At 43.8% G+C, this 57,671-nt stretch carries 48 protein-coding genes (2 of these 48 only partly in view); 13 read left to right on the top strand and 35 right to left on the bottom strand.

Features of this window, described 5'->3' with window-relative positions; all coding sequences use genetic code 11:
• Nucleotides 1-1,287, top strand: the 3' portion of a protein-coding gene (locus NQ565_RS07895) for a tryptophanase (protein WP_005654818.1). 87 nt of this gene lie to the left of the window's left edge; only the last 1,287 of its 1,374 coding nucleotides appear in the window; its start codon lies off the left edge, out of view; the stop codon is at nucleotides 1,285-1,287.
• Here NQ565_RS07895 and NQ565_RS07890 read toward each other — a convergent pair whose 3' ends face one another.
• From NQ565_RS07890 to mutY, 4 genes are all read right to left on the bottom strand, one after another.
• A complete protein-coding gene (locus tag NQ565_RS07890; protein ID WP_005654817.1) occupies nucleotides 1,288-1,917 on the bottom strand; it encodes a 4'-phosphopantetheinyl transferase family protein in 630 nt (209 codons plus the stop codon). It abuts the gene before it with no gap.
• Nucleotides 1,917-3,269, bottom strand: a complete 1,353-nt coding sequence (gene gldE, locus NQ565_RS07885; RefSeq protein WP_005654816.1) for a gliding motility-associated protein GldE — start codon at nucleotides 3,267-3,269, stop codon at nucleotides 1,917-1,919. Before gldE ends, NQ565_RS07890 begins: the two co-directional genes overlap by 1 nt.
• A 23-nt stretch (nucleotides 3,270-3,292) precedes the next feature.
• Nucleotides 3,293-3,748, bottom strand: coding sequence for a single-stranded DNA-binding protein (locus NQ565_RS07880; RefSeq protein WP_005654815.1), 456 nt, complete (start codon nucleotides 3,746-3,748; stop codon nucleotides 3,293-3,295).
• A gap of 72 nt (nucleotides 3,749-3,820) precedes the next feature.
• Complete coding sequence (mutY, locus tag NQ565_RS07875) at nucleotides 3,821-4,861, bottom strand: A/G-specific adenine glycosylase (RefSeq protein ID WP_040315798.1); 1,041 nt, start codon at nucleotides 4,859-4,861, stop codon at nucleotides 3,821-3,823.
• Nucleotides 4,862-5,005: 144 nt separating this feature from the next.
• Here mutY and NQ565_RS07870 point away from each other — a divergent pair, with 144 nt between their 5' ends.
• Nucleotides 5,006-5,335, top strand: coding sequence for an HU family DNA-binding protein (locus tag NQ565_RS07870; protein ID WP_005654813.1), 330 nt, complete (start codon nucleotides 5,006-5,008; stop codon nucleotides 5,333-5,335).
• A gap of 296 nt (nucleotides 5,336-5,631) precedes the next feature.
• Nucleotides 5,632-7,206 (top strand): Rne/Rng family ribonuclease, encoded by a 1,575-nt coding sequence (locus NQ565_RS07865; protein WP_005654811.1) that lies wholly within the window; start codon nucleotides 5,632-5,634, stop codon nucleotides 7,204-7,206.
• Between the two features lie 48 nt (nucleotides 7,207-7,254).
• On the opposite strand, the gene NQ565_RS07860 is transcribed toward NQ565_RS07865, so the two are convergent.
• The 7 genes from NQ565_RS07860 to NQ565_RS07830 all read right to left on the bottom strand — a co-directional run bounded on the left by NQ565_RS07860 (nucleotide 7,255) and on the right by NQ565_RS07830 (nucleotide 15,169).
• Nucleotides 7,255-8,427, bottom strand: a complete 1,173-nt coding sequence (locus tag NQ565_RS07860) for an iron-containing alcohol dehydrogenase (protein WP_005654810.1) — start codon at nucleotides 8,425-8,427, stop codon at nucleotides 7,255-7,257.
• A gap of 98 nt (nucleotides 8,428-8,525) precedes the next feature.
• Nucleotides 8,526-9,458, bottom strand: coding sequence for a phosphoinositol dihydroceramide synthase (locus NQ565_RS07855; RefSeq protein ID WP_005654809.1), 933 nt, complete (start codon nucleotides 9,456-9,458; stop codon nucleotides 8,526-8,528).
• Nucleotides 9,458-10,108, bottom strand: coding sequence for a CDP-alcohol phosphatidyltransferase family protein (locus tag NQ565_RS07850; protein ID WP_005654808.1), 651 nt, complete (start codon nucleotides 10,106-10,108; stop codon nucleotides 9,458-9,460). Before NQ565_RS07850 ends, NQ565_RS07855 begins: the two co-directional genes overlap by 1 nt.
• An 11-nt stretch (nucleotides 10,109-10,119) precedes the next feature.
• A complete protein-coding gene (locus tag NQ565_RS07845) occupies nucleotides 10,120-10,626 on the bottom strand; it encodes a GtrA family protein (RefSeq protein ID WP_005654807.1) in 507 nt (168 codons plus the stop codon).
• Complete coding sequence (locus NQ565_RS07840) at nucleotides 10,611-11,084, bottom strand: phosphatidylglycerophosphatase A family protein (RefSeq protein ID WP_005654806.1); 474 nt, start codon at nucleotides 11,082-11,084, stop codon at nucleotides 10,611-10,613. The genes NQ565_RS07845 and NQ565_RS07840 overlap by 16 nt, the downstream gene beginning before the upstream one ends.
• 151 nt (nucleotides 11,085-11,235) lie before the next feature.
• On the bottom strand, nucleotides 11,236-12,525 hold the full coding sequence (locus NQ565_RS07835) for an inositol-3-phosphate synthase (RefSeq protein WP_016661357.1): 1,290 nt from the start codon (nucleotides 12,523-12,525) through the stop codon (nucleotides 11,236-11,238).
• Between the two features lie 106 nt (nucleotides 12,526-12,631).
• The gene (locus tag NQ565_RS07830) at nucleotides 12,632-15,169 is read right to left on the bottom strand and encodes a DUF5686 and carboxypeptidase-like regulatory domain-containing protein (protein WP_005654804.1); all 2,538 of its coding nucleotides are present in this window, start codon (nucleotides 15,167-15,169) and stop codon (nucleotides 12,632-12,634) included.
• Nucleotides 15,170-15,347: 178 nt separating this feature from the next.
• On the opposite strand from NQ565_RS07830, the gene aspT reads away from it, so the two are divergent.
• Together aspT and aspD are read left to right on the top strand one after the other, a co-directional pair.
• A complete protein-coding gene (gene aspT / locus NQ565_RS07825) occupies nucleotides 15,348-17,042 on the top strand; it encodes an aspartate-alanine antiporter (RefSeq protein ID WP_005654803.1) in 1,695 nt (564 codons plus the stop codon).
• A 237-nt stretch (nucleotides 17,043-17,279) separates the two neighbouring features.
• Complete coding sequence (gene aspD, locus NQ565_RS07820) at nucleotides 17,280-18,899, top strand: aspartate 4-decarboxylase (protein ID WP_022103725.1); 1,620 nt, start codon at nucleotides 17,280-17,282, stop codon at nucleotides 18,897-18,899.
• Between the two features lie 13 nt (nucleotides 18,900-18,912).
• Here the strand turns inward: aspD and NQ565_RS07815 are convergent, their stop codons facing one another.
• The 14 genes from NQ565_RS07815 to NQ565_RS07750 all read right to left on the bottom strand — a co-directional run bounded on the left by NQ565_RS07815 (nucleotide 18,913) and on the right by NQ565_RS07750 (nucleotide 38,327).
• Nucleotides 18,913-20,226, bottom strand: coding sequence for a sensor histidine kinase (locus NQ565_RS07815; RefSeq protein ID WP_005654800.1), 1,314 nt, complete (start codon nucleotides 20,224-20,226; stop codon nucleotides 18,913-18,915).
• 140 nt (nucleotides 20,227-20,366) lie between these two features.
• Entirely contained in the window at nucleotides 20,367-21,725 is a 1,359-nt protein-coding gene (locus NQ565_RS07810) for a sigma-54-dependent transcriptional regulator (RefSeq protein ID WP_040315733.1), read from the bottom strand.
• A gap of 119 nt (nucleotides 21,726-21,844) precedes the next feature.
• The gene (locus tag NQ565_RS07805) at nucleotides 21,845-23,332 is read right to left on the bottom strand and encodes a TolC family protein (protein ID WP_005654798.1); all 1,488 of its coding nucleotides are present in this window, start codon (nucleotides 23,330-23,332) and stop codon (nucleotides 21,845-21,847) included.
• Nucleotides 23,333-23,479: 147 nt separating this feature from the next.
• A complete protein-coding gene (hisB, locus tag NQ565_RS07800) occupies nucleotides 23,480-24,628 on the bottom strand; it encodes a bifunctional histidinol-phosphatase/imidazoleglycerol-phosphate dehydratase HisB (protein WP_005654797.1) in 1,149 nt (382 codons plus the stop codon).
• Nucleotides 24,629-24,639: 11 nt separating this feature from the next.
• Nucleotides 24,640-25,680 carry a histidinol-phosphate transaminase gene (gene hisC, locus NQ565_RS07795; RefSeq protein ID WP_005654796.1) on the bottom strand — a complete coding sequence of 347 codons (1,041 nt, stop codon included), beginning with the start codon at nucleotides 25,678-25,680 and terminating at the stop codon, nucleotides 24,640-24,642.
• 54 nt (nucleotides 25,681-25,734) lie between these two features.
• The gene (gene hisD, locus NQ565_RS07790; protein WP_005654794.1) at nucleotides 25,735-27,027 is read right to left on the bottom strand and encodes a histidinol dehydrogenase; all 1,293 of its coding nucleotides are present in this window, start codon (nucleotides 27,025-27,027) and stop codon (nucleotides 25,735-25,737) included.
• An 11-nt stretch (nucleotides 27,028-27,038) separates the two neighbouring features.
• The gene (gene hisG, locus NQ565_RS07785; protein ID WP_005654792.1) at nucleotides 27,039-27,890 is read right to left on the bottom strand and encodes an ATP phosphoribosyltransferase; all 852 of its coding nucleotides are present in this window, start codon (nucleotides 27,888-27,890) and stop codon (nucleotides 27,039-27,041) included.
• 253 nt (nucleotides 27,891-28,143) lie between these two features.
• The gene (locus tag NQ565_RS07780; RefSeq protein WP_005654789.1) at nucleotides 28,144-28,635 is read right to left on the bottom strand and encodes a PaaI family thioesterase; all 492 of its coding nucleotides are present in this window, start codon (nucleotides 28,633-28,635) and stop codon (nucleotides 28,144-28,146) included.
• 329 nt (nucleotides 28,636-28,964) lie between these two features.
• Nucleotides 28,965-30,311, bottom strand: a complete 1,347-nt coding sequence (locus NQ565_RS07775; RefSeq protein ID WP_005654787.1) for an MFS transporter — start codon at nucleotides 30,309-30,311, stop codon at nucleotides 28,965-28,967.
• Between the two features lie 22 nt (nucleotides 30,312-30,333).
• Nucleotides 30,334-31,230, bottom strand: a complete 897-nt coding sequence (locus NQ565_RS07770; RefSeq protein WP_005654785.1) for a glycerophosphodiester phosphodiesterase family protein — start codon at nucleotides 31,228-31,230, stop codon at nucleotides 30,334-30,336.
• A gap of 52 nt (nucleotides 31,231-31,282) precedes the next feature.
• The gene (locus NQ565_RS07765; protein ID WP_005654783.1) at nucleotides 31,283-32,653 is read right to left on the bottom strand and encodes a RagB/SusD family nutrient uptake outer membrane protein; all 1,371 of its coding nucleotides are present in this window, start codon (nucleotides 32,651-32,653) and stop codon (nucleotides 31,283-31,285) included.
• 18 nt (nucleotides 32,654-32,671) lie between these two features.
• A complete protein-coding gene (locus NQ565_RS07760) occupies nucleotides 32,672-36,232 on the bottom strand; it encodes a TonB-dependent receptor (RefSeq protein ID WP_005654782.1) in 3,561 nt (1,186 codons plus the stop codon).
• A gap of 252 nt (nucleotides 36,233-36,484) precedes the next feature.
• On the bottom strand, nucleotides 36,485-37,468 hold the full coding sequence (locus NQ565_RS07755) for a FecR family protein (protein ID WP_005654779.1): 984 nt from the start codon (nucleotides 37,466-37,468) through the stop codon (nucleotides 36,485-36,487).
• Between the two features lie 256 nt (nucleotides 37,469-37,724).
• Complete coding sequence (locus tag NQ565_RS07750; protein WP_005654773.1) at nucleotides 37,725-38,327, bottom strand: RNA polymerase sigma-70 factor; 603 nt, start codon at nucleotides 38,325-38,327, stop codon at nucleotides 37,725-37,727.
• 145 nt (nucleotides 38,328-38,472) lie between these two features.
• Here NQ565_RS07750 and NQ565_RS07745 point away from each other — a divergent pair, with 145 nt between their 5' ends.
• A complete protein-coding gene (locus tag NQ565_RS07745; protein ID WP_040315732.1) occupies nucleotides 38,473-39,570 on the top strand; it encodes a DUF4421 domain-containing protein in 1,098 nt (365 codons plus the stop codon).
• A 13-nt stretch (nucleotides 39,571-39,583) separates the two neighbouring features.
• Here NQ565_RS07745 and NQ565_RS07740 read toward each other — a convergent pair whose 3' ends face one another.
• The 4 genes from NQ565_RS07740 to NQ565_RS07725 form a co-directional block, all read right to left on the bottom strand.
• Nucleotides 39,584-40,270 carry a DUF2490 domain-containing protein gene (locus NQ565_RS07740; protein WP_005654769.1) on the bottom strand — a complete coding sequence of 229 codons (687 nt, stop codon included), beginning with the start codon at nucleotides 40,268-40,270 and terminating at the stop codon, nucleotides 39,584-39,586.
• A gap of 132 nt (nucleotides 40,271-40,402) precedes the next feature.
• Nucleotides 40,403-41,074 carry a CatA-like O-acetyltransferase gene (locus NQ565_RS07735; RefSeq protein WP_040315730.1) on the bottom strand — a complete coding sequence of 224 codons (672 nt, stop codon included), beginning with the start codon at nucleotides 41,072-41,074 and terminating at the stop codon, nucleotides 40,403-40,405.
• 62 nt (nucleotides 41,075-41,136) lie between these two features.
• Nucleotides 41,137-43,179 (bottom strand): protein-disulfide reductase DsbD family protein, encoded by a 2,043-nt coding sequence (locus tag NQ565_RS07730; protein ID WP_005654765.1) that lies wholly within the window; start codon nucleotides 43,177-43,179, stop codon nucleotides 41,137-41,139.
• Between the two features lie 20 nt (nucleotides 43,180-43,199).
• On the bottom strand, nucleotides 43,200-43,499 hold the full coding sequence (locus NQ565_RS07725) for a Dabb family protein (RefSeq protein WP_005654763.1): 300 nt from the start codon (nucleotides 43,497-43,499) through the stop codon (nucleotides 43,200-43,202).
• Nucleotides 43,500-43,600: 101 nt separating this feature from the next.
• Between NQ565_RS07725 and udk the strand changes: the two genes are divergently transcribed.
• Together udk and NQ565_RS07715 are read left to right on the top strand one after the other, a co-directional pair.
• A complete protein-coding gene (udk, locus tag NQ565_RS07720; RefSeq protein WP_005654761.1) occupies nucleotides 43,601-44,206 on the top strand; it encodes a uridine kinase in 606 nt (201 codons plus the stop codon).
• A gap of 105 nt (nucleotides 44,207-44,311) precedes the next feature.
• Nucleotides 44,312-45,649 carry an MltF family protein gene (locus NQ565_RS07715; protein ID WP_005654759.1) on the top strand — a complete coding sequence of 446 codons (1,338 nt, stop codon included), beginning with the start codon at nucleotides 44,312-44,314 and terminating at the stop codon, nucleotides 45,647-45,649.
• 136 nt (nucleotides 45,650-45,785) lie between these two features.
• On the opposite strand, the gene metH is transcribed toward NQ565_RS07715, so the two are convergent.
• The 5 genes from metH to NQ565_RS07690 form a co-directional block, all read right to left on the bottom strand.
• Nucleotides 45,786-48,542, bottom strand: coding sequence for a methionine synthase (metH, locus tag NQ565_RS07710; RefSeq protein ID WP_005654757.1), 2,757 nt, complete (start codon nucleotides 48,540-48,542; stop codon nucleotides 45,786-45,788).
• A 172-nt stretch (nucleotides 48,543-48,714) separates the two neighbouring features.
• Nucleotides 48,715-49,167 carry an SsrA-binding protein gene (gene smpB, locus NQ565_RS07705; RefSeq protein ID WP_005654755.1) on the bottom strand — a complete coding sequence of 151 codons (453 nt, stop codon included), beginning with the start codon at nucleotides 49,165-49,167 and terminating at the stop codon, nucleotides 48,715-48,717.
• 8 nt (nucleotides 49,168-49,175) lie between these two features.
• Nucleotides 49,176-49,748, bottom strand: coding sequence for a Yip1 family protein (locus tag NQ565_RS07700; RefSeq protein ID WP_016661380.1), 573 nt, complete (start codon nucleotides 49,746-49,748; stop codon nucleotides 49,176-49,178).
• A 7-nt stretch (nucleotides 49,749-49,755) separates the two neighbouring features.
• Nucleotides 49,756-50,568 (bottom strand): hypothetical protein, encoded by an 813-nt coding sequence (locus NQ565_RS07695; protein ID WP_117941230.1) that lies wholly within the window; start codon nucleotides 50,566-50,568, stop codon nucleotides 49,756-49,758.
• An 83-nt stretch (nucleotides 50,569-50,651) separates the two neighbouring features.
• Nucleotides 50,652-51,152, bottom strand: coding sequence for a DMP19 family protein (locus tag NQ565_RS07690; protein WP_005654749.1), 501 nt, complete (start codon nucleotides 51,150-51,152; stop codon nucleotides 50,652-50,654).
• 213 nt (nucleotides 51,153-51,365) lie between these two features.
• Between NQ565_RS07690 and NQ565_RS07685 the strand changes: the two genes are divergently transcribed.
• The 5 genes from NQ565_RS07685 to NQ565_RS07665 all read left to right on the top strand — a co-directional run bounded on the left by NQ565_RS07685 (nucleotide 51,366) and on the right by NQ565_RS07665 (nucleotide 56,737).
• Complete coding sequence (locus NQ565_RS07685; protein WP_005654748.1) at nucleotides 51,366-52,067, top strand: iron-sulfur cluster assembly scaffold protein; 702 nt, start codon at nucleotides 51,366-51,368, stop codon at nucleotides 52,065-52,067.
• A gap of 19 nt (nucleotides 52,068-52,086) precedes the next feature.
• Nucleotides 52,087-53,097, top strand: a complete 1,011-nt coding sequence (locus tag NQ565_RS07680) for a GGGtGRT protein (protein WP_005654746.1) — start codon at nucleotides 52,087-52,089, stop codon at nucleotides 53,095-53,097.
• Between the two features lie 232 nt (nucleotides 53,098-53,329).
• Nucleotides 53,330-54,484: an immunoglobulin-like domain-containing protein gene (locus tag NQ565_RS07675; protein ID WP_005654744.1), complete on the top strand. Its 1,155-nt coding sequence runs from the start codon at nucleotides 53,330-53,332 to the stop codon at nucleotides 54,482-54,484.
• Nucleotides 54,485-54,790: 306 nt separating this feature from the next.
• Nucleotides 54,791-55,987 carry an MFS transporter gene (locus NQ565_RS07670; protein ID WP_005654740.1) on the top strand — a complete coding sequence of 399 codons (1,197 nt, stop codon included), beginning with the start codon at nucleotides 54,791-54,793 and terminating at the stop codon, nucleotides 55,985-55,987.
• Nucleotides 55,988-56,104: 117 nt separating this feature from the next.
• The gene (locus NQ565_RS07665; protein ID WP_005654735.1) at nucleotides 56,105-56,737 is read left to right on the top strand and encodes a hypothetical protein; all 633 of its coding nucleotides are present in this window, start codon (nucleotides 56,105-56,107) and stop codon (nucleotides 56,735-56,737) included.
• A gap of 258 nt (nucleotides 56,738-56,995) precedes the next feature.
• On the opposite strand, the gene NQ565_RS07660 is transcribed toward NQ565_RS07665, so the two are convergent.
• A protein-coding gene (locus tag NQ565_RS07660) for a sugar kinase (protein ID WP_005654731.1) crosses the window boundary here: on the bottom strand, nucleotides 56,996-57,671 show its 3' portion. It continues 398 nt past the right edge of the window; only the last 676 of its 1,074 coding nucleotides appear in the window; its start codon lies beyond the right edge, outside the window; the stop codon is at nucleotides 56,996-56,998.

The following is a 57,671-nucleotide window of genomic DNA, read 5'->3' as shown; positions in this document are numbered from 1 at the left end:
AAAGAAGCCCATTACAATGTTTTTCAACTAAAATCAGAACAAGTTTATATCGATCTTATCACCGATTCGGGAACAGGAGCCATGAGCGACCGGCAATGGGCCGGTATCATGCTCGGAGACGAAAGCTATGCCGGGGCTTCTTCTTTCTTCAAATTGAAAGAAGTCATTACCCGCCTGACCGGTTTTGAATATGTCATTCCTACACATCAGGGACGTGCTGCCGAAAATGTACTATTCTCTTATCTGGTTCATGAAGGAGATATTATCCCGGGAAATTCTCATTTCGACACAACCAAAGGTCATATCGAAAGCCGAAAAGCAATAGCATTGGACTGTACGATAGATGAAGCACGGCAAACGCAACTGGAAATTCCCTTTAAAGGCAACGTAGATCCTGCAAAGCTGGAAAAAGCATTACAAGAACATCACAGCCGCATACCATTTATCATTGTTACCATTACCAATAACACAGCTGGCGGGCAACCTGTTTCCATGCAAAATTTACGGGAAGTCCGGAATATTGCCGATAAATACAATAAACCTGTCATATTCGACTCCGCCCGTTTTGCCGAAAATGCCTATTTCATAAAGACACGTGAAGAAGGTTACCAAGATAAGAGCATAAAGGAAATAACCAAAGAGATGTTTGCCCTTGCAGACGGTATGACAATGAGCGCCAAAAAAGACGGCATCGTAAATATGGGAGGATTTATTGCAACCCGCCGACAAGACTGGTATGAAGGAGCAAAAGGATTCTGCGTACAATTCGAGGGTTACCTTACTTATGGCGGTATGAATGGCCGAGATATGAATGCACTTGCCATCGGCTTGGATGAAAACACCGAATTTAATAATCTTGAAACCCGTATTCGCCAGATAGAATATCTGGCTAAAAAATTAGATGAATACGGAATACCGTACCAACGTCCCGCCGGAGGACATGCAATTTTTGTAGATGCTCCCAAAGTTTTAACACATGTTCCTAAAGAAGAGTTTCCTGCACAGACTTTAACCGTCGAGTTATATCTGGAAGCCGGCATACGCGGATGTGAAATCGGTTATTTACTTGCCGACCGTGATCCCGTTACCCGTGAAAACCGCTTCAACGGACTGGATTTACTCCGGCTGGCTATTCCACGCCGCGTGTATACCGATAACCACATGAATGTAATAGCCGCTGCGCTTAAAAATGTATATGACAGACGCGAAACAATTACAAGAGGAGTACGTATTACTTGGGAAGCTCCGTTAATGCGTCACTTTACAGTACAATTGGAAAGGCTGTAACTACAAACTCAATGTCAGGACAAAGTCTGAAAACAAATAGTAGTAAATTTGAAAAATCTGTTTCTCCGCCGTACGGTATTCGGCGGCGGAGAACACACCTTGTTCGTCAGGCGTAAAAGGCATTACATGCAAATGTTCCCGAAAATCGACATCGGAAGCGTTCATACATTTAAACATGATTTCTTTTGCAGACCAGTGAAGCAACAACGACCAGGTTTCCGTACCTTTGAATAAGGATTTTTTTTCATCTTCACGCATAAACTTATGCGCCACTTTCCGTACCCGCTCGCTATAACACTCAATATCAATCCCGACTCTTTTCCCCGGTTCACCTAACAGGACCGCTACATAACCTTTGGTATGTGAAATACTGATGGAAAAAGAGCCGTCTGCCAAATAGGGCCCGCCGTTGGAATAATAGTGTATTTCTTTCTCTTCGCCAAGCATTGTATATAGCAATACACGTACAGCCAGCCACTCCAACTTACGAGAAACGGCTGTAAATTTTCCAATACCCTCTTCATATTTTTCTTTATGAGGAAGTAAAGCAAGCAGTTCTTCCAAACTTTCACTTGTCTTCCAAATCCCCCACTTATATGAACTCTCTGTATATTGTTTAAAAACAGGCATTACTTCTCTGTTTCTGAACCCTCCCGTACCGGTTCATTTATTGTAAATTTCACCTTTAAGATGCGGCGGTTATCCATTTCAAGAACCTCAAATTCATAATAATCATAAGTTACTTTCTCGTGAAGCGCCGGAAATTCCCCTTTCAACTCAAGTAAAAGCCCCGCTAAAGTATCGGCATCACCTGCCACTTCATCAAAAGTTTCTTCATCTATCTTGGTTATCTTATAGAAATCCGTCAGTTGTGTTTTAGCCTCAAACACCCATGTGTGGTCATTGAGTACGGCATAAGTACGTTCTTCATCATCGTATTCGTCACGAATCTCCCCAACAATCTCTTCAATAATATCTTCCATCGTAACAATACCCGATGTCCCTCCGAATTCATCCACCACAATAGCGATATGAATCTTGTTTGCCTGAAAATCACGCAGCAAATCATCAATCATCTTGGTTTCCGGAACAAAATAAGCCGGACGAATCAATGATTGCCAACGGAAATTATCTCCTTTATTCAAATGAGGAAGCAAATCCTTGATATAAAGCACCCCTTTTATATTGTCACGTGTTTCCGCATAAACAGGAATACGCGAATAAGCGTTCTCCACGATGCACTTTAACACATCCTTAAAAGAAGTGCGAATTTCCAAGTCAACCACATCCAGACGCGATGTCATGACTTCCTTAGCCGTCTCACCTCCAAAACGAATGATACCCTCCAAGATATTGTTTTCTTCCGAAAGCTCGGCTTTATCCGTCAACTCCAACGCATGAGAAAGCTCATCTACTGAAATATTATGATTTTTACGCACAAAATGCTTGTTAAGAAACGATGTAGAACGCACCAATATCGACGACAACGGATAGAATATGGAACGGCATGCCAGAATGCCGGGAGCTGCAAAACGGCAAAATGCCAATGTTTTCTGCGCTGAATAAATCTTCGGCATAATCTCACCGAAAAGCAGCAACAGAAAAGTCAATACAACCGTTAGGATTAAAAACTCCGCAATAACCGAATGGAATTGGAATACATTCATAAAAAAGAAATTACAGAGCATGATAATGGTCACATTCACGAAATTGTTCGTAATCAGTATCGTGGCCAGCAGTCGTTCTGTATCATCCAACAAATTTCTGATTTTCTCATCAGAAGGATGTTTCCCCTCTTCAATAGAATTCAAATCGGACGGCGAGAGTGAAAAAAATGCAATTTCGGAAGCCGAAGCAAAACCGGAAGCAAGCAAAAGCACACCAGCCAATACAATAGCTATAATAGCCGAAACAGAAGGAGTATGTACGGTTATACTGTTAAAAACATCTGCCAATTGGCATAAATAAGCGTCTGGGTCCAAAGATTTTGGTTTTAGTTAAACAATTAGAACGGTAAATCGTCCGTTGGATTATTTTGTGCAGGAGCAGCCTGCGAGTGTGTTGACTGTACAGGAGCAGCCGTTTGTCCGGATATACCTGCCTGCGGTGTAGTTCCGGGCGCTGCGCTTCTTGCAGACAGCATTTCCATGTTATCTACAAAAATCTCCGTTACATAGCGTTTTGCACCGGTCTGATCATCATACGAACGGGTCCGTATTTTACCCTCCACATAAAGTTTGTCTCCTTTATGCACATATTTCTCAGCCGTTTCTGCCAGTCCGCGCCAAAGGACAAGATTATGCCACTCCGTACGTTCAGGAACTTGCGTTCCGTTTGCCAATGTATAGGCACGGTCTGAAGTAGCCAAGGGGAAAGTAGCAACAGCCACACCGGTATCGAGATACCTCACCTCGGGGTCTCTGCCTACATTTCCTAATAATATCACTTTATTTACTGACATACGCTTTCAATTTTAAAATTTGTTGCCAAAATTAGCGAGAATAACAACATCATGCAAGAATACAGCCAACTTTTATAAATACTTCTCCAAAAAAGCATGTACCAAGCGAGATACCGGATACTGCTCCAAATCTTCCATTCTGATACACTGGTATTCCGAAAAAGAACGGGAGTTCTCCGGCAAAACGACTTCATAAAAGTTAGCGTATATCACCCGATGGGACAGCACATGTTTCACATTTCGAAACACCAAACGTACTTCCGGTACCTCTCCTTCCGCTATAAGTGAGCGAAAGGATGCCGATGATAAAAATTCCTCTTCCGATAGATTTCTATCCGTTTCAACCAATGGCAATTCAAACAGGTTTTTCCAAATATCATCAGCCGTTCGTTTATGTATAAAGGTACACGCGCCCATGCGTACATATATATAATTAAAATAACGGTTGGACGTCTTTATTCTGTGTTGCTTCACGGGAAGTTGCATAACCAGCCCTTTCGATAAGGCGGAACAACTATCCGCCAAAGGACAAAACATACAGTTAGGAGACTGTGGCGTACACTGAATAGCCCCAAAATCCATTATAGCTTGATTATAAGCAGCCGGGCGGGATTTATCGAGCATTTCATCAGCTAAAGCAGCAAAGAGCTTCTTTCCTTCCGTAGAGTCAATAGGCACATCAATGCCGCAATAACGGGAAAGCACTCGATACACATTTCCGTCCACTACCGCATAGGGCATATTATAGGCTATGGAACAAATGGCGGCAGCCGTATAATCCCCTACCCCTTTCAAAGCCCGCACTTCCTGATAGCTTTCCGGAAACTTACCGTTCATACTCTTAGCAGCAGCATGCAGATTACGGGCACGAGAATAATATCCCAATCCCTGCCAATACTTCAAGACCTCGTCTTCCGAAGCCGAAGCCAAAGTTCTCACATCAGGAAAACGGCGGATAAAACGAAGAAAATACTCATATCCTTGTACCACTCTCGTCTGCTGCAAAATAATCTCAGAAATCCATATCCGGTAGGGATCAGTAGTGCCTCTCCAAGGCAAATCACGTTTATTATCCGCGTACCAATCCAATAAAGCTTCAGTCAATCTATTCATATATAGTTTCATACCTCAAAAGGACACACATCCTTTTTCAAAAGAACAAAAATACAGTTTTTCAGTCTAACAAAACCTAATGCTTTGACTTTTTTCAAAAAATGTCCAAAATATATTTTTTAGAGCCGCCAAAAAGCTATATATTTGCAGTCCAAAAAATTAGAAAACTATAGTAATAATATTTTTTTTAAGAAAAAAATGACTAAAGCTGATATTGTAAACGAAATTACAAAGAACACCGGAATCGACAAAGTAACAGTGCTTGCAACCGTTGAAGCGTTCATGGACGCAGTGAAGGCATCTTTATCTAAAGATGAAAATGTTTATCTCCGCGGGTTTGGTAGTTTTGTAGTAAAGAAAAGAGCTCAAAAAACAGCTCGTAACATCTCAAAGAACACTACTATCATCATTCCGGAACACAACATTCCGGCTTTTAAACCTGCCAAGACATTCACCATTGCTGTGAAAAAATAATAAACAATTAGTATTAACCCATAAAATTTTGAAGCTATGCCAAGCGGAAAGAAGAAAAAAAGACATAAAATGTCTACGCACAAGCGTAAAAAAAGACTAAGAAAGAACAGACATAAAAGCAAAAAGTAATTTTTAGTCTGAAGGACAAAATAAAGAACAAACTTGTGAAGCTAATTGTCTCGCGGGTTTGTTCTTTGTTTAAGTATCAAACCGGTTCGTCAATGTAAAAAAGATTGATGTACCGGTAAATCTGAACAGAAAACATCTGTATAACAAAAATGTAAAAGCAAATTATTGTGACAAGCGAACTCGTTGTAGACGTACAGCCCAAAGAAGTTTCCATTGCTTTACTCGAAGACAAAAGCCTGGTGGAACTCCAAAGCGAAGGAAGAAACATTTCCTTCTCTGTGGGCAACATGTATTTGGGACGTGTCAAGAAATTGATGCCGGGCCTGAATGCCTGCTTCGTGGATGTAGGTTACGAGAAAGATGCTTTTCTTCATTATCTGGACTTAGGTCCTCAATTTAACTCATTAGAAAAATACGTAAAGCAAACTTTAAGCGACAAAAAAAAGCTTAATCCAATTACCAAAGCAACCATACTTCCCGACCTTGAAAAGGACGGAACAGTATCCAACACACTCAAGGTAGGACAAGAAGTAGTGGTGCAAATCGTAAAGGAGCCTATCTCAACCAAAGGGCCGAGACTGACTTCCGAACTCTCCTTTGCCGGAAGGTATCTTGTATTGATTCCCTTTAATGATAAGGTTTCCGTATCACAAAAAATTAAATCAAGTGAAGAGCGCGCCCGCCTCAAACAACTGCTGATGAGCATCAAACCCAAGAATTTCGGTGTCATCGTCCGCACTGTTGCTGAAGGTAAACGCGTGGCCGAGCTTGACGGAGAGCTTAAAGTTCTATTAAAACATTGGGAAGAAGCTATTGTCAAAGTACAAAAAGCCACCAAATTTCCGACACTGATTTACGAAGAAACCAGCCGCGCCGTAGGTTTGTTGCGCGACTTGTTCAATCCTTCTTTCGAAAACATCTATGTGAACAACGAAGCTGTATTCAACGAAATCAAGGATTACGTAACACTCATCGCCCCTGAACGGGCAGGAATTGTAAAACTGTACAAAGGGCAACTTCCTATTTACGACAATTTCGGTATCACCAAACAGATAAAATCGTCATTTGGCAAAACCGTTTCATACAAAAGCGGGGCTTACCTGATTATTGAGCACACCGAGGCGCTTCACGTAGTAGACGTGAACAGCGGTAACCGCATCAAGAATGCCAACGGGCAAGAAGCCAACGCACTGGAAGTGAATCTGGGAGCCGCCGATGAACTGGCGCGCCAATTGCGGCTAAGAGATATGGGTGGTATCATCGTGGTGGATTTCATCGACATGAATGAAGCCGAAAACAGACAAAAGCTTTACGAACGTATGTGTGCCAATATGCAGAAAGACAGAGCACGACACAACATCCTGCCACTCAGCAAATTCGGATTGATGCAGATTACGCGTCAGCGAGTACGTCCGGCAATGGATGTGAATACTACGGAAACCTGTCCAACCTGCTTTGGTAAAGGCACTATTAAATCGTCCATCCTCTTTACGGACACTTTAGAGAGTAAAATTGACTACCTTGTCAACAAACTGAAGATAAAGAAATTCTCGTTACACATCCACCCGTATATCGCTGCCTACATCAATCAGGGAGTTCTCTCACTGAAACGGAAATGGCAAATGAAATACGGATTCGGAATCAAGATTATTCCAAGTCAGAAATTAGCATTTCTGGAATATGTTTTCTACGATCCGCAGGGAGAAGAGATTGACATGAAGGAAGAAATCGAAATCAAATAAAAGAAACGGCGAAGTCAGATAAAATACTTCGCCGTTTTTTTTTGTTTATCACAGTGCCAGACGGTAGATTTCCTTACTGTCCTGTTTAGTCAGTTTCACATAATTGCCCACAAACTCTCCCTTATTACGATGCAGGCTATCCGCCAAGCGGTCTATATCGGGATTCTCGATACCCAGTTCCTTAAAGTTAACCGGCAGCCCTATAAAACGGAAAAAGTGTTTCAAACGGGACACACCCGCCAATGCCATCTCTTCCAAATCCTCCGATTCGGGAACACCGAAAACACGGTTGGCAAACCGGGCTATCTTTTTCGGATTATGTCCGGCCATAAAAGTCATCCATGCCGGAACTATTACAGACAGTCCGGCGCCATGCGTAACGTTGTAAATCGCACTGACTTCATGTTCCAGAAAATGCGAAGCCCAATCTTCCTCGCAACCCACACCACAAGTCCCGTTATGAGCAATCGTTCCACACCACATAATATTGGCGCGCGCACCGTAATCTCCCGGATTTTGTTTTATGCGATAAGCTTCTTTAATGATAGCTGTCAGCGTACCTTCACAAAGACAGTCGCTAATCTCCACATCCTGCGTATTAGTAAAATAACGTTCCATGATATGCACCATCATATCGGCAATGCCGCAAGCCGTCTGAAAAGGCGGCAATGTATAAGTCAATTCCGGATTCATAATGGAAAAGACAGGGCGCAACAATTCCGGCACACGCAAGCTTAGCTTTTGCAGGGTATCCACTTTCGTTATCACCGAGTTGCCCGAGCCCTCGCTACCCGCAGCAGGAATTGTCAGCACAACAGCAACTTTCAATGCTTCCGTCACTTTCGCCTTACCTATAAAGAAATCCCAAAAATCACCCTCATAAGGTACACCGGCAGCGATAGCCTTTGCTGTATCAATTACAGAACCGCCTCCTACCGGGAGCAGTAAATCAGCCTGTTCACGACGGCAAATTTCAATCCCCTCATACACCTTCGTATCCACCGGATTAGGTTGCACACCCCCCATCTCGCAATAACGAATACCGGCTTTCTGCAAAGATTGCTTCACTCTGTCCAACAACCCGCTGCGCAGCACGGAACCGCCACCATACACAATCATTACTTTCCGTGCCCCATACTTACCGGCCAAGGCACCGACTTGCATTTCCGTGTCCTTGCCGAATACAAATTCGGTAGGACTGTAAAAGACAAAATTATTCATATACCTATAACATAAAAACAGATTAACGCAAATATACGCAGAGTTTCAATATAAAGAATGCCCCCTGCGTAAATTTGCGTTAATCCACACCTTATAATTTATCCTATATACCAACTGTATCTTTCAAAGAAACGCTTGAATGCGCCCCACTTCATCAAGCCTTGTTCAAATACCAGAATCCCCAGCAACGCACAGGAAATGCCCAACATCACATCAATCAGATAATGATGTCCGGAATAGACAGCCGTCCACCAGATGCCCGCCATGATAACAGAGAACAAAGCTATCAGCCATTTCTTGCAACGTCCCATAATAGCGTATGCTACAGCCACCACCATATAAGCCGCATGCAATGAAGGAACAGCGGCAAATACATTGGCGTTCCGTCCATAAATGGAATGAAAGACAGAGCACCCCAGCAGTTCGTCAAAGCGCCCCAGTCCCGCTACATTGCCCGGAGTATTGAGAACCGGCTCAAAGCCATAATTCATGGCATACCAGGGCGGTGCTGCCGGATGAATATAATATCCGGCAAACCCGATAAGATTTACCAGCAGAAAGACCATGGCAAAGCGAAGATATACCTTGCGTTCGCCTTTCAGATAAAGCCACAGACCGAATGCAATGGGAACAGGAACCCAGCAAAGGTAGAATATACCGGCAAAGAAATCGCCTACCGTACAGTGATTCTGTGCAAAATACTCGCAGGGAATCAATTTTGTCCCATCAATCGAGATACCGAACAAGGACTTCTCCGCCTCATACAATCCCTGCACATCAATAGGATTCACCTCATAGTTGGGATACACCCGCATCCAGTCGTAAGAAATGCCAAAGATGATAAAAGGAAGTAGCGCTACCGCCAATTTACGGGTTGTTTTTCCTGCAAAAAAGAGTATCAGAAACAGCCCCGTCATTAAAAGATGCTCTGTACGCAACCCTATACACACGGCTGTCAACAACAAGAACAGTGCTGTAAGGACAACAACAGGCAACGCTTCTTTGACAGAAGGAAAAATATCTTTTCTCATTATTGTTTCTTTAATAATTTATAGCAATGCGCAATGCGAGCGAATGCTGTCAGATTAGCAAGAACGGCTATCACTGCCATAGGAACAATCAGTATCAGCATCGGGTCGAACGCCTTGCAGTCTCCGAAAATACCGCAGCACAAAGCACCAAGGCTGGTCAGCACCACACGCTCGGGACGCTGCATGAAGCCTACTTTACATTCCAGTCCCAATCCTTCGGCACGTGCACGCACATAACTCACCATAAGCGAACCGACCAATGCGACAAAAGTAATCATCGATCCCCACAGATACCCTTGCAAAATCAGATAATAGAAAATACCGAACAGCGTCACCATCTCGCTATAACGGTCGAGCACCGAGTCATACAATGCTCCGAACGTAGAAGACATATTACCTACACGCGCCACGCGCCCGTCCATCATATCGAACAAACCGGCAAAGAGAACAATACCTCCTCCCCAGCCCACATAAGCAAGCTCACCCGGTTTATACATGCCCGCATACACAAATACGCATGCAGCCACGATGTTCATCACCAATCCGGTAGTAGTAATAAAATTAGGCGTAATGCCTACCTTGATCATTCCATGCACAACCGGATTTATAATCTTATAAATCAACTGTTGCAGCCAATCTCTATAATTCATATCAGTTCTATTTAGTCTCTAAAATATTGTCGTATAAATTTCCCGAAATTATGATTACGATATACGAATACCCGTTGCAGATGATAGTTCCAGAAGAACGCCACCAGAATGGCTACGATAATCTTGGACAGGATAAACACATCGTTTATATAATGTCCCAGCAATCCGTCCACCCAGTGCATACCCGTCAGCCACTCGGTCAGGGCAAACGTGCCCCATGTATTCAATAAAATACTACCTCCCCAGACAAAAAGATACTTCAGTGCAACATGCGTCTTTTTGCAGTCGTCCGCATGAAATACCCACCCGTAATTGATAACGCAATTCACCACGCCGCCAACTACAGAGCCCAGAAAAGTAGCATACAAATAAAAAAGTCCGGATAGTTTAACCAGCAGAATGGTCACCAAGAAATCTATGAGACTTGCCACGTATGACGAAAGCTGAGCCTTGATAAAGACCCAAACAGCATGACGCCATCCTGCAAATCCCGGTTTTCCTTTCAGCTTATCAGCCATCTTACTCCGATTAAGACTACAAAGCTATAAATTCCCGCCAAGATATCGTCCATCATCACGCCAATTCCGCCCGGAAAACTTTCCATGCGGTGGATGCCTAACGGTTTGAATATGTCAAACAGACGAAAGAGGGCAAAAGCCCCCAACGCATACCAGACATTTCCAGACGGTGCTGCCAGCAATGCAATCCACACTCCTACCATTTCGTCCACCACCACCCGTGACGGGTCCTCTCCCCAGAAAGGTTCAAGACGATTGGTTGCCCATACTCCCATTACCGTAAAAAAAAGAATAAGAGCCACCGTCAGCCATATCAGGCATATTTCCGAAACAATGAAAGATATTCCGAACCAGATAAGCACGGCCAGTAAAGCGCCTGCCGTACCCGGAGCGAAAGGAGAAAAGCCCGAACCGAAGCCCGTACCGATGATAACCGGGAAAAAAGAGGGTTTCTTCATTGATAAAAAGTGATAGAATAATAAAAGTGACAAGATAATGCGGTGATAAAGTCATAAAAGTGGTAAGGCAGTAAAGTGATGAAATTTCAAGCGGAAACTTGCCAATCACTCTATCGCCTTATCACTTTTATTACCTTACCGTTTTCTTATTTTAGTCCAAATAGCTCGGTGCAGTTTCACCTACCATATTGCGCAGGGTTTCTTTCACCATTCTCCATTGTTGGAACAGGTCATGTACCGGTTCGTGTTCAAAGTCGTGCATCGGGCTCTTGCAGAAGAATGACAGCCAAGTCTGGATACCGCACATACCGGCACGCAGAGCGAGGTCACTGAAGATAACCAGGTCGAGTGCGATAGGAGCTGCCAAGATAGAGTCGCGACACAGGAAGTTAACCTTGATTTCCATCGGATAGCCCATCCAGCCGAAGATATCGATATTATCCCATGCCTCCTTGTTGTCCTTACGGGGCGGGTAATAGTTAATACGTACTTTGTGATATACATCACCGTACAAATCGGGGAATTTTTCGGGTTCGAAGATATTGTCGATAACGGACAGCTTGCTGACTTCTTTGGTCTTGAAGTTTTCCGGTTGGTCAAGCACTTCACCGTCACGATTACCCAAGATATTGGTAGAGAACCATCCGCTTACACCCAGCATACGGGTCTTGAACATCGGAGCAAGTACAGTTTTCATCAAAGTCTGACCGCTCTTGAAGTCTTTACCGGCAATAGGCACATTCATTTTCTTGGAGAATTCCCACATAGCCGGAGTATCTACGCACAAGTTAGGAGCACCCATGATGAACGGAGCACCTTCTGCGATTGCAGCGTAAGCGTAGCACATGCTCGGAGAAATAACTTCCGTATTGTTTTCCTTCATTGCCTTTTCCAAAGCAGCGAGCGACTTGTGCTCTTCTGCCAGAGGAACATAAATTTCAGTACTTGCAGCCCACAACACGGCGATACGGTCGCAATTGTTGTTTGCCTTGAAAGTGCGGATATCCTCACGCAACTGCTCTACCATGTCCCAACGTGTAGCGGCATTCTTGATGTGCGTACCGTTCAGGCGTTTTGCAAAATTGTGGTCAAAAGCGGCAGGCATGGGTTTAATGGCTTTCAACTCATCTTTTACGAGGTTCAAGTCCTTTTCCTTCAAAACCTCTGCATACATTGCAGCTTCATACGCATCATCAGCGAAAATGTCCCAACCGCCGAAAACGATATCGTTCAAATCAACCAAAGGCACTATATCCTTAATCAGATGTTCTTTGCCGTCCTGCATACGCATAGTAGCCATTTGTGCGATTGAGCCTATAGCTTTTGCCAACCCCTTACGGGCTGCTAATGTACCTGTAATCATAGTGGTTGCAACCGCACCACCTACTCCGACTACCAGTACGCCTAAACGACCGGTTGCCGGCTTAATGTTTTCTTTCATTGCCATTGAATTATTTTAGTTTAAAAAATTGCTCAAATTTAGGGTATTTTACCCAATATAGATTAGTCTTTTTATCCGATTTAATACTCTGTTAGTAAGATTTAAGTTAAAACGTCATGTGCAGACTGATTCTAAGCCCGGATTTATCTATATTAGGTAAATCGCGGTAAGTCAAACGCCATACATAATCCACCCGGAGCACTTTTAAAATATTCTCAACACCTACCCCTACCTCCACGTACGGAGTGTGTCCCATAGTAGTGCTTCCTGCCGGAAAGGCAAACAATCCCTCACTGAATTCCGGATTGTTCTTGTCGCTCAGATTTCCATAAATTCCCCGGCAGGACAACACTTCGCGCCATTTCAATTTTTTCAACAACGGAATGCGGTTGAAAAGGAAACCGTTCAAAAAGTAAGTCACATCCCACGAGGCATATTCATCGTTCATAAATTCCATTGCATTCATCAGCGAGTAAGACTCCGGCTGAATGGTGTAGGACAAGTTGGCATTGGGAATGATAAGCAGCGGAAAAGGAACTTTATTCCACACCTTACCGGCTTTCAGTATGACGTCCGTATAGCCGAAAGCCGAGAACCAGAAACGTTTCTGAAATCCTGCCTCCGTATAATGATACGTATAGTCTCCACCCAGCACTCCTTTGGCGGCCATTGTATGCGTCAGCGTAAATACCGGAGCATCCAAAGATACCGGAAAACGGTTCCACTGTGTCTGAAAGAACTTCTCATTAGGAGCATAACGCAGTTTAAGTTCCAGTTCACTGGTCGAAATACTTTTTACAAACGACTTATCTTTATCCTGCCTGATGAAAGGAATGAGATGCGAAGATTCATCTTTCCGCAGACGTGTGGTCACTTGAAAGGAGAAGCCCGAATGAAACTCGTTCGTATACGTCAGTTCCGCTTTCCGCTGATAGCCGATACGGTCGTCCTTCTGGCGTTTCAATGCCAAGAAAACGTTATCCTGACTGGTATAGAGATAATGTTGCCCATACTGGTTGACATCGGACAGATAACGGAGTTTCAAAGAGTGAATCGGAAACTCATTGGCATACTCTTTTTTCTTATGGAAAGAATATTCCAGTTCCGCCAACCCTTTCACACGTTCGTCGCGGAAACCGTACGCCACATATCCCCTGCCGAACAAATGCGGATTAAGCCATGCCGTTGTCATTCCACCGGCACGCACACGCACTCCTTCCAGCGCATTACCGCTAATGGTGGTGTTCATCATGCCGATATAGAACAAAGGAGCTTTCTCCTTAGGTGCGGGAATATATCCGGTAAACAGCACCTTCAGCACCTTCTCCGTCCAATAATAAACCGGATAACTACGCAGTTGCGCCATCATCTTGTCTACGGAAGTCTCTTTCTTGCTCACTTCCGCAAGGCGGTTGGCATCCCAGTAAGCGTCGGAATGAGCGGAAGAGTCCATGCCTTCAATCACCTTCTCGGGTTTTCGGAACGCCTGCAAGGCATCGGCAGTAGATTCGTAAGCATAATTCCGGTAATAGACATCCCGTTTGGCATAGATGCCGTCGCTGTTGTCCACCAATTTGAATTCCGTCGTGATACTTTCATTCATAAGTTGCCTTGTACCGTCTTCTGCACGGTCGAAGTCCTGTTCTATCTTCATGTAATCCACAAAGTTCAGATTGATTTTCTGAGGAAAGTTCATCACTACACGACGCACGAAATACGTGCTGTCCAGCATGACGTACAGATGCCCCGTAAAGCCGAACGACTCGGAGTTGAAAGGCACGAAAGTCAAGTCCACGCAAGGCTTTCCGGCAACGGTCAGCGTATCCATCAGATAGTATTTGTAGAACGAAGGGCCTAAAGAAGATAACGGACTGACAAACTTATTGGTAAACAGCGTTATGTTGTTCTGATAAATATCCACGTCCGTCATAGTGACGCTGATGGCCTGCTCCATCCCCTGCTGTGACAGCATTTCGTCCACTCCCGCCTGCCGCCGCGCCTTCACCCATTGCTTTTCGCTGTGCGGCGACTTACGGTAATAATCCGTAGCCAGCAACTCGCGGTTGGACACCGCCAGTACCGGCTTTCCCGTCACGGCGGAGGTATCCACATAATCGGTCAGGAACTTGAACTTGCGGTACAGCCACTTCTGCTGTTTCACACTGTCGAAGTTATTAATGGCAAACGTCATTTTCTCATAACGCTCGCGCTGCCAGAAGTCGCGCTCATCCGGAGAATAATCATCCCGGTGCTCTATCATCTTCCGCACAAACTCCACTGCCGGATTGTTTTTCTTCTTGTAGCGCTCGCGTTTCGGCTTCACCACCACTTCATTCAGTGCATAAGTGGTGGGGGCAAGCGCCACTTTTATACGCTCCCCGCGTGCCGGATGAATCAGCCGGGTGTATTCATTATAGCCCACGGCCGAGATTACCAACCGTGCTTCCGGGCGATAGGTCTTAAAGGAAAATACCCCCTTGTCATCAGTCATCCCCCCCTCTGTGGTTCCTTTCAGATAGACCGAGGTATATGGCAACGGCTCCCGTGTCAGCGAATCCGTGACAACACCTTGCACTATATATTGCGCCCTCACAGGAAGTGCAATTATCTGCAACAGCAGAAATACCCTAATAAACAACCTCATACCTTACCCATCTATCATTCAGTGCGCAAAGGTACGGAAGAAAACTTTTTCTAAAAGTCCGGTTTTGCGGAATAAATGTTCTAAAAAACCACTTTTATTCAAAACACTTCCCGTTAAAACCCGTTGTATAGCGAATACGACTTACAAAAGACGTACAAACCGACCTAAATACTTAATTATGGAATGGATTTTCAACCAACTCAGAGAACGTCCCGAATTAGCCATTTTCCTCACCATTTTTCTGGGGTTCTGGCTGGGTAAGCTGCGTATCGGTAAGTTTACTTTGGGAACCGTCACCAGCGTGTTATTGGTAGGCGTAGTGGTAGGGCAACTGAATATTGCCGTACCCGGCCCTGTCAAGTCAGTGTTTTTCTTGCTGTTTCTGTTTGCCGTAGGCTACAAGGTAGGGCCGCAGTTCTTTCGCGGACTGAAAAAAGACGGATTGCCCCAAGTGGCTTTTGCGGTGCTGATGTGCGTATCCGTTTTGGGAGTAACCTGGCTGCTTGCCCTACTCATGGGATATAACATGGGAGAAGCCGCCGGATTGCTTGCCGGCTCACAAACCATATCGGCCGTCATCGGCGTGGCCGAAGATACAATGGCAAACATGGGACTGGATGAAGCGCAACGGCAGAGCTACGTCAACATCATCCCCGTATCCTATGCCGTAACCTACATTTTCGGTACCGCCGGCTCGGCTTGGGTGCTATCGTCCATCGGACCGAAAATGCTGGGCGGACTGGATAAGGTGAAAGCCGCCTGCAAGGATTTGGAAGTCCGCATGGGCAACTCTCAGGCAGATGAACCCGGCTTTATTCATGCCGCACGCCCCGTCACTTTCCGCGCCTACCGCATCGAAAACGAATGGTTCAAAAACGGGAAAAGGGTCGTAGACCTTGAAGTGTACTTCCAGCAACAGGACAAGCGCCTGTTTGTGGAGCGGATACGCAAGGCAGGCACTATCCGTGAGGTCAGCCCCAACGTGCAACTGGAAATAGGGGATGAAGTCGTACTAAGCGGACGCCGGGAATACGTTATCGGCGAAGAGGATTGGATAGGACCTGAAATACAAGACCAGCAGCTATTGGACTTCCCCGCAGAAAAACTGCCCGTCATGATTACCAAAAAGACCTTTGCCGGAAAGACCGTTTCGGCCATCCGCAACGAGAAGTTCATGCACGGTGTCAGTATCCGCAGCATCAGGCGTGCGGGCATCGACATCCCCGTCATGGCGCAGACCACCGTAGATGCCGGCGACGTGGTAGAGGTAGTGGGAACCAGGCAGGAAGTGGAAACAGCCGCCAGACGTTTGGGCTATATAGACCGTCCTACCAATCAGACTGATATGATTTTCGTAGGGCTCGGCATCCTTGTAGGCGGGTTGTTCGGTGCACTATCCGTCCACATCGGCGGCGTACCAATCAGTCTGAGCACCAGTGGCGGAGCGCTGATAGCGGGATTGCTCTTCGGCTGGCTGCGCAGCAAGCATCCCACTTTCGGACGCATTCCCGAACCGTCGCAATGGGTACTGAACAATGTAGGGCTGAACATGTTTATCGCCGTAGTAGGCATATCGGCAGGCCCCGGTTTTGTACAGGGATTTCACGATGTGGGTATCAGCCTGTTCCTCGTAGGCGCAGCAGCCACCACTTTCCCACTGATTATCGGGCTGTTGCTTGCCAGGTATCTGTTCAAGTTTCATCCGGCCATCGCATTGGGATGCTGTGCGGGCGCAAGGACCACTACGGCAGCCCTCGGAGCCATACAGGATGCCGTAGAGAGTGAAACGCCTGCGCTGGGTTATACCGTGACGTATGCCGTAGGCAACACCCTGCTGATTATATGGGGAGTGGTTATCGTCCTGTTGATTTAATGCCCTGAAGACTTTAAGCAGATTACTTAATAAGTAAAAACTGTTTTCAAGCTTACTAAAATCTTTCCGTCCGACATCTGTCGGACGAAAATTCAACAATTGTCGGACGATAATTCAACAGCTGTCGGACGAATTGAAAACAATTATCGGACGAATAGATTTTAGCATACCTGGAATTAGTTTATGCCGACTGTCACTTTAATTATAACGCTTTTTAAAAACTAAACTTCAGATTATATGAATACAAAACTTTTAGAAAAGAAGATGGAGAATATCAGTCCCTTTGAACTGAAAAACCGTCTTATCGACATGGCAGATGAAAGCCTGAAAAAGACCGCCCGTACCATGTTGAACGCCGGGCGCGGCAATCCCAACTGGATTGCAACCACTCCACGCGAAGCCTTTTTCCTCCTGGGAAAATTCGGACTGGAAGAATGCCGTCACGTCATGTTTCTCCCCGAAGGCATCGCCGGCATCCCCGAAAAACAAGGTATTGCCGCCCGCTTTGAGCAATTCCTCAAAAGCAATACCTACCAGCCCGGAGCCAAACTGCTGGAACAAACCTACCACTACATGCTGATGCAGCATGCCGTCGACCCCGACAGCCTCGTACACGAATGGGCGGAAAGCGTCATAGGCAACCAGTATCCTGTGCCCGACCGCATCCTGCAATTCACCGAAATGCTGGTATGCGACTACCTGAATCAGGAAATGTGCGACAACCGTCCGCCTCGCGGAGCTTTCAACCTGTTTGCCACCGAAGGCGGAACGGCTGCCATGTGTTACATCTTCGATTCGCTGCAAGAGAATTTCCTGCTGGACAAAGGCGACGGCATCGCCCTCATGGTTCCCGCCTTTACACCTTACATAGAGATTCCCCAACTGGACCGTTACCGGTTCAAGGTGACCGAGTTGCATGCCAACCGCATGAGCAAAGACGGGCTGCATCTGTGGCAATACAGTGACGAGGATATAGACCGGCTGAAAAATCCGGCCATAAAGGCTTTGTTTGTCACCAACCCAAGCAACCCGCCCAGCTATACGCTCAGCCCCGAAACAATGGCGCGCATCGTAAACATCGTAAAGGAAGACAATCCCAACCTGATGATTATTACGGACGATGTGTACGGTACTTTCAGCCCGCATTTCCGCTCGTTCATGGCAGAAATTCCGTACAATACGCTTTGCGTATACTCTTTCTCCAAGTATTTCGGCGCTACCGGCTGGCGCAATGCCGTCATAGCGCTGCACGAATACAATGTATTCGACAGACAAATATCCCGATTGCCGAAAGAGAAGCGCGAAGCCCTCAACCGCCGCTATGCCACGCTGACCCTGCATCCCGAAAAATTGAAGTTCATAGACCGCATGGTAGCGGACAGCCGTCAGATAGCCTTGAACCATACGGCAGGACTTTCATTGCCTCAACAGATGCAGATGAGCTTATTCGCCGCCTTTGCCCTGCTGGACAAAGAGAACAGCTACAAGCAGAAAATGCAGGAAATTATCCGGCGCCGCTTGCAGGCTCTTTGGGACAATACCGGGTTTACGTTAGTGGAAGACCCCTTACGGGTAGGCTATTATACGGAAATAGACATGCTGGTATGGGCCGAAAAGTTCTATGGAGAGAAGTTTGTGGAATACCTCAAAAAAACGTACAGTCCGCTGAACGTAGTATTCCGCCTTGCTCAGGAAACATCTTTAGTGCTTCTGAACGGTGGCGGCTTCGACGGACCCGAATGGAGCGTACGTGCTTCCCTTGCCAATCTGAACGAGAGTGATTATATTACAATCGGCCAGGGAATCAAGCGGATATTGGATGAGTACGCAGAAGAATGGAGGAAAAACAGAAGTTGAGAATTGGGAATTCTCAATTAAACAAGATTCGGAAGCGGGTCAATCCGTCATTGTATGTGCGCAGGGAGAATGCACAACCGTGACGGCTCAGCACTTCCCTGATAAACACCAGGCCAATCCCCTGCCCGTTCGGCTTGGTGGAGAAGAAGGGACTGAAGAGTTTAGCTTCGGTCTCTTTGCTGATTCCGGGACCATTGTCTACGATTTCTATAAGAGCGGGGGCAGTGGTCCTTACCGTTATTTCGCCCTGCTTGCCTGCCGCTTCTCCGGCGCTCTCTATACTTTCGGCAGCATTCTTAATGATATTTACCAAAACCTGCTCGAACAGCGAAGCATCCAGGCGCACCTGCCCTACTTCGGGGTCGCATTCCAAGCGGAGAATAATGTTGCGGTCATTGCACATTCCCTCCATAAAACGCTTGCACATGGATACCAATTCGTTCAGTTGAACCTGCGCTACCGTAGGTTCGGGTATCTTCACCACATCGGCAAAACGGGTAATGAAACGGCTCATAGAGAAACAGCGCTCCGTACACACGCGCATCACCTCGCAAATGTCTTCCATATTTTCTTCCGTAGAAAGAGCCTGCTCCACCGTATCCAAGGTAGAGGTAATGCCGGCAGTGGTATTGTTCACCTCGTGGGCAATCATACGGATAACCTTTTCGTATGCACGCTTTTCCGCTTTCATCACTTCATCCGTCATGCGCTCTATCAGGAAGAAAGGATGCTTGAACCCCCTGTCTATAAACGAAGAATGGGTACACTTGTAGATATTCGCATCGTTCAACCGCACCACGGAAGTCGTTTCTTTAGGAATGGATGCCAGCTCTTCCGCCAAAGGCGAATCAATTTTATCCAGTTTCCTGTTCTGCGCCTCTTCCAGACGAACGCCCAGCATCTTTACAGCCATCGGATTGAGTTGTGACACCTCACCGTCCAACGTCATAATGACAACCCCCATAGGCGATGCCTGAATCAGCAAATCAAGAAAATGGTTCTGCTCGCGCATACGCAGACGCTCATTCTTGAGTTGTTCCATCATACGGTTGAAAACGTTCACAATACGGTCGGCCTCATACTGCCCCACCCTGCTGAGCCGGCTGCTGAAATCCTGCTCGCGCAACAACTCCATACCGCTTCCTATCGTACTCATCGGCTTGACAATCTTACGATAGAACACCGCCAGATAGAGCAGTATGAATACAATAATACCCTCCACAACATATAGATGCGTGGTCTGCATTTTGCCTGCCAAATATATCAACGCTCCACCCAGCCCAAGCAAAAACAATACAAGAATAAAAAAATAAAATTTAATACGCACGTGAGGTAGGGATTAGGGGTTAGTGATTAACGATTAGCGATTAGGGGTTAATGATTAGCGGGTAGTGATTAACGATTAGGGGCTGGTAGGGCGACAACTAACGGTCAAGATTTAAATGACTCAACACTTATCGCTAAACCCTAATCACTAATCGCTATTTTATATTTTTCCAGCCGTCTGTATAGAGCAGCCCTGCTGATGCCCAGTGCCAATGCAACCTGACTAAGATTGCCTTTATGCTGTTCTAAGGCTTGCAGGATAGTTTGCCGTTCTATTTCATCCAGCGTCATGCCGGCAAAGGAAGTGCCATCTGCGGCTTTTGCAGGTTCGTCGTGGCGTTGGTACTGCGATTCAAAATCAGAAGCATCCAGGGTTTGTTTTCCACTGACAAGAATGGTACGCTCCACCAGGTTTTTCAATTCGCGGATATTACCCGAATAAGGCAAACGGGAAAGGAAGTTCAGCGCATCCGCTGAAAATTCGGTACGCGGCAAGCCGTTTACGGCAGCCTGACGGTCGGCAAAGTGACGTGCCAACAAGGGAATATCCTCACGGCGTTCGCGCAAGGCGGGCAGTTTTACGGTTATCAGATTGATACGGTAGAAAAGGTCTTCGCGGAATGTGCGTTCGGCAACCATTTTGCGCAAATCGGCATTGGTGGCGGAGACAACACGCACATCCACTTTGCGCGGGCGGCTGTCGCCCAGCACCTCAAACGTCTGGTCCTGAAGCACACGCAATAGTTTAACCTGGCAGGACAAATCCAAGTCGCCTATTTCGTCCAGAAAGATAGTTCCTTTGTTTGCCAGTTCAAAACGCCCTATACGGTCGGCACTTGCATCGGTAAAAGCGCCCTTCTTATGACCGAACATCTCGCTCTCGAACAGACTCTGCGAGATACCGCCGAGATTGACTTTCACAAAAGGCTGTCTGGTGCGCTGACTGTTGATATGGATAGCTTCGGCTATCAGTTCCTTACCTGTACCACTCTCGCCGGTAATGAGTACGGAAGCGTTGGTACGGGCTATGCGGGCTACGGTATTCAGCACCTCCATCAGTCCTTGCGATTTTCCGATGATGTGACTGCGGTTCAAACCCTCCGCCTGCTCTTCCGGCACTTCTTTCGGAGCGGCACTCAGTTCCAAGGCGGTTTCGATACGCTGCAAAAGGGCGGCATTGTTCCACGGTTTGGTAATAAAGTCAAAAGCCCCCGCCTGCATCCCCTGCACGGCAAGTTGGATGCTTCCCCATGCCGTCATCAGTATAACGGGAACATCGGGACGGAAGACCTTTACCTGTTTCAACAGCGTAAGCCCCTCCTCTCCGGTAGTGGAAAGTGTAAAGTTCATATCCATCAATATCAGTGCGGGAGATTCTGCACGAACTATATCCATCGCCTCACGGGGTCCCGGTGCTGTTTTTACCTCATAACCGGCACGCTTCAGCATAAAACTAAGTGAAGAACGTACGGCACTATCATCATCGACTATCAGTATCATAGTATTTTGTAGTTTGTTACTTGCAAAAGTAAGTTTTTTAGCCACAGGTCATACAGATTTGCACCATTTTTTTGTTATTTCCTTTATAATCGTACAAATCGGCATAATTTCTACCGGCATCAGCCTTTGATTATATCTTCAAAGTCGGCTTCCAACTCCATGTTCCGTTCAAAATCCCAAAGGGTCAGGCTACGGAGTTGATAGAAGTAATACCAATAATAATAAAGTTCGGAGATGTGCTTTTGCCGGGCTTCGTCTTTGGAGTTCTGCGCATCGTTGAGGTCAAGGGTACTTATTTTACCAATCATAAAAGTCTCTACACTGGTCTTGTAACGTTTTTCGGCTATCTGGTCCGCCTCTTCGGCTATTTCCAACTGCTGGGCTTGGTTGTTGAAGTTTGCCACCAGCAGGAAAATGTCCTGATTGAAGTCCATTTGTTCCTGTCGGATTTTGGAAAGTACCACTTCGCGGTTGCTCTTGGCTACCCTCACCTTGCCGCGACGTTTTCCCCAATCGAGGATAGGTATTTTTACACCGACCTTGACAATCTGGTTATCCAGCAAATCCTGATAGGCAGATGAGAACTCATAGTTTTGTCCGGTATAGCCAACGCTGGCAAACAGGTCTATACTCCTTAAATTTCCACGTGCCGTAGCCACTTCATAATCGGCTTCTAACTGGCGGCGACGTATATTCTGGGCAAACGAGTTGCGTTCCAAAGCTTTGTTCAGAACACGGTCGTAGTCCATTTTAATACCAGGAACGGAAGCAGGTATAACAGGATTCAGCCCCTCGCTCTCCGACACGCCGAGAAACGAACGTAGCTGAAACATCTTGGCGTTCAAAGTGCTTTCGGCTTCGGTTACATCGGCTTTGCCTTGCAGAGAGTTCAGCTTGAGTTGCAGCAAGTCGTTTTCCGAAATCTGTCCCATTTTCCGTTTGGCAATGGCCACTTCGTAAAGCCGGTCTGAGTTTGCTTTGTTTTGCTGCGCCGTGGCAAGCGCTTCCTTTGCCAGCAATAACTCGAAAAAATAAGTAATGGTCTTCATCGTTACCTGCTCCGTTGCCGAAATAAAGGCAGCCTTTGCCTCTGCATACCGGACAGGTTCGATACGGCGGTTCCACTTCAAACTGTTCACGCCGAATATAGGTTGCGTCAATTCAAGGCTTACGGGCACGGACATAAACTGTTTGTCGCCGCCGGAGCCCAACTGCTTGATGTAATCGAGAGAAGAAGCCAGCGACAACTTACCGCCTGTGAACCAAATGTTCTGGTCAATGGAAAGTGCACCGGACAACCCCAATGTATTGTTACGGACAAAGCTATAGGAACCGTCCGAGTTCTGATAGGTGCTGTACGACTTATTATAATTGGGCAATGTTCCCGTAAAATTTATTTCGGGCAACAGGTCTGCACGGAAAGTACGGTATTCCCAATAGGCTGTCTTCAATTCGTTGAGCGCCACGGCAGCATCTACAGATTGGGTACGCGCCAGTGCAATGGCTTCCGCTAAAGTGATTTCACGTTCGTGCGTCAAAGTATCATTCTGTGCCGAGGCAAACAGTGATATCCCAAAACAAGCGGCAAGTAAAATATTCTTTTTCATGTTCGGTCTTTAAAATTGTCGTTGACAGAAAAGCAAAGAGTGTGCCAAGCAGGCAGGAAAGTATTACGCAAGGGGGAGTGTCCGAAATCGGACACTCCCCCTGTTCGTTTGCGGACGGTTAATAATGACTCAGTCCCGAGTCAAACACTAAAGTACCCCTTTTGAGCTTGGCAATTCATAGTGATAAATATCGCGTTTCACCGCCATCTTCAAGGCTCTTGCCAGTGCTTTGAAGATTCCCTCTATCTTATGATGCTCATTCTGCCCTTCCGCCTTGATGTTAAGGTTCATCTTGGCTGCATCGCTTAATGACTTAAAGAAATGCAGGAACATTTCCGTAGGCATCTCTCCTATTTTCTCGCGCTTGAACGCGGCATCCCATACCAGCCAGGGACGTCCTCCAAAATCCAGACATACCTGACACAGACAATCGTCCATAGGCAGTGCATAGCCGTAACGTTCTATGCCGCGCTTACTGCCCAATGCCTGATACAGGCACTCACCCAAAGAGAGGGCGGTATCCTCTATTGTATGATGCTCGTCTACTTCCAAATCACCTTTTACGTGAATGGTCAAATCCATGCCGCCATGCTTGCCTATCTGTTCCAGCATATGATCGAAGAAACCAAGTCCGGTATGAATATCACAATGACCGTTACCGTCTAAATTTACAGCCACGTAAATATCCGTTTCTTTCGTGGTACGGCGCACTTCCGCTTTCCGCTCACCGGCAAAAAGAAATTCGGCGACCTTATCCCAATCCTTTGTTGCCAAAACACAGACGTCCTCCAAGCCCTCACACGCAGCTTCACCACCGGCCGATTTCGGTTTCAGCATATTCGTATCTTCCTGTAAGAGGATAGCACGGCATCCCAGATTCTTAGCCAACTCCACATCCGTAGCACGGTCGCCTATCACAAAACTATTTGCCAAATCGTATTCAGGATTGTCGAGATATTTCGTCAGCATACCGGTACGCGGCTTGCGGGTTGGCGCATTGTCTTCGGGCATGCTACGGTCTATGCAAATATCATCGAAGGCAATTCCCTCACCTTCCAACGTCTTCATCATCAGGTTATGCGCCGGCCAAAAAGTTTCTTCCGGAAAAGATGCCGTACCCAACCCGTCCTGATTGGTAACCATAACGAACTCAAAATCCAGCCTGCTACGGACAAAACCAAGATTACGCATTACTTTCGGATAAAACTCCAGTTTCTCCAACGAATCCAATTGATAATCTACGGGCGGCTCTATAACCAACGTCCCGTCACGATCTATGAAAAGTACTTTCTTCATACCCTACTACTTTATACTTTATATTTCTCCAACGCCTCAACCAGCCTTTCATTCTCGTTTCTCGTACCTACCGTTACCCGCAGACAGTTTCCGCAAAGCGATACGGAATTACGGTTACGCACAATGATGCCTTCAGCCACCAGATAATTATAAATCTTCACCGCATCCGTCACACGGACCAGAAAAAAGTTTGCATCTGAAGGAAATATTTTCACCGTACAAGGCAGTTTCACAAATTCGTTTTCCAGATTCTCACGTTCTTCTTTCAATGTTTTTACCCAACGCTCTATTTCATAATAACGGTACAACATCTCCATCGCTTGTTTCTGAGTCAGTTGGTTTACATTATAAGGATACTTTATCTTGCTGAAAATCGAAATGATTTCCTGCGAAGCAAAAGCCATGCCCAAGCGTATGGCAGCACAGCCCCATGCTTTGGAGAAAGTTTGCAGTACAATCAGATTAGGATATTTGTCCAGTTCATCCAAAAAAGAAGGCGCCTCTGAAAAATCGTTATAAGCCTCATCCAATATCACCAGCCCGTCGAATTCGCGGATGATTTTCTCAATCTCACTCCGAAGCAAATCATTTCCTGTGGGATTATTGGGAGAACAAAGAAAAATCAGCTTCGTATGTTCATCCGCAACCGCCAGCAACTTATCTGCCGAAAATTGAAAATCCTCGTCTAGCAGTACCTTGCGGTACTCCACATCATTTATTTCGGCACATACCTGATACATGCCGTACGTAGGGTCTATAGCTACTACATTGTCTATACGCGGTTCGCAAAAAGCGCGAAATACAAGGTCTATTGCCTCATCACTGCCATTTCCCAGAAATATGCGTTCGGGGGAGATTTTCTTTACCTTCGACAGTTCTTTCTTTAGCTCCCGCTGCATCGGGTCCGGATAGCGGTTGTGCGGCATATTGTACGGATTTTCATTTGCATCGAGAAAAACGGATGCAGCAGCGCCATTATATTCATCGCGTGCCGAAGAGTAAGGTTTCAAACGCCGGATATTCGGTCGGGTAAGTTCTTCTAAGGTTCTCATGGACAGAAAGAGTTTATTTACGGATTATGAATTATCAATGATGAAGTATGATTTTTAATTTTCAACTCCCAATTTATCAAGTCTGACAGTTACCGCATTCTTATGCGCATCCAAATGCTCGCTGGCTGCCATTTCCTCTATAGCAGGGCCAATAATGCGTATCCCTTCCGGCTTAATTTCCTGGAAAGTAATCTTACGTATAAAGCTATCAAGGCTGACACCGCTATAAGCTTTGGCATAGCCATTGGTGGGCAGCGTATGGTTAGTGCCCGAAGCATAATCTCCCGCACTTTCCGGAGTCAGAGAGCCCAAAAATACCGAACCGGCATTAACCACCCGCTCCGCAACGGACATATAATCCGCTGTTTCGATAATGAGATGCTCCGGTGCATAGGAATTGGTCAGTTCGACAGCTTCGTCCATATTGCGCACAACAATCAGTTTACTATTGGCAAGAGACTTTTCCGCAATCTCTTTACGGGGCAACAAAGCCAATTGACGCTCCACTTCCTCTTTCACAGCCTGCTGTAATGCCGGGGAAGTGGTAATCAGTATCGCCTGACTGTCGGCCCCATGCTCTGCCTGGCTCAGCAAGTCGGCAGCTACAAAAGACGGATTGGCTGTTTCATCCGCCAGTACCTCTACTTCCGAAGGACCGGCGGGCATATCAATAGCTACATCACGCAAGCTCACCAACTGTTTGGCAGCCGTTACGTATTGATTGCCCGGGCCAAATATCTTATATACTTTCGGCACGCTTTCCGTTCCATAAGCCATTGCCGCAACAGCTTGCACACCACCGGCTTTGAAAATACGGTTTACTCCCGCCACCTTAGCTGCAAACAATACGGCGGGGTGTACTTTTCCATCTTTGCCCGGAGGCGTGCAAAGCACTATCTCCTTACATCCTGCAATCCTGGCTGGAACTGCCAGCATCAGCACGGTGGAAAAGAGCGGTGCTGTTCCACCGGGGATATACAACCCGACTTTCTCTATGGCAACCGCCTTCTGCCAACAAGTAACTCCCGGCTGAGTCTCTACCCGTTTACTTTCGAAGCGTTGTGCCGCATGAAACGTCTCTATATTCCGTTTGGCCAGACGAATGGCTTTTTTCAATTCCTCGCCTACCGATGCTTCCGCTTCCGCCTGCTCCGCTTCCGTCACAGCCAATGCGGTCAGAGCCACTTTATCAAATTTTTCTTCGTATTCCAATACGGCACGGTCGCCTTCTGTTTTTACACGGTCTATAATAGCCCGTACCGTATCAAAAAGGTTTTCCGTATTCATCACCGGACGTTTCAGCAATTCCGCCCACTGAGATTTATCAGGATTAGTAATTAAATTCATACCATTAACATTTAAAGTATCATTTTTTCAATCGGCAAAACCAGAATACCTTCCGCTCCCAATGCCTTCAATTTACCGATAATCTCCCAGAAACATTTTTCATCCAGCACTGTATGTACGGAGCACCAGCCCTCTTGCGCCAACGGCATCACCGTAGGGCTCTTCATACCCGGAAGTACGGCTATAATTTCATCCAGTCTATCTTTCGGCGCGTTCATCAGTACGTATTTCTTGTCTTCCGCTGTCTTTACCGCATTCATACGGAACAACAATTCATCCAGAATCTCCTTCTTCTCCTCACTCATATTCTTGTTGCCAATCAACAGAGCCTCGGATTTCATCACTACTTCTACTTCTTTCAGGCGGTTGCTCACCAAAGTAGAACCGGAGCTTACAATATCAAAAATCGCATCAGCCAGGCCAATCCCCGGAGAGACCTCCACCGAACCGGTAATCACGTGTATTTCCGCTCTCACCCCCTGTTCTTTGAGGTATCGGGAAAGAATGCCGGGATACGAAGTGGCAATCTTCTTACCCTCAAACCATTGCGGCCCCGTATATTCAATATCCTTAGGCAAAGCCAATGACAGACGGCATTTGCTGAATCCCAAACGCTTTACAATCTCAGCATCTTCCGCCTTTTCCATGAACTCGTTTTCACCGACAATGCCCAAATCGGCAACTCCCGTAGCTACTGTTTGCGGAATATCATCATCGCGCAAAAACAATACTTCCAAAGGAAAGTTGGAAGACTGTACCAGTAACGTGCGTTTCGTTGCGCTTAGTTTAATATCCGATTCTTCAAGGAACGACATTGTTTCGTCAAAAAGACGGCCTTTGGCCTGTACTGCAATTCTTAACATGATATTATTTATATTTATGGTTTGCAAATAAAAAAACGAGGTTTACCAATGTTCGGTAAGCCTCGTTCATTATATGTTCTTCGTTATGCACATATCCTCATACGCCCACCGGATTATTCCTCAGGATAATAATGGTGATGATGTGCAACGATATTCTTCATACTTTTTCTATTTCTAATGCGACAAATGTAAACGATTTGTTTTAAACAAGCAAGGAATTATCACAAAAAGTTTGATTTTTCTTTCATTTTCATCAAACAAGAGGTAAGATTTCATCCGGTTCTACATCACAATGATGAAAACACATTTCCTTTTCCGCCTTTTCCTGCGGGAAAGTAAAATAGGTACATGTAGCCTCCGTACAGAGTTCGCCCATGCTGTTATACAATCTTGCTTCTATAACGGCAATATTACGTTTCTGCTCACGCAACGATGCCCGTAACACCAAGTGTGTATCATTGGTAGATATGGACTTACGAAAACGAGTCTCCATTTTAGAGGTCACTCCTCCGGTCTGCAACTTACGGAACACCACCCAACCGCAAATTTCATCCAGCAATACGGACTGAATACCCCCATGCAACGTATTCAACCACCCCTGATACTCCGGACGGGGCTTCCAGATACTTACTATCTCATCGCCGTCTTCATAGAATTCCATTCTTACACCTGCCTCATTATCGGGAGAACAGCCAAAACAATTATAACCTTCCATGTTTTTCCATGGGTTGATAATCTTCTTCATACGATATCTTTATTATATATTTCTTTCACAACTCTTCTGCCACATCATATCTTTCTGTATAGCCTTGTAAATCGTTATACATATACATTACCTTATTAAGGCGACTTGTGCACGAGCGGCAACTAAACCAGATAGTACAACTGTTATTAACAGATATATCCTATGAAAATCCATAATACCTTTACATCTGTTTTTCATTCACAATGCTTTTCACAAAGATACGAAATCTTTAAAATGGAATATTAGTAAGAATACAAAAAACAGTATAAAATCGGAATAAACGGTTAAGTTTTTCCGATTTCACACTGTTACCAATATTACAAGATATACTACTCTTTACTTCTTGCATTCCATACCAACAAAGCCAACAGAACAGACAACAATGCCGCACCTATCCAAAACCAATTGATATACGTAAAATCGTAAACCTCTACACCATCAACAAGCTGTTTATTACCCTCAATCAATACACCGCTCATCACATCCTGCAAACCTGCTCCGATATAACTGGCAATACCTACCACACCTAAAGCTGCACCCGAAGCATTGCGAGGAGCAATATCCACAGCCATTAATCCACCCAGAAAGCAAATTAGCACACCGATACCCAAGCCAAAGAGCATCATCGCTAAAGCATCCATCCAAAAATGTACACCCGGAACAAGCAGGAAAAGACATAGAGCAAACACATTCATCAAACCGAAAATCAAGGCAGGAATATTGCGACGACCGCCAAAAAACCTATCTGAGATAACGCCAGAAAACATTGTTCCTACAATGCCGAATACCGAACTTATAGAAATAATGAAACTGGCATCCAACGTAGAATAGCCCTTCTCAGCCTGCAGATAGAAAACACCCCAGCTATTTACCGCATAGCGGCTGATGTACATGAAAGCACTACTAAGTGCAAGTATCCAAATAGCCGGGTTTCTCAATACCGCTTTTTGAGCACGATTGAACTCCTCCGTCTCTAAAGCATCCATCTCCTTTTTCTTTTCAGGAGCATTGACAGCAGGAAGTCCCTTGCTCTGAGGAGTATCATGGAAAAAACGCCAGACTACCAAAGCGCCAATCAGACCGACAAGGCCAGCACCCAGAAAACCGTAACGCCATCCCAGTGCACTTACAATAGAGGCTACGATAATGAAAGTCATTGCCTCACCGATGTTGTGACTCGCACTCCAAAAGCCGTAAAAAGAACCACGTTTCTTGTCCGTGAACCAACGGGACAAGCCGACCACACAAGAAGCAGCACCCATAGACTGAAACCATCCGCTGATACCCCAAAGAACGGCAAACAGAATAAAAGAATGTACAAATCCCAAACAGAGGTTCACCAAAGCAGTCACCAGCAAACCGGTCGACATAAAACGATTGATATTGCTACGGTCAGCAAGAAAACCGTTCATAAACTTACCTACAGCATAGGTAAAGAACAGCACAGCACCGATAATGCCCAATTCTGTTTCCGAGAAAACGCCCTCATCTACAATCGGTTTCTTTACGACATTCAGGCTCAAACGACAAACATAATACATGCCATAACCAAGTGTAGCAGCAAGAAAAGTAGACCACTGAAAACGTTTCAAACGCTGTTTCTGTTCGGACAAAGATTCTTCATTACAGGGTTTCGGTTGTGAAACCCTGTAAAAGTTTATTATATTCTTCAACATACTTTTAAGTAACCCTTACATCTCAATCATGCAGTTTTCTTTTCCGTAAATAGTCCAGCAAGTAAGCAGGCCTGTCAGTTTGAATGATACGGCATCCTAATGTATCAATTAAGTAGCCATAACCTGAATCCGGATTCTGCAAAGACATATCATCATCGTGTCCGCCAGCCATTGTATCCCATAAAGTATTATACCAAATTAGAGAACGTCCGTTCAAGGTAGTTGCAAGTTTTTTAGGAAGCAAGTTTGTATCTTTTACAAATAGTAACTCAAAAGCAACTGGAGACATATCTTTAATAAAAGCCTCTATGTGTTTCTCGGCTCCAGAAGCATCAAGGTCAACAATCGGCATATAAATTACATCTTCCAAATAATCACCAAATTGTTTCTTCACTTCGGCAACCGGTCTTCTCCCTTTCATTATAATTTGTTTGGTAGTTCCGGTTTTCTTCATAAGCTCATAAATCTGATCAAAGTAAAGGTCTGCCTGATCCAAATTTATCATGATTTTTCCTTTAGCATGCAACAATGCCTCTTCCAAAGTCGGCACTTTGTGAATAGTACGGATATTACAACCATTTCTCAAATTCAACTTACGAATATCACTCAATGTGTTTTCAGAAACCAATCCTTTTCCGGTAGTAGTACGATCCAATGTGCGGTCGTGCATAAGAATCAGTTCGCCGTCTTTCGTTTTCTTAACATCCAACTCAACAATGTCTACTCCCATTTTAATAGCGTTATCTATTGCTTCCAACGAATTTTCAGGAAAATTACGCCAATCTCCACGATGAGCCACTACAATTACAGAAGTTGAATCGCGACTCATCAGCTTTTCACGAATCTGCGCAACATGATCTTGTGCTGAAAGTTGCAATGCAACAAAGACAGCATACAATAATATATATATTTTTTTCATTTCTATTATTTTTAAAAGCCTGGAGAGTTATCTCTCCAGGATAGTTTATTAATTACTCAACCGTATACCCTTCATTCTGCCAGCCGTCCTTATCACTGACATTCTCTATTTCTGTCTGAGGAATCGGATATAACTGACGATAAGCAGCTATTCCCGGAAATACAGTAGTCATCTGTCCGGTACGTACGATATCAAACCAACGGTCACATTCCAAAGCCAGTTCCAGACGCCGTTCTTTATATACAGCCTGACGAAAAATTTCTTTTGTAGATAGCTCTTCTAATGTCTTTCCCATGAGATTAGCATTAATACGAACTGCATTTAAAGCATCCAAAGCTTCCTGTGTAGGAATGGCAGAAAGTTCATTGGCAGCTTCTGCGTACATCAACATCACTTCGGCACAACGCATAACAGGGAAATCCGCACTTGTTTCATTATTTGTTGCGGGAGCATCGAATTTACCCGGCCGCTGACCGCTTCCCGTTGGAGCTACTAACACTTTCCGATTATCGTCATTATTTTCAAATTCAGCCTGTTCCAAAGATATTATATTACCGTTATCATTATTTCTATATCGATTATTCTGATGAACGGATTCTCCTACACCACCTTTCAGATACTGGACTGCAAAAATTATATCTTTACTAGTCTTTAAATTATTAGGAAAAGTTTGAGGCATAGGTACCAAAGATAAATTCCGCTTAGCATTGATATCAGCAACTACAGAAGTCAATTCATTAATCACTTCTTGATAGTTTTTCATGTATAAATATACTTTTGCCAACAAAGCACGTGCTGCATAAGATGTAGCACGCCCTCGCTCTGATTCATCCCACACTTCCGGCAAACCTTTAGCTACAATCAGGTCTTTGATAATCAAGTCATAAACCTCACTAACAGGAGAACGCTTGTTGTTACGTGCTTCAGCTACAGTCTGCGTTTTTGTAATAATAGGAACCTCTCCCCATAAACGCACTAGATTAAAGTAACACAATGCACGTACAAAAGAAGCCTGTCCTGCTATTTGCGTTCGTTGTTCTTCAGTCATTTGTACTTTCTCCATATTTTGGAGTACAAGATTACAACGATAAATAGTCTTATATAAAGAAAGCCATGCACCCGACAAATTGGAATTAGCCGGAGTTTCGGTAAATACCTCTATTTGATAGGTAATACCACCACTGGCACCAGAATTGTCATTCTTAACATTATCCCCCCGAACTTCCATTAAAGTCATGAACTTAGAACCATATTGATCACTCGATTGCAACTCATCATAAATACCAATAATAGCCCCTTCTAATCCCTTGACATCCGTATAAAAAGTTTCCTCTGTAGGAAAATCAACAGGTTTCAAATCTATAAAATCATTACAACCAGAAAGAGCAATCGCTGTAAAAATAGATATTATTATTTTTTTCATATTATAGTATTTTTAAGATTAAAACGTAAGGTTAACACCTATAGAGGTGGTTCTTGCCAACGGATAAACCCCATAATCCTCACCATTGGTAGTCACTGCACTACGATTGGAAACTTCTGGATTATAACCTTCATAGTGAGTGAATGTAAATGGATTTTGGAGTGAGCAATAGATACGAGCAGATTTTAAATAAACCTTCTTTATCCAATTTTCAGGTAATGTATATCCTAATGAAATATTCTTGATACGTAAATACGAACCATCCTCTACATGCCAAGTAGATGTAGTACCATTCTGTCCTTTGCTAACACGATTGGCACGCACGTTCATTCCACTTCCCGGCTCATCTTCCGACTTCCAACGGTTTAAAGCACCCTTATAATTATTCATATTCCCTTCATGATTATAAAAATAGCGCCGAGAAAGATTCAAGATTTCATTTCCTTGAACACCCTGAAATACGATGCCAAAGTCAATACCTTTCCAAGCTAACGTTGCACCAAAGCCGTAAGTAAAGTCCGGCATATAATTACCTACAATAGCACGGTCTGTATCTGAGATATCAAGCACTTTATCACCATTCACATCTTTAAACTTGAAATCTCCGGGTTTCGTGTCTGCTAAGCCGTAGTTTGTTGGAGAATCCATATAGTGCAAGGTTGCATCCACTTCTTCCTGATTCTTGAAAACTCCCTCTACTACAGGTAAATAATAACTTCCAATAGGCTCACCTACACGGGTTATAAAATAAGCATTACTCACTGAACCGGAAGAAATTATATCTGCATTACCAGGCCCGAGTTCCTTTACTTCATTGATGTTTTTCGAAATATTAAAATATACACTCCAATTAAAATCACCCATCTTCTGGTTGGTAGCAATATTAAATTCCACACCTTTGTTATTGACTTTACCAATATTTTCCAGACGAGTTTTATACCCTGTTGTCATCGGAACCGGAACATCCAATAATAAATCATAAGTATTACTATTGTATAAGTCCAAACCCAAAGTCAGACGGTTTTTAAATAATGATGCATCAAAACCAATATTAACTTGAGCTGTCTTCTCCCAATGTAGTTCAGGATTAGGCATACTCTTGGGGGCAGCTCCCTTAACAACATCTGCACTATTCCCACCTAATACATAGCTGTAATAAGCAACTTCTCCCTGAGCCCCATAATTGGGAATACGGAAATTACCCGTCAAACCATAACTGGCACGAAGTTTCAAATCATCAATAAAGGTCAATGATTTCATAAAAGGCTCTTCCGTTAAACGCCATCCCGCCGATACCGAAGGGAACCACCCCCAACGATTATCCTTACCAAAACGAGAGGCACCATCTGCACGAAGTGCTCCAGTAACCATATATTTACCTTTATAATTATATTGGACTCTAGCAAGTCCTGAAAGCAAAGCCCACTCAGAAGCATGAGAGTCTCCGCGCGTTACAGTACCGGCATTCAGAGTAGGCACATTATTTGTTATAAATCCATTAGCAAAAGCGTATGTACTCTCATCGCGCTGATATTGCATAGTCCACCCTGCCAACGCAGAAATGGAATGCCCTTTAATATCCTTATTATAGGTTACAGTTTGCTCAAACAACCAATTATACATCTTAGCCGTTTTGGCTGTTGCTTCAGGCTCAGATTCCGGATTACCTTCCGTATTGGCAACAGGAATAGTAGATGGACGAAATGTATCTTGTGAGCTGTTGTAAATATCTACACCAAAATTTGCACGATATTTTAATTCGGGCATAAAAGCTACTTCTCCATAAACATTACCAAATATACGGGAAGCTTTTGTTTCATCCTTTTGCAACAAAGCCAATGCTACCGGATTCCACACTTGAGTTTGGCTATTTCCTTTTTTAACAGAACCATCCTCTAGTGTCGTCTGCGTATTCGGACTCCAAGCATTCTGTGCAAAACAAAAAGAACCATCAGCATTGTAAACAGGAAATATAGGAGCACTATGCAAAGCTGAAGCAATAATGCCACCACCATCCTTATTATAAGCACCATCAGAGTTCACTGCATTCTCTATCGTTACAGACGGATTTAAAGAGAGCCCAAACTTAAAAATACCTTCAGTAACATCCAGATTAAAACGAGAACTATATCTCGTAAAATCACTGTTAATAATTACACCGTCTTGTGACAAGTAATCTACAGAAGCATAATATTTTATCTTCTGACTTCCACCAGATACCGAAACAGAATGATTCTGCATACCTGCCGTACGAAAAATCTCGTCTTGCCAATCTGTATCAACCAATCCCTTTTCACCCCTTAGATAAGGTAAGATTTCAACCGGAACAATCGTATTATAATCATTACCGGTATTTTGTAAACGTATGGCATTACTATCAGTAATACTAAAGGCCAAAGGCTGTTTATTTTGAGCGATACGTTTACGGTTTACCGCTTCCATTTTATCTACATAGGTATTATTTCGAGCATCGTTTACCAAATCGGCATATTCGTAAGCGTTCAGCATATCTATTTTTTTAGATACAGTCTGCCAACCATAATATCCATTATAAGAAACCGTAGCTCGTCCTTCCTGTCCTTTCTTGGTAGTAATCAGCACTACGCCATTAGAGCCTCGCGACCCATAAATAGCAGAAGAGGAAGCATCTTTCAGAACCTCAATAGACTCCACATCATTCATGTTGAAAGTATTCAGTTGCTCTTTGGCAAGAGGTACTCCATCTACTACATACAACGGTGATGTTCCAGCAGTAATAGTACCTGTACCGCGCACCTTAATTTGTAAAGAAGAACCCGGTGCACCTGTAGATTGTGAAACTTGTACACCCGGCATTTTGCCAACCATTGCTTCAGCCATAGAAGTTACAGGCTGTCCTTTCAAATCACTGGCACGTATACTGGCAATAGCAGTTGTCACATCGCGCTTCTTCTGTACACCATATCCTACTACTACAACTTCATCCAGCAATTCATTATCCTCTTTCATCATTATTTTATCAAGTCCTTTGCCATTGGCTTTCAACTCTACTGTCTGATAACCGATATATGAAAAGGCAAGTAATGCATTTTCCGGCACGTCTATCAAATTATAATTTCCATCCATATCAGTAATTACACCATTAGTAGTGCCTTTTACCAATACACTGGCACCAATGATAGGTTCACCATCTTGATCGACAACTCTTCCCTTGAGATTTCTCAGTTTTATACCTTTCGAAGTGCTTTGTCCGGTTTTCTGTTTACCAACAGATATTGTATGATTATCCCTATTGAAATACAATTTTGTCTGTAAAGTAATACGCTCCAAAACATCCTGTAGAGAGGCATTTGATACTTTGAGGGTAATGCGGGGAGCTGAATTAACAATTTCTTGATCATAGAAAAACTTCAGTCCTGTTTGTATACTCAATTGATTAAAGACATTTTCTGCCGTTTCGTTCTGAACATTTAATGTTATGCCCTTCACTTCTTGCGCCTGTATATAATAACTTGTAAATGAAAAGCATATGAAAAGTAAAAAAGCTAAAAATGAATGTACATTTTCAGATTTCCTTTTTGTATTAGGAAGATTATTCATAAATTTGTGCGTTTTAGTAATTGTAATAAATTATTTAAAACAAAGGTTTGTAATACACGAGACGCTATTCACACGGGTCGAAACGAATGAATATCTGTCCGGATTACTAGTATAGGGGCTGCTCTGAGAGATAGCTCCTATTTTTTGGCAGATTAAGATGGTGGTTTCATATCCGATATAGATTAATGTTTAACAATACAAATATAATACACTGTAGTTCTCAAAGACAGGGGTGTATTTTATATTTTTTCACTATTTATAGAGCTGAATCATATTCCCCATTCTCTTGTAATGAATACCGCTTGTATACTCCACAGCCTGTAATACAGCGTCCAAACTCTTATTATCATGTTCACCAGAAATGAGATTGTCAAAATTCTGTCCCTCAGCAAAAGTAATGCGACAATTATACATACGCTCCAATTCTTTAGCCACATCATGTATCGGAGTACTATTGAAACGTAAATTACCTTTTCGCCAAACCGCCATAGTGCGTTCTTCGCGTCTCTTATTATATTCTCCTGAAACAGTATTGATAAGCACCTGCTCTTTAGCACGTAGACGCATCATCGCTTCCGGCAAATCAACCTGGACTTTACCACTTTCCACATCTACTGATACTACCTCGTCCGAAGAATAAGATTTGATATTAAAACAAGTACCCAAGACACGCACATCGAAGTGGCGGGTATCCACTACGAAAGGCTGCTTCTCATTATGATATACGCGAAAATACCCTTCACCTTCCAGTTCTATTCTACGTTCCTTACCGGTAAAACGATCTGGATAGTGAACACGCGAACAAGAGTTTAATATCAATGTCGTACCATCGGGAAGCTGTACTTCCTTGCGTTCTCCAAAAGAAGTAGAAGCCTCTAAATAAGATACCTGTGTTCTATCTATATAACGAATGTAACTAATACTGCCAAATACAAGACAAACCATCGCAGCCACACTTGACACAGCCAATGCAGCCCGACGAATCCACATACGTTTCTTATGCTCTATACGCTTTAATAACAGTCGCGCCTCTTTTTTATATTGTTCGCGTTCAAGGTCTGTCTGCGGTGATTGCAGGGAAGTTTCTTCCCATACTTCAGCAGCCAGATCCTGAAGCATATCTGTATCATACTCCGAAGTCTGTAACTCATCCAACAACTTACGGGCATCATCCATTGTATACAGATCGTCCAAATAACGACGCAGCAGTGATTTATTATTTTCACTATTTTTCATAAAATATAATTCTAAATGAAGCAAGATTATTAAAAATAACCCTTTGACATTAAGATATACACATAAGAAAAGAATGACTGGGGTGTGATTAATATTTTTTAATATACACTGTTAACCAAAAGCCTTTATTAATAATAAAATCATGATTATCAACAACTTAAAACACAAAAAAGCACAAGATAAAGTCAGTGATTCTACATAAATAAGCAAGTTCAAATCAATATTTTTTGTCGAATAAATACCTGAATTTATCATTTTATAAATTCAAACAAATAAGAATCAAAATCAAATCAGAACCTACTATCGAATTCTTTTCCAAATAAGCACGCAGTGTTTTCAATGATATGGAAATGGATTCTTGTACCGTATTAACAGAAATACCTAATACTTCAGCTATTTCACGATGAGACATTTGTTGCTCCCGACTCATCTCGAATATTTCACGTTGGCGAGGGGTCAACTGTTGCAATGCACAGGAAATAAATTGCCGCAAGTCGTTTGCTATAATTTCATCTCTTGTTTCGTTGGTATAATTCACAGCTTGTGAAAGTATCTGTTCCCTTAATTTATCTTGATAAGACAAATCGCGTAGCTGATTCAGTATACGGTTTCGCACGATTGTATACAGATAAGCGGAAAATGAAGCATCCGGATTGATGAAACGGCGTCCCTGCCACACTATTGTAAAAGCATCCTGAAAAATATCTTCCGCATATTCACGCGATTTCAAAAAGCGCATAGCAAAGTATATCAAACGATTCTTATAGGCAGCATAAAGCTCACAAAAAGCATCTTCTTCTCCTTCAATCAAACGAAGTACCAAAGAACGTTCATCACTAGGAATTTTGGTTGCGTACATACTGTATTTTTAGATTTTGCGACAAAGGTATCGTTATGATGTTACAAACCTATGTAAAATTCAGGAAATAAAAAAGGAAAAGGACGTATTCTACTCTTTATTAAACGGAAATTCACTATCTTCGTATCAATAAAGCAATAATAGAATGCTAAGAGGAATCTGCTTTTGCATATGTATGTCGGTGATGCTTTCTTTGTTTGCCCAAAATAAAGAAAGCAATTTTATTGCACCTGACCGTACTGTCCATAAACGTTCGGAAATTATCAAAAGAGCAATAAAAAAATTCCTCGATTTCAGCGATTTCGATACAGCATATATCAGCCCCAATCGATATAACTACGCCTTAATGCTCGATCATTTCACTAATTACGAATACTATTCCGTAGGAAGCGGTACCCCCGAACCGCAACGTTTGCGTTTCTCACCAAAACCACATAATAAAATAGGCGTTTACTTTGGCTGGCGCTGGCTTTTTCTAGGATGGGCTGTCGATTCAGACGGACTTTACGGAAAGAAAAACGGAAAAAAAAGAGGCAGAGAGTTCGACCTCAGTCTTTACAGTTCTAAACTAGGTGTGGATATTTTTTATAAACGTACCGGAAACTCTTACAAAATACACAAAATAACAGGGTTCTCCGACCGTATTCCAACCGATTATTCTGAAGATTTCAACGGGCTGAAAGTAAAGATGAAAGGGTTGAATCTATATTATATATTCAATAACAGACGCTTTTCTTATCCTGCCGCTTTCAGCCAGTCCACCAACCAGCGGCGCAGTGCCGGCTCTTTTATTACCGGATTTTCCGTATCTGCGCATAATCTGGATTTTGATTACACCCAATTGCCCCCTATCATTCAGGAAACGATGAATCCGGGCATGAAAGTAAATCATATAAAATACACCAATATCAGCCTTAACTTCGGCTATGCCTATAACTGGGTATTTGCACGCAACTGCCTTACCTGCTTGTCACTTAATCCGGCAGTAGCCTACAAAACCTCACGCATCAGAAAAGCGGAAGAAGAAACAGACGAATGGTACAAAAACTTCAATATCGACTTCATCCTGCGTGTAGGTATCGTGTACAACAACAGCAAATATTTTGCAGGTACTTCATTCGTAGGCAGAACATACGATTATTACCGGAACAATTTCTCATTGAACAACGGCTTCGGGACACTGCAAGTGTATGCAGGCTTTAACTTCTGCTTGAAAAAGGAACACCGCAAGAAAAAACAATGACAGCCCGTTCTCATCAGAAAGAATAAGTACAAGCCACTCCTACTATATTTTTTCGCGCCTTACTCTCCCACTGACGGCAATAAAAGACGTCCGCTTCCCAACAATCAGAAAACAACGGAAGCACCACTCCGCCACGATAACGCATACGCTGTACATCAAACCGTTCTCCACGGTTCAATCCGTTATACATTTCAACAGAAGCGTAAGGCTCTATCTTGCATTTCGGAATATCATACGCCAATTTAACACGCGAACGCCAACGAAACTCATCGCCACTGCTGTCGAAAGTATGTTGAAAACGCTCACGAAGTGAAACCTTCAGTCTTTGTACACGCGTGGAAAGCGTTCCGTCAAAATGATAACGGTGACGGAATTTCCAACCGGCTTCTCCACGATTGCGGTAATGGATTTCGTAACCGGCCGCTACTTTCAGAAAAGGAAGCACAGAATAGGCTCCACCCACATCCAATCCCCAGCGGTCTGTCTTACCCAAATCATCCTTTGTACGCCATTCCAATTTTCCGGACAAGGTAAATGCCGGCTTTACTTTATATTTAAAACCGGCACTTGCCCATGTAGTAAAGTCTTTCTCCTGTGCATGCAGAAAAGCAGGTACAATACATAATACTGCTACTACCCAACCATAGATTTTCCACGTATAAGAATCCTTTTTTATCATAACTGTTCCTGAATATATCATTTAACATTGATTTCACGTGTGCAAAGCTAAAGATTAATTCTGTAACAAAACTGTAATATCAGATTTCTTTACACAAAACCGATTGTTACGGCAAAAAATCCAAGTTGTTTTTTCTGGATAGCAGAATTATGGCTAAAAAACGGCTTGCCCGTGCGAAATTTCTTTCAAATGCTTCTCTATCTTTTCAAAGAAGGACGCTAGATGCGACCCGTCTACAAAAGCATGATTCACATATATGGAAAGCGGAAAGACCAGACGCTCTCCGCGGGACACCACTTTACCGGCAGTCATCAACGGATGGCTGCAGCCGTTACCGGCTTCGGCAACGGTATAAGTAGTTGAAGTGAAATACATCTTGGGCACTGCACTCAAATGCACCACATCGTAATCACCTTGTTGCATCAATACTCTTTCAGCGTTATAAGGGTCTCCGTCCTCAGGGATGTTTGTAATCAGTGCATGGGCCTCGGCATAAAAATGTTTGAAGTCTTCATGATAAGGAATACGAACCGTATAAAAAGTCTTTCCCGGAACAGCTATCGGAGAAATGATGTCCACCCGATCATGAAAAACGACCTGTCCGTTCTTGTCTGTACGGTAACGGAGTTCGTCCACCTCGTTGGCTGAACGGAGAACCGCATACAGGTAATAAAGATAAAAAGAGTGTCCGGACTGTTTTGCAGCAGCGCTGGCCTCCGTACAGTCTATCTCGGTAGTCACCGAATACCATGAATTTAAAAACGTTCGGAAAAAGCCGTAATTGTCACGACGTTCCCAAGTGTCAATGTCGATAATGTGTTTCATAAATAAAAAACAGATTATGAAAAAAGGACGCTTATACAGCATCCTTTTTCCAATTTAATTTATCATTTCTCTTTTTTGTAGTTCTCCAATCCGGTCTGCAAGAACTCAATGTACTTCGGAATACTCTCATCATACGAATATGACTTATTGAGCGGTTTGCCTTCATTGTCAATCAACACATAGAAAGGCTGCGCATTTGCACCGAACTTTACACGCTGCAAATAACTCCACTTATCGCCCACCGTACGCAAAGTACGTTCCGTACCATTCTCCATAATCTTCACCGGTGAAGAAAGCGGAGTTTTGTTATCTACATAAAGTGTAATGAGTACATAGTCATTATTAATAATATCGCTAACTTTAGGGTCGGTCCATACGGCAAGTTCCATCTTACGGCAGTTCACACAACCGTAACCGGTAAAGTCAAGCATCACCGGCTTGCCATGCTGGCGGGCATACTCCATACCGAGGTCGTAATCATCGAACTTGGCATGCACCTCATTATTGTAAAGATTGAAATCCTGAGTCTGCATGGGCGGCGCAAAAGCGCTGACAGCTTTCAACGGCGCTCCCCACAAACCGGGAAGCATATATACGGCAAACGCCAATGAGGCCAATGCCATAAAGAAACGGGGTACACTGACTTTTGTGTCATCATCATCGTGCGGGAACTTGACTTTGCCCAACAGATAGAACCCAAGCAGGGCAAACAGCACAATCCATAAAGCCAGGAATGTCTCACGGTCGAGTATGCGCCAACCGTAAGCCAAGTCAGCAACGGAAAGGAATTTCAACGCAAACGCCAATTCCAGGAATCCAAGCGTTACCTTGATTACATTCATCCAACCGCCTGATTTGGGCATTGACTTCAGCCAGGACGGGAACAGTGCAAACAAAGTGAACGGCAGTGCCAAGGCAATGGCAAAGCCCAACATGCCAATAGCCGGAGCTATCATGTTACCGGTAGTGGACACTTGTACCAACAAGAAACCGATAATAGGACCTGTACATGAGAATGACACCAATGACAATGTAAATGCCATTAAGAATATGCTCAGCAAACCGCCTGTTTTTTCTGCTTTTGAATCCACGGCATTACTCCATTTGGAAGGAAGCGTAATTTCAAAAGCCCCAAAGAAAGAAGCTGCGAAAACGACCAGCATCAAAAAGAAGAAGATGTTAAAAACAGCATTCGTCGACAATGAGTTCAAAGCATTGGCGCCAAATATCCCGGTAACCAACAGCCCTAAACCAACATATATCACTACAATAGACGCACCGTATGTCCAAGCATCGCGGATACCTTTCTTCTTATCTTTACTGCGTTTCAGGAAGAAGCTGACAGTCATAGGGATAATTGGCCATACGCAAGGCGTAAACAAAGCCAGCAGTCCACCTACAAATCCTGTGATAAAAATATAAATCCAAGACATATCTTCCTGCGAAACGGTTTCGCCTAATGCTTGCAGTTCATCGATAACCGGCTTCCAAAGATCGGTGGTTCCATCACCGGCAACATTTATTCCGGTATTACTTTCCGCACCGCCAATAACGGCCATATCTGCGGTTTGAGCGGTATCGGAAGATTTTTCCAATTCTACATTTCCGGCATCCGCAGCCTTATCGGCTGCCGGTCCATTAACGGCTGTACCTTCCGCCTTGCCCGAAAACTTAAACGGCACTTGTGTAGGCGGTAAACAATTCTCATCATTACATGCGCCATATTCCAAAAAACCTTCTACCTTATATTCGCCACCGGTCAGTTTCAACTTCTGTACGAACTGAGCGGTATTTTCAAAATAGCGCACTTTCATTTCAAACAACTTATCGAATGCGGCCACCTCTTTCCCTACCGGTTTTAATTTTCCGACAAGTTCCGCACCTGAAATGGACTCGACATTGAATGTGGCCGATATAGGTCCGCCATCGCCCAAATCGGTCGAGTACACATGCCAGCCCTTATCAATAGTTCCGGTAAAGACAACTTCCGCTTCACCAGCCTGCAAAGTCTTTAATTCCGACTTAAACTTAACCGGCTCTTGTATCTGTGCTTGTACCACTACGGCAAACAGCAACAGAAGTATGGAGAATATACTTTTCTTCATATTATTATCCCATATTTTATTTATACTTCATAGTCTACACAAGCACGGCTTTCCTTAACCTCGGCTATAAGCTTACCGGCAGCTACATGATCGGGATGTGCAGCATAGAATTTCACATCGTCCAAAGTATCGAACTCACTGTAAAGAGCTATACTCCAAGTCTCAGCCGGATTAATGTTCAATCCCACTTCAATCTTACGTATAACTGGTATTTTAGCAGGCAGCGCTTCAATAGCTTTCTTAAAATCATTCATCGCCGCTAACTTTTCGTCAGCAGAAGCTTCGTCTTTCAGCTTAAATAATACAATATGCTTTACCATAACTTTGTTATTTAAATGATTTAATCTATATTTGTCAATCGAAACAATAACATTTTTAAGACACAAAAATACTCGTTTTTTTCAAATATATACTTAAACGGATGTTAATAATAGGAATTGCAGGCGGAACCGGGTCGGGAAAGACCACCGTCGTACGTAAAATTGTTGAAAGCCTGCCGGCTGGTGAAGTAGTTTTATTACCTCAGGACTCTTATTACAAAGACAGCAGCCATGTGCCAGTAGAAGAACGGCAGAATATTAATTTCGACCACCCGGATGCTTTCGACTGGGGACTTTTGTCCAAACACGTATCCATGCTTCGCGAAGGCAAAAGCATCGAACAACCTACCTATTCCTACCTGACCTGCACGCGACAGCCCGAAACAATCCACATCGAGCCTCGGGAAGTCATTATCATTGAAGGCATCCTTGCCCTATGTGACAAGAAGCTGCGCAACATGATGGACCTCAGAATCTTTGTTGACGCAGACCCGGACGAACGCCTTATCCGCGTCATCCAGCGCGATGTCGTAGAGCGTGGCCGCACGGCCGAGGCTGTAATGGAACGCTACACGCGTATTCTGAAGCCTATGCATCTGCAATTTATAGAGCCTTGCAAGCGATATGCCGATCTTATCGTACCGGAAGGCGGAAACAATCAGGTAGCAATCGATATTCTCACAATGTATATCAAAAAACATTTATAAATAATTCGAACAATACATATGGCCGAGCGTACTTCCCCAACTGGGCGCAATTTGCCAGCTTTCCACTGTCAATTACTGATTGCATTAGTCTTGCTTTGCAGTGTTATGGGGTGTCGCGGCAATCATAATGCAGCAGCCGAACAAGAAGAAGCTGTTGATTTACAACAGATAAAAGATAACGGAGAACTGGTAGTGCTGACTTTATACAGTTCTACATCCTATTTTATTTACCGCGGCCAGGACATGGGATTTCAATATGAATTGGGTGAACAGTTTGCCAAAAGCCTCGGCGTCAAGTTAAAAATAAAAGTTGCCAAAAACATACACGACCTGATTGAAAGACTTCTTGCAGGCGAAGGCGATCTTATTGCCTACAACCTGCCCATCACCAAAGAATGGAAAGACAGTCTGACATACTGCGGTGAGGAGGTGATTACCCATCAGGTCATCGTACAACGTACAGGCAGCCGCGTCAAACCGTTGAAAGATGTAACGGAACTTATCGGAAAGGATGTGTACGTAAAACCCGGAAAGTATTATGAACGGCTTGTCAATCTGGACAAGGAGCTGGGTGGCGGCATCCATATCCATAAGGTCAGCAATGACAGCATCACGATTGAAGACCTTATTATGCAAGTTTCACAAGGCAAAATACCGTATACCGTAGCGGACAATGATGTAGCCCGCCTCAATACCACGTACTACCCGAACCTCAACATCGGGCTTTCTATCAGTTTCGACCAACGGGCTTCGTGGGCTGTACGTAAAGATTGTCCGCAGCTTGCAGAAGCTGCCAATAAATGGCATGAGAAAAACATGACTTCTCCGGCTTATACCGCGAGTATGAAACGGTATTTTGAAATTGGCAAAGCTATCCCACACTCTCCTATTCTATCTCTGCGAGAAGGGAAAATATCACACTTCGACCATCTATTCAAGAAATATGCACCAGACATTAATTGGGACTGGCGTTTATTGGCATCTTTAGCTTATACTGAATCCAACTTTGATACTACCGCCGTTTCATGGGCAGGTGCAAAAGGACTGATGCAACTAATGCCTGCCACAGCTCGTGCCATGGGAGTTCCTCCGGGAAAAGAACAAAACCCCGAAGAAAGCATTAAAGCAGCCACGAAATATATTGCCGCCACAGCCAAAAGCTTCTCGAAAATTCCCCAAGAAGAACGGATTAATTTTATTCTGGCATCATATAACTCCGGTATAGGACATGTATTCGATGCTATGGCATTGGCTGAAAAATACGGCAAAAACAAATATGTGTGGCGGGATAACGTGGAAAACTTCATCCTCTTGAAGAGCAATGAAGAGTACTTTACCGATCCGGTTTGCAAGAACGGGTATTTCCGTGGGATAGAAACTTATAACTTCGTGAGAGATATAACGGCAAGGTTTGAACAGTATAAGAAAAAGATAAAAAGCTGATTCACGGGATAGGACATAAAAATTACAGCATTTTCAGACATAAGGACAAGAGAATAGAGTAGGTTGCAATGTATACTTTTTGCTGCATATTTTTCTGTTCTCTTGTTCTTATATCTGCAATACGACAGTGAAAACCTCAAAACAAATTCAGCCGATTAGCCTTTGCCTCTTCAAGAGATACCGTTTCAACTTGTTTCTCCTGATTTTTCTCGCGCAACTGCTGATACTTGTTAGAAAGCTTCTTCACGAACTCTTCCTTTTGGTTAGGATTCATCAAACGGGCTGCCACCGTTGCATTCTGCGAGGCGTCTTTCAGGTGAATAACCGGAGCATGATAAACCGGAGCAATCTTTAATGCCGTGTGCAAAGGAGAAGTAGTAGCGCCACCTATCAACAATGGTACATCGAGTCCCGCCTTTTCCAATTCAATGGCAACATGTACCATTTCATCCAGCGAAGGAGTGATAAGGCCACTCAGCCCAATCATGTTTACCTTTTCCTCTATGGCCCGCTGCACAATCGTTTCAGCGGGAACCATTACTCCCAAGTCGATTATCTCATATCCGTTGCAAGCCATTACTACGGAAACAATATTTTTCCCAATGTCGTGCACATCACCTTTCACTGTAGCAAGCAACACCTTGCCGGCAGAGGCAGCCCCTTCCTGCTTTTCCGATTCAATGACAGGCTGAAGAACAGCCACCGCTTTCTTCATAGTACGTGCCGTTTTCACCACTTGCGGAAGGAACATCTTACCCGCACCGAACAAATCGCCAACATGGTTCATTCCGGCCATCAGCGGACCTTCAATGATATCTACAGCTTTAGGATAAACTTTCAAAGCTTCAGCGAGGTCTTCTTCCAGATAATCTCCGATGCCTTTTGTCAAAGCATACTTCAAACGTTCCTCTACGGTATCTTCACGCCAGGCAAGCTGAGAACTGAAGCTTGAAAGCTGGGAGTTACCGTTAGAGAGAGAACTCTTAGCCGCTTCCGCCTCGGCTTTCAACCGTTCGGCAGTCTCAATCAACCGCTCGGCAGCATCCGAACGACGATTGAGAACAACATCTTCGATACGTTCCAGAATATCGGCGGGTATATCGGTGTAAAGTACGGAAGTGGCAGGGTTTACGATACCCATATCCATCCCCTCGCGAATGGCATGATAAAGAAAGACCGCATGCATTGCTTCACGAATATAATTATTACCCCGAAAGGAAAATGAAAGATTACTGACTCCACCGCTGACATGAGCGCCGGGCAGGTTCTTCCGTATCCAACCGGTAGCACGGATAAAATCGACTGCATAGTTATTATGCTCGTCCATACCCGTAGCCACTGCAAGTACATTCGGGTCAAAAATTATATCTTGCGGATTGAAACCGCCCCTGTCTACCAACAGACGATAAGCGCGTTCGCACACCTCAATTCTGCGTTCATACGTATCCGCCTGCCCCTGTTCATCAAAAGCCATTACGACTGCGGCAGCACCGTATCGCTTTATAGTACGGGCATGTTCAAGAAACTTTTCTTCGCCCTCTTTCAAAGATATGGAGTTGACAATGGACTTTCCTTGCATACATTTTAACCCTGCAACTATCACATCCCATTTAGAAGAATCTATCATTACAGGAACACGGGCTATCTCCGGCTCGGATGTTATCAGATTGAGAAAAGTGGTCATTTCCTTTTCCGCATCCAGCAAACCGTCGTCCATATTTATGTCGATAATCTGCGCTCCGTCTTCTACTTGCTGCCGGGCGATACTTAGCGCTTCATCATATTTTTTCTCATTGATTAAACGCAGAAACTTACGTGAACCGGCAACGTTGCAACGTTCGCCCACATTGATAAAGTTGTTTTCAGGCTTTACCTCCAACAGTTCCAAACCGGAGAGCCAAAGATTATCGGGCAGAGAAGCCGGTATACGTGGCACAGCTCCTACTATCAAAGACGAATATGCAGCAATATATTCATCGGTAGTGCCACAACAACCGCCTATTATATTTACCAGCCCTTCATGAATGTACTCCCTGATCTCATCTGCCATTTCAGCCGGAGTCTGGTCGTATGTACCCAGACTGTTAGGCAATCCCGCATTGGGATAGGCACTGATATAATAAGGAGCACGAGCAGCCAACTGTTCAAGAAAGGGTTTCAATTGACGGGCTCCGAAAGAACAGTTAAGCCCGACAGAGAAAATATCCGCATGTTGCACAGAAGCCAGAAATGCTTCCAGCGTCTGTCCTGACAAAGTACGTCCGCCTATATCGGAAACCGTTACGGAAAGCATCAGCGGAACCCGGACACCTATAGCTTCCATCGCCTGCTCCGCAGCATATATCGCAGCCTTAGCATTCAACGTATCAAATATGGTTTCAATCAGCAACGCATCCACACCGGCTTCGAGCATCGCTTCCATCTGCTCACGATAAGCAGCAGCCAATTCATCATAAGTCAATGCACGAAAAGCCGGATTGTTAACATCCGGACTCATGGAGCAAGTCTTATTGGTAGGCCCGATAGAGCCTGCCACAAAACGCGGTTTATCGGGAGTTAAAACAGTAAATTCATCGGCAACTTCACGCGCCAGTTTTACAGCAGCAAAATTTATCTCACGCACATACTCCTGTACGTGATAATCGGCCATGCTGACGCTTGTAGAATTAAAAGTATTGGTTTCGATAATGTCCGCACCCGCCACAAGATACTTACGGTGAATATCCCGTATTACATCCGGACGCGTCAGACAAAGTATATCATTATTACCTTTTAACTGTCCGGGAATTTGCGCAAAACGTTTACCCCGGAAATCATCCTCCGTCAAGTTGTATTGTTGTATCATAGTGCCCATAGCACCGTCCAGAATAAGAATGCGCTCACGCACCAACATTTCAATAGAAGCCACTTTTATTTAAGTATAAAGTATGAGGTATTCTTTTTAAAGTATGAGGTATGAAGTATTAAATACGAGGTATGAAGTTAAAATACAACCGATAAAATTATCAAGATATAAATATTACACCTGCTTATACTTCAGACCTTATACTTACTATACGTACTGCTTATCGTTTGAATGCACGCGCCATATCGCGTTTGTCATCTTTTTCTTTCAAAGCCTCGCGCTTGTCGTATTGCTTCTTACCCTTTGCAAGAGCTACGACTACCTTTGCCAGCCCTTTTTCATTGATGAACATACGAACAGGAATTATGGTAAAGCCGGGGTCTTTAGAACCACGTTGCAACTTGTCCAGTTCTTTCTTTGTCAACAGCAGTTTACGCTCCCGACGTGCATTATGATTATTGTACGAACCGTAAAAATATTCGGCAATATGCATATTCTTCACCCATAACTCGCTATTGGCGAAGTAGCAAAACGTATCTACCAGACTTGCCTTTCCCAAACGGATAGATTTAATTTCCGTACCGGTGAGCACAATGCCTGCCGTATAGGTATCTACCAATTCGTAATCGAATGTGGCACGTTTATTCTTAATATTTATAGGAGCTTGTTTCATAAAATCAATCAGTTCAGCACTACCGTCAGCTTATTGAAAACGAATTCTATTACTGCCGGACAAGCTATTAACAACATGGAAGAAAGAATGGTAAACCTTAAACGGTCTTTTTCCGCTATTTTCATCAGAATAGCACTTCCTTCCCACACCACATATACAATATAAAATTGAAGCAACAGGGCTATTATACTGAAATCGGGCAATATGCCGATTATGATTTTCAGCATGAAAGACACTACCAACGCATAGCCGGCAAACTGTTGCACCAAAGGTATATCATTGTCCATAGCAAACATACGGACACGTAGCCCATTGATGAGATAGGCTGCCAAAAAATATCCCCCGAACAAGGATACCGCCACCGCACAACATTGCGTCATGGCATATTGAAAACTTTGCGGACCACCCCATCCCTTAGCCACCAAAGAGCCTATAAAGACGGACAACCCGCATAAACCAATCATAGGATAGACAAAAGCTGTAAAAACTTTTCGCCTATCCTCTAAACTAATTTCCTCCCAGGCACGTGCCGGAGAGGAAATCAGTTGCATTGCTATATGGAACAGTTCTTTGTAATTCAATTAATTATTATTGATTTGAAGGATTCCATTTAAAATTTTCAATTGTATAATCTGTATACTTCTCAGGCAATTTAGCACCATCCATATCGGTTTTTGCTTTAATTCTTATCGTTGTAGGATAGCTACCGTGCTTTCCTTTAAAATCCGACATGATTTGTTTTACATCGTAAGCTTTGTTTCTAACAGCAAAAACATCTGTCTTGGTATCAGTTCCTTTGTTATGTCTCAAATAAAAGACAAGTTCTGTACTGCTTTCATTAGATTCATCATTTATATACACCAATTCCATTGTATGCTGTTTCAACATTTCCTCCTTATTCTCCATTTTCCAAGAAATAGGCAACACGAGCATTTCAGCACCATACATCCAAGGCTTATAAGTCTGTCCGTAATTGTCTGTCGGCTCCAAAGTCACAATAGGAGCAGTTTCTGGTATAGTCTCCATATCTTCCACGGAACTTGCATATCTGGTAGAATAAGAATCCACAGCAATTGCACTGACTAACTTTATACGATAATCCTGCGGAGTAAAAGTACCACCCTCAGCTTTAGTTGCCGGAGTATCTTCCACATATTTAAAAGCAATCTGAGCTAAATCAGTACCCGACATTTTAAAGCCCTGAGCTTCCATTTCTGTAACGGAAGCCATTGTCGGATGATATGTATTGCCATATAAATCAACAAAATAACTCCCCATTACAGTGCGTACATATCCTATTCCATCATACATGCTTTCGCCGGCATCATCATTAAGACACGAAGTAAAAGAAACGCCCATTAATAAGGTAAAGGCAACCATTAAGAATTTCAATTGTTTCATAAACATTATTTTTTAGAGTTTGCAAAGATATAAAATTCAATTCACATAAGGTAAATGCAGAAACTTAAAAAATACTGCAACCGTTACTTTATTATTTTCGCAAACGACTCCAAATGTTCATCTACATAGCTTGCAACCAAAGCCGTATACTCCTCTTCTTTCTCCAGAAACTCATCTTCCAACTCATCAAAAGCCTCATACTGCTCGTACATTGCCATAAATTCGTCATCAGTACGCTCACGTTCCAAATCTTCACGATGGACATCATATATCTTTTTGGCGGCATACACCAATTTGCTTAAATCGCCCACTCCCCACAAACGCATTACTTTGGCAAACGGATTGGCAAAGATATAGCCACCATATCCGTTTTGCACCAACTGGCAGAAGCCACCTTCCATGAGTTCGTCGCGGAATATCTGATACGCCAGCAACGAATGCTGTTCTCCGGTAAGCAACGGCATCGTATCGGCAGTAAGTTCGCCGCCTATCACTCTTTTATATGCATCTGTAAATACTTGGATGAAAGCATCCATTCCCTCGCCCGCAGCTTGTTGCAAAGCCGCATCAGTAACTTCTACCATAATAGTATGTATATTGAATTAACGCTGCAAAGTTAATACAAAAACTGCAAAGTCTACTTTACATTCCACAGAGTTACAACTTATTATTACCTATTTTTAATAAAAAAGTCAAATTGAACGGTTGGCAGAAAGCAAGAAAACGACTACCTTTGTGACCGTTTAATAAAACATAGAACTACGTTTTTTAAATTATAACTTAAAAAAGAGCTAATTATGACTTATTCACACGAAGTGGAACACATGTGTGTTGTAAAGAAAGGTCCTAACCACGGACCGGCTCCCATACCCGAAGAAGGCAAATGGGTAAAATCAAAAGAAATAGTTGATATTTCAGGTCTGACACATGGTGTAGGTTGGTGTGCTCCTCAGCAAGGTGCTTGTAAACTGACTTTGAACGTTAAAGAAGGTGTCATCCAAGAAGCATTGGTTGAAACAATCGGCTGCTCCGGTATGACTCACTCGGCTGCTATGGCTGCTGAAATCCTTCCGGGCAAGACAATCCTTGAAGCATTGAACACCGACCTCGTTTGCGACGCTATCAATACAGCAATGCGCGAACTCTTCCTGCAAATCGTTTACGGTCGTACTCAGTCTGCTTTCTCTGAAGGCGGTTTGATTATCGGTGCCGGTCTGGAAGACTTAGGTAAGGGATTGCGCAGCCAGGTAGGTACTCTATACGGTACTTTGGCAAAGGGTCCCCGTTACCTGGAAATGGCAGAAGGTTATATCAAGACTATTGCTCTTGACAAAAACGATGAAATCTGCGGATATGAATTCGTTCACATGGGTAAATTCATGGATGAAATCAAGAAAGGTACTGATGCCAACGAAGCTTTGAAGAAAGTAACCGGTACTTACGGACGCTTCACTGCAGAACAGGGAGCTGTTAAACACATTGATCCACGTCACGAATAATATAAGGAGGAAAGAAACTATGATTAGAGAAGTAAAATTTGAAAGTCAAGACCGTCGTATCAAAGGTATCATCGAAGCCTTGAACGCCAACGGCATCAAAGACATAGAGGAAGCTAACGCCATCTGCGAAGCTGCCGGACTCGATCCTTATAAGACGTGTGAAGAGACTCAGCCTATCTGCTTTGAGAACGCAAAATGGGCTTATGTTGTAGGTTGTGCCATCGCTATCAAGAAAGGCTGCAAGAACGCTGCAGATGCTGCCGAAGCAATCGGTATCGGTTTGCAGGCATTTTGTATTCCGGGTTCTGTAGCCGACGACCGCAAGGTAGGTATCGGTCACGGTAATCTGGCTGCCATGTTGCTCCGCGAAGAGACTAAGTGTTTTGCTTTCTTGGCAGGTCACGAATCATTCGCTGCTGCAGAAGGTGCAATCAAAATCGCAGCTAAAGCTGACAAAGTACGTAAAGAACCTTTGCGTTGTATCCTGAACGGTTTGGGCAAGGATGCTGCACAAATCATCTCCCGTATCAACGGCTTTACATATGTTCAGACTCAATTCGACTACTATACAGGTGAACTGAAAGTTGTTCGTGAAATCGCATACAGCGATGGTCCTCGTGCCAAAGTAAAATGCTACGGTGCTGACGACGTTCGCGAAGGTGTGGCTATCATGTGGAAAGAAGGCGTAGACGTATCCATCACAGGTAACTCTACCAACCCGACCCGTTTCCAGCACCCTGTTGCAGGTACTTACAAGAAAGAACGCGTTCTTGCAGGTAAGCCCTATTTCTCAGTAGCATCCGGTGGCGGTACGGGTCGTACGCTTCACCCGGATAACATGGCTGCCGGTCCTGCTTCTTACGGCATGACGGACACTATGGGTCGTATGCACTCTGACGCTCAATTCGCTGGTTCTTCATCAGTTCCCGCTCACGTGGAAATGATGGGATTCCTGGGTATCGGTAACAACCCGATGGTAGGATGTACAGTGGCTTGTGCGGTTGACGTGGCTACTGCCTTGAACAAGTAATATAATACATTACTAATATATAAATCCCTGTAACTGTAATGGTTATAGGGATTTTTATTTTATATCCATTACAATACTTATCTCCCTATTCTGATACTCATTTCTTCTTATAATAGGCGGTGATTGAATGATGGCAATAAAATAAAAGCGCAATTCAGATTGCTAATGAGTTGTGCTTTTATTATTTTTGTCTTTGGTATCTTAGTGTTAAACGAATAACTACATACGCACTATGAAACAGATATTATTTTTATTACTAATAACCCTATGTTCTTGCCATTCCACTACTTCTAAGAAAGGGCAAGAAAATGAAGCAGACAGCAGCCTGTTACAAGAAGAGTTGTATCCAGACAGTATTTTTAAATTTAAACCTATTCCAACGAAAGAAGAACAAGAACAACCATCGGAAACAACATCCTTTGTCCTGCAACCTGTTCCGCGTGATATTCCTACGGGAGAAGCCGTCAGTCCTACTTCACTTTCCATGCAGACAGAATACGATTATTATCCACTGTCAACTACAGAAGTGAAACTAACCGTTACCAATTATTCCCAACAAGAGTATATGTGTGGAAACGATTACAGCCTTACCTATTACAATAATGATAAACGACAATGGGAAACATTGCCAACCGACCCGATTATTGAAGATATAGCTTGGATATTAGACCCTGAATATCCTTCGGGAGAACAGACAATCAAGCTTTATACTTCCAAAGTTCCTAATCGTGCTGGCAAATATCGTATCTACAAAACTTTCAACAGAAACGCCCAAGTTGCTTATGCAGAGTTTGAATTAGTTGATGAAGCCGGAGCCAAACGGCTGAGAAAACAGATGGATGCCGCCTCTTGGAATGGCAAGACAATTTCATCACAGAATATTTATGGCTCTGGTATGCGCGGTGATTCAATCTTTGTGAATCTGATTAATAATTCCATTCATTTTCAAAAATTATTCAGAAAGGAGATGCTTAACTATTCTGCCATTAACTATGGAGCAGTACGCAAACCTTCCCCCTTTACACAAAGAGCATATACCGACACACTGCAAATAAGCATGAAAACCGAGAAACCTGTTTACCCGATTGGAACAGAAAGTGTAAATGTAATACTAACCAACAAGAACTTAAGCCAACAAAATTTATTCTTTGGCGAATATTATTTTGTAGCACGCAAACAGGGAGAACAATGGATACCATTACATGACAACAGTTTGGTGCACGACATTGGCATTATATTGAAACCTGACGGTGATTACCATTTCAAAGCCAAACTCTATCCATTGTTCAATGACAATACTTCCGGTCAATATCGGGTTTACAAGGAAGTGGAATTTAACGGTACAAATAAGAAGTGGTATATGGCAGCAGAATTCAAGATTGAATAAAAATAATAGCATAAAACCATTACTGTTTTTCAGACAGATTAATATCCTTACAAGTATCTGTCACGCCTATATACCTGTTATAAGAAAACAAAAGCCATACACAATAACAGATAAAACGAAGTATAACCTATTAGTTCTCAGCATGAAACTTTTAGTTTCGCTAAAGGAAACAAAAAATCCCAACTGGCAAAACATCTATTTTCCTTTCACTATCTTTATATTAAGATAGAATGCGGCTCAGCACAGTCAAGTTTGAAAACTGTGTTTTCACTTGCCTCTGCTCTCGCCTTTCACTATCTTTGCCGCATGAAAACGGAATTAAAGGAAAACGGAGGGCTCCCGGCACATATACTCTGGACGCTTGCTATCGTGGCAGGTGTCTCTGTAGCCAATCTGTACTATAACCAACCCTTGCTGAACGTAATACGCCACGAGCTGGGCGTGTCCGAGTTCAAAACCAACCTTATTGCCATGATAACGCAAGTGGGCTATGCTATCGGTTTGCTGTTCATCGTGCCATTGGGCGACCTCTACCAGCGGAAAAAGATTATCCTGACAAACTTTACCTTATTGATATTCTCGCTCATCGCCATAGGTGCGGCCCCCGACATCTACATCATATGGGGAGCTTCGCTCATCACCGGAATCTGCTCCATGATACCGCAGATCTTCGTGCCGATAGCTTCCCAGTTTTCCCGTCCGGAGAATAAAGGACGCAACGTAGGCATCGTCATATCCGGTCTGCTCACCGGCATACTCGCCTCGCGCGTCGTCAGCGGGTTTGTCGGCGAAGTGCTGGGTTGGCGCGAAATGTACTTCATTGCGGCAGGCATGATGATGCTGTGCGCCATTGCCGTGCTGAAAATACTGCCGGACATACAGCCTACATTCCAGGGAAAGTACGGCGATTTGATGAAATCCCTGTTCTCCCTTATCAAAGACTATCCGTCTTTGCGCATCTACTCCATACGCGCAGGCATTGCATTCGGCTCTTTCCTCGCGATGTGGTCGTGCCTCGCATTCAAAATGGGACAAGCCCCGTTCTATGCCGACAGTGATGTTATCGGCATTTTGGGACTATGCGGAATAGCAGGTGCATCTACCGCATCCCTCGTAGGGAAATATGTGAAAAAAGTAGGAATACGCAACTTCAACTTTATCGGCTGCGGTCTGATTCTACTGGCATGGGCATCGCTCTACTTCTGCGGCAACACCTATGCCGGCATCATTGCCGGCGTGCTACTGATAGATATCGGCATGCAGTGCATCCAGCTCAGTAACCAAACGAGCATTTTCGATATATGCCCTTCGGCATCCAACCGGGTAAACACTATTTTCATGACAACCTATTTCACCGGCGGTTCATTGGGGACCTTCCTCGCCGGCAGTTGCTGGCAGACCTGGGGCTGGGTAGGAGTAGCAGGCATAGGCACGGTGCTGACCCTGCTGTCTCTTCTGATTACCATCTGCCACAAAGAGCAACAGCATGCCCTATTCCCTTGATATTTTTTCATGGAAAACGCAAAAAAAATTTCAAATTGCTTTGATTTTCTCCATAATTATTATACATTTGTCGAATACAGATTTAATTAATAAACATTTATCTAAAATCATCTAATTATGGAAACACACAAGAAAATCACAGTGACAGGAGTTCTTTCCGAAGGTATCGGCTTAGGCATTAAAAATGCAGTATCCATGTTGGGAGCTACTGTTCTCTGGCTGCTCACCATTTGGATTCCTTACCTGAATGTAGGCACAACCATCGCTATGAACACCATTCCCATTGAATTGAGCAAAGGAAAGGTTATTTCCCCCTTATTCATCTTCGACGGGAAATACCGTAAGTACATGGGGGAATATTTCACCTTGATAGGTTTGATGTACCTTGCCATTATTCCCGCCTTGTTTTTCATGATTATACCGGGGATCATCATATCCATAGGCTGGTCGCTCGCAATCTACATCTTACTCGATAAAGGCGTGGCTCCGGGCGAAGCCATGATTCGAAGCAACAAAGCCACTTACGGTTACAAATGGACTATCTTCGGCGTATCATTCCTGTTGGGACTGGCTTTCTATGTCCTTATGATGATTATCTTCAACATAGCAAGCGGCGGATTTGCAATGCTCCTTCTCTTCATCATCGCCATTGTATACACTGTGGCAGCACTTGGATGTACCGCTGTCATTTACCGCAACCTGACGGCAGAAGCACAGCCGGAAGCAACGGAAACTGCGGCAGAAGTATAAACAGCTATTGAAAAACACACCCAAAAGCCCCTTTCGCTTTTAAGAGGGTATGTCAAAACTAAAATTCGCTTACGATTTTTTAGGCACGGAATTACACAGAATTCACGGAAACACAAATTACACGGTAAACACAGATTTTCTTTATTCTTTTTTCGTGAAATCCGTGTAATTCCGTACCTAAAAGAAATCATTAAATGTATTTTGACACCCTCATACGGAACAGCGAAAGGGGCTATTGTCTGTCGATATTTCCTCTTCTTATCTCGATACCCGTCCCGATGTATTTCCATTCATCAGGCTTTCCACCTCATCCACCGTCACCAGATTGAAGTCTCCATAAACGGTATTTTTTAATGCGGAAGCGGCAAGAGCAAAATCCAATGCCTTCCGGTCATCATCCGGATAAGTGATCAGACCGTATATCATACCACCCACAAAAGCATCACCAGCGCCTACACGGTCTGTTTCATGTTCAATATCATAAATGCCTGTATGCTTCAAAGTGCCATCGGAATAAAGAACAGCAGCAAGCACGTTATGATTGGATGTTATGGAATTACGCAATTCCAGAAACACTTTTTGACAACGCGGGACAAGTCGCTCCACCTCTTGTCCGAACTTCTCGAAAGATGGCAAATCAGACTCAAAAGAAACATCGGCGGTATCAACAGCTCTAAATCCTACGGGCTGTATGCCGAGAATCTCCTGATACTCAGGTTCTGCGCCGAAAATGACATCGCTGTACTGCACCAACGGCTGCATCACTTCGGCAGCAGTACAACCGTAGTTCCAAAGTTTCTTGCGGAAATTCAAATCACACGAGATGGTAAGCCCCATACGGTCGGCTATTTCAAGCGCTTCCCGGCAAGCGTCGGCTCCCTCTTGCGAAAGGGCGGCAGCAATGCCCGACCAATGAAACCAGCCTGCATCGGCA

The sequence above is a fragment of the Bacteroides stercoris ATCC 43183 genome, assembly GCF_025147325.1.
Classification (GTDB): domain Bacteria; phylum Bacteroidota; class Bacteroidia; order Bacteroidales; family Bacteroidaceae; genus Bacteroides; species Bacteroides stercoris.
Note: the sequence above shows the minus strand (reverse complement) of the source record. Positions and strands in the feature narration are given on the sequence as shown.

Bases quoted from the DNA above. Each gene is read 5' to 3' on its own strand.
- hisB (WP_005654797.1), bottom strand. From the start codon at position 24,628: ATGAAGAAAGTACTTTTCATAGATCGTGACGGGACGTTGGTTATAGAG.
- NQ565_RS07855 (WP_005654809.1), bottom strand. From the start codon at position 9,458: ATGAGAAAAGATATTTTTCCTTCTGTCAAAGAAGCGTTGCCTGTTGTT.
- metH (WP_005654757.1), bottom strand. From the start codon at position 48,542: ATGTTGGTGCGTGAGCGCATTCTTATTCTGGACGGTGCTATGGGCACT.
- NQ565_RS07845 (WP_005654807.1), bottom strand. From the start codon at position 10,626: ATGGCTGATAAGCTGAAAGGAAAACCGGGATTTGCAGGATGGCGTCAT.
- NQ565_RS07665 (WP_005654735.1), top strand. From the start codon at position 56,105: ATGGAAACACACAAGAAAATCACAGTGACAGGAGTTCTTTCCGAAGGT.
- NQ565_RS07890 (WP_005654817.1), bottom strand. From the start codon at position 1,917: ATGCCTGTTTTTAAACAATATACAGAGAGTTCATATAAGTGGGGGATT.
- smpB (WP_005654755.1), bottom strand. From the start codon at position 49,167: ATGAAACAAGCTCCTATAAATATTAAGAATAAACGTGCCACATTCGAT.
- NQ565_RS07840 (WP_005654806.1), bottom strand. From the start codon at position 11,084: ATGAAGAAACCCTCTTTTTTCCCGGTTATCATCGGTACGGGCTTCGGT.
- udk (WP_005654761.1), top strand. From the start codon at position 43,601: ATGTTAATAATAGGAATTGCAGGCGGAACCGGGTCGGGAAAGACCACC.
- NQ565_RS07775 (WP_005654787.1), bottom strand. From the start codon at position 30,311: ATGTTGAAGAATATAATAAACTTTTACAGGGTTTCACAACCGAAACCC.
- hisG (WP_005654792.1), bottom strand. From the start codon at position 27,890: ATGTTAAGAATTGCAGTACAGGCCAAAGGCCGTCTTTTTGACGAAACA.
- NQ565_RS07685 (WP_005654748.1), top strand. From the start codon at position 51,366: ATGACTTATTCACACGAAGTGGAACACATGTGTGTTGTAAAGAAAGGT.
- aspT (WP_005654803.1), top strand. From the start codon at position 15,348: ATGGAATGGATTTTCAACCAACTCAGAGAACGTCCCGAATTAGCCATT.
- hisD (WP_005654794.1), bottom strand. From the start codon at position 27,027: ATGAATTTAATTACTAATCCTGATAAATCTCAGTGGGCGGAATTGCTG.
- NQ565_RS07805 (WP_005654798.1), bottom strand. From the start codon at position 23,332: ATGAAAAAGAATATTTTACTTGCCGCTTGTTTTGGGATATCACTGTTT.
- NQ565_RS07715 (WP_005654759.1), top strand. From the start codon at position 44,312: ATGGGGTGTCGCGGCAATCATAATGCAGCAGCCGAACAAGAAGAAGCT.
- NQ565_RS07750 (WP_005654773.1), bottom strand. From the start codon at position 38,327: ATGTACGCAACCAAAATTCCTAGTGATGAACGTTCTTTGGTACTTCGT.
- hisC (WP_005654796.1), bottom strand. From the start codon at position 25,680: ATGAGAACCTTAGAAGAACTTACCCGACCGAATATCCGGCGTTTGAAA.
- aspD (WP_022103725.1), top strand. From the start codon at position 17,280: ATGAATACAAAACTTTTAGAAAAGAAGATGGAGAATATCAGTCCCTTT.
- NQ565_RS07835 (WP_016661357.1), bottom strand. From the start codon at position 12,525: ATGAAAGAAAACATTAAGCCGGCAACCGGTCGTTTAGGCGTACTGGTA.
- mutY (WP_040315798.1), bottom strand. From the start codon at position 4,861: ATGAATAGATTGACTGAAGCTTTATTGGATTGGTACGCGGATAATAAA.
- NQ565_RS07880 (WP_005654815.1), bottom strand. From the start codon at position 3,748: ATGTCAGTAAATAAAGTGATATTATTAGGAAATGTAGGCAGAGACCCC.
- NQ565_RS07740 (WP_005654769.1), bottom strand. From the start codon at position 40,270: ATGATATATTCAGGAACAGTTATGATAAAAAAGGATTCTTATACGTGG.
- NQ565_RS07680 (WP_005654746.1), top strand. From the start codon at position 52,087: ATGATTAGAGAAGTAAAATTTGAAAGTCAAGACCGTCGTATCAAAGGT.
- NQ565_RS07735 (WP_040315730.1), bottom strand. From the start codon at position 41,074: ATGAAACACATTATCGACATTGACACTTGGGAACGTCGTGACAATTAC.
- NQ565_RS07670 (WP_005654740.1), top strand. From the start codon at position 54,791: ATGAAAACGGAATTAAAGGAAAACGGAGGGCTCCCGGCACATATACTC.
- NQ565_RS07850 (WP_005654808.1), bottom strand. From the start codon at position 10,108: ATGAATTATAGAGATTGGCTGCAACAGTTGATTTATAAGATTATAAAT.
- NQ565_RS07770 (WP_005654785.1), bottom strand. From the start codon at position 31,230: ATGAAAAAAATATATATATTATTGTATGCTGTCTTTGTTGCATTGCAA.
- NQ565_RS07760 (WP_005654782.1), bottom strand. From the start codon at position 36,232: ATGAATAATCTTCCTAATACAAAAAGGAAATCTGAAAATGTACATTCA.
- NQ565_RS07745 (WP_040315732.1), top strand. From the start codon at position 38,473: ATGCTAAGAGGAATCTGCTTTTGCATATGTATGTCGGTGATGCTTTCT.
- NQ565_RS07780 (WP_005654789.1), bottom strand. From the start codon at position 28,635: ATGAAGAAGATTATCAACCCATGGAAAAACATGGAAGGTTATAATTGT.
- NQ565_RS07725 (WP_005654763.1), bottom strand. From the start codon at position 43,499: ATGGTAAAGCATATTGTATTATTTAAGCTGAAAGACGAAGCTTCTGCT.
- NQ565_RS07675 (WP_005654744.1), top strand. From the start codon at position 53,330: ATGAAACAGATATTATTTTTATTACTAATAACCCTATGTTCTTGCCAT.
- NQ565_RS07765 (WP_005654783.1), bottom strand. From the start codon at position 32,653: ATGAAAAAAATAATAATATCTATTTTTACAGCGATTGCTCTTTCTGGT.
- NQ565_RS07830 (WP_005654804.1), bottom strand. From the start codon at position 15,169: ATGAGGTTGTTTATTAGGGTATTTCTGCTGTTGCAGATAATTGCACTT.
- NQ565_RS07695 (WP_117941230.1), bottom strand. From the start codon at position 50,568: ATGAAACAATTGAAATTCTTAATGGTTGCCTTTACCTTATTAATGGGC.
- NQ565_RS07860 (WP_005654810.1), bottom strand. From the start codon at position 8,427: ATGAATAATTTTGTCTTTTACAGTCCTACCGAATTTGTATTCGGCAAG.
- NQ565_RS07690 (WP_005654749.1), bottom strand. From the start codon at position 51,152: ATGGTAGAAGTTACTGATGCGGCTTTGCAACAAGCTGCGGGCGAGGGA.
- NQ565_RS07810 (WP_040315733.1), bottom strand. From the start codon at position 21,725: ATGATACTGATAGTCGATGATGATAGTGCCGTACGTTCTTCACTTAGT.
- NQ565_RS07755 (WP_005654779.1), bottom strand. From the start codon at position 37,468: ATGAAAAATAGTGAAAATAATAAATCACTGCTGCGTCGTTATTTGGAC.
- NQ565_RS07730 (WP_005654765.1), bottom strand. From the start codon at position 43,179: ATGAAGAAAAGTATATTCTCCATACTTCTGTTGCTGTTTGCCGTAGTG.